General features: G+C 42.6%; 50 protein-coding genes and 4 pseudogenes (1 of these 54 only partly in view). 23 read left to right on the top strand and 31 right to left on the bottom strand.

Features of this window, described 5'->3' with window-relative positions; translation table 11 throughout:
* Positions 1-123: 123 nt before the first annotated feature.
* Entirely contained in the window at positions 124-261 is a 138-nt protein-coding gene (locus MAE_RS33690) for a hypothetical protein (protein WP_158303571.1), read from the bottom strand.
* A gap of 59 nt (positions 262-320) precedes the next feature.
* Between MAE_RS33690 and MAE_RS27575 the strand changes: the two genes are divergently transcribed.
* Positions 321-1016, top strand: a complete 696-nt coding sequence (locus tag MAE_RS27575; RefSeq protein ID WP_002801790.1) for an HAD family hydrolase — start codon at positions 321-323, stop codon at positions 1014-1016.
* On the opposite strand, the gene MAE_RS27570 is transcribed toward MAE_RS27575, so the two are convergent.
* From MAE_RS27570 to MAE_RS27560, 3 genes are all read right to left on the bottom strand, one after another.
* On the bottom strand, positions 1013-1633 hold the full coding sequence (locus MAE_RS27570) for a CPP1-like family protein (RefSeq protein ID WP_012268398.1): 621 nt from the start codon (positions 1631-1633) through the stop codon (positions 1013-1015). The genes MAE_RS27575 and MAE_RS27570 overlap by 4 nt on opposite strands.
* 86 nt (positions 1634-1719) lie before the next feature.
* Complete coding sequence (locus MAE_RS27565) at positions 1720-2781, bottom strand: CIA30 family protein (RefSeq protein WP_041804475.1); 1062 nt, start codon at positions 2779-2781, stop codon at positions 1720-1722.
* A gap of 35 nt (positions 2782-2816) precedes the next feature.
* The gene (locus tag MAE_RS27560; RefSeq protein WP_012268396.1) at positions 2817-4061 is read right to left on the bottom strand and encodes an RNA-guided endonuclease InsQ/TnpB family protein; all 1245 of its coding nucleotides are present in this window, start codon (positions 4059-4061) and stop codon (positions 2817-2819) included.
* A 50-nt stretch (positions 4062-4111) separates the two neighbouring features.
* Here MAE_RS27560 and tnpA point away from each other — a divergent pair, with 50 nt between their 5' ends.
* A complete protein-coding gene (tnpA, locus tag MAE_RS27555; RefSeq protein ID WP_012268395.1) occupies positions 4112-4513 on the top strand; it encodes an IS200/IS605 family transposase in 402 nt (133 codons plus the stop codon).
* Between the two features lie 525 nt (positions 4514-5038).
* Here tnpA and MAE_RS27550 read toward each other — a convergent pair.
* Both MAE_RS27550 and MAE_RS33685 read right to left on the bottom strand, forming a co-directional pair.
* On the bottom strand, positions 5039-8629 hold the full coding sequence (locus MAE_RS27550) for a DUF7149 domain-containing protein (RefSeq protein ID WP_012268393.1): 3591 nt from the start codon (positions 8627-8629) through the stop codon (positions 5039-5041).
* Positions 8630-8741: 112 nt separating this feature from the next.
* Entirely contained in the window at positions 8742-8924 is a 183-nt protein-coding gene (locus MAE_RS33685) for a hypothetical protein (RefSeq protein ID WP_041804472.1), read from the bottom strand.
* Positions 8925-9687: 763 nt separating this feature from the next.
* Here MAE_RS33685 and MAE_RS27540 point away from each other — a divergent pair.
* Entirely contained in the window at positions 9688-10266 is a 579-nt protein-coding gene (locus tag MAE_RS27540) for a transposase (RefSeq protein WP_002761735.1), read from the top strand.
* 257 nt (positions 10267-10523) lie between these two features.
* Here MAE_RS27540 and MAE_RS33680 read toward each other — a convergent pair whose 3' ends face one another.
* Positions 10524-10664, bottom strand: a complete 141-nt coding sequence (locus MAE_RS33680) for a hypothetical protein (RefSeq protein WP_158303570.1) — start codon at positions 10662-10664, stop codon at positions 10524-10526.
* 209 nt (positions 10665-10873) lie between these two features.
* A complete protein-coding gene (locus tag MAE_RS35960; RefSeq protein ID WP_269453954.1) occupies positions 10874-10996 on the bottom strand; it encodes a hypothetical protein in 123 nt (40 codons plus the stop codon).
* A gap of 219 nt (positions 10997-11215) precedes the next feature.
* Between MAE_RS35960 and MAE_RS27535 the strand changes: the two are divergent.
* Positions 11216-11566, top strand: a pseudogene (locus MAE_RS27535) (tetratricopeptide repeat protein); the annotation flags it as partial.
* A gap of 164 nt (positions 11567-11730) precedes the next feature.
* On the opposite strand, the gene MAE_RS27530 reads toward MAE_RS27535, so the two are convergent.
* Positions 11731-12498 (bottom strand): ABC transporter ATP-binding protein, encoded by a 768-nt coding sequence (locus MAE_RS27530; RefSeq protein ID WP_012268387.1) that lies wholly within the window; start codon positions 12496-12498, stop codon positions 11731-11733.
* 274 nt (positions 12499-12772) lie between these two features.
* Here MAE_RS27530 and MAE_RS27525 point away from each other — a divergent pair, with 274 nt between their 5' ends.
* Positions 12773-13849, top strand: coding sequence for an AI-2E family transporter (locus tag MAE_RS27525; RefSeq protein ID WP_012268385.1), 1077 nt, complete (start codon positions 12773-12775; stop codon positions 13847-13849).
* Between the two features lie 25 nt (positions 13850-13874).
* A pseudogene (locus MAE_RS27520) lies at positions 13875-14084 on the top strand (RNA-guided endonuclease TnpB family protein); the annotation flags it as partial.
* A gap of 88 nt (positions 14085-14172) precedes the next feature.
* Here MAE_RS27520 and MAE_RS27515 read toward each other — a convergent pair.
* From MAE_RS27515 to MAE_RS27505, 3 genes and pseudogenes are all read right to left on the bottom strand, one after another.
* A pseudogene (locus tag MAE_RS27515) lies at positions 14173-15396 on the bottom strand (RNA-guided endonuclease InsQ/TnpB family protein).
* A 2-nt stretch (positions 15397-15398) separates the two neighbouring features.
* Positions 15399-15974 (bottom strand): IS607 family transposase, encoded by a 576-nt coding sequence (locus tag MAE_RS27510; protein WP_419866701.1) that lies wholly within the window; start codon positions 15972-15974, stop codon positions 15399-15401.
* A gap of 84 nt (positions 15975-16058) precedes the next feature.
* A complete protein-coding gene (locus MAE_RS27505; protein WP_002797403.1) occupies positions 16059-16751 on the bottom strand; it encodes a Crp/Fnr family transcriptional regulator in 693 nt (230 codons plus the stop codon).
* 473 nt (positions 16752-17224) lie between these two features.
* Between MAE_RS27505 and MAE_RS27500 the strand changes: the two genes are divergently transcribed.
* Together MAE_RS27500 and MAE_RS27495 are read left to right on the top strand one after the other, a co-directional pair.
* On the top strand, positions 17225-17413 hold the full coding sequence (locus MAE_RS27500; protein WP_002737442.1) for a hypothetical protein: 189 nt from the start codon (positions 17225-17227) through the stop codon (positions 17411-17413).
* Positions 17398-17694: a type II toxin-antitoxin system RelE/ParE family toxin gene (locus MAE_RS27495; RefSeq protein ID WP_002737690.1), complete on the top strand. Its 297-nt coding sequence runs from the start codon at positions 17398-17400 to the stop codon at positions 17692-17694. The genes MAE_RS27500 and MAE_RS27495 overlap by 16 nt, the downstream gene beginning before the upstream one ends.
* A 145-nt stretch (positions 17695-17839) precedes the next feature.
* On the opposite strand, the gene MAE_RS27490 is transcribed toward MAE_RS27495, so the two are convergent.
* Positions 17840-19276: a GTP-binding protein gene (locus MAE_RS27490; RefSeq protein WP_002797402.1), complete on the bottom strand. Its 1437-nt coding sequence runs from the start codon at positions 19274-19276 to the stop codon at positions 17840-17842.
* Positions 19277-19430: 154 nt separating this feature from the next.
* Here MAE_RS27490 and MAE_RS27485 point away from each other — a divergent pair, with 154 nt between their 5' ends.
* The gene (locus tag MAE_RS27485) at positions 19431-20339 is read left to right on the top strand and encodes a transglutaminase family protein (RefSeq protein ID WP_012268381.1); all 909 of its coding nucleotides are present in this window, start codon (positions 19431-19433) and stop codon (positions 20337-20339) included.
* A 779-nt stretch (positions 20340-21118) separates the two neighbouring features.
* Here the strand turns inward: MAE_RS27485 and MAE_RS27480 are convergent.
* Complete coding sequence (locus tag MAE_RS27480; RefSeq protein ID WP_012268380.1) at positions 21119-21976, bottom strand: IS5-like element ISMae4 family transposase; 858 nt, start codon at positions 21974-21976, stop codon at positions 21119-21121.
* Positions 21977-22237: 261 nt separating this feature from the next.
* On the opposite strand from MAE_RS27480, the gene MAE_RS27475 reads away from it, so the two are divergent.
* The gene (locus MAE_RS27475; protein WP_012268379.1) at positions 22238-23521 is read left to right on the top strand and encodes a protein kinase domain-containing protein; all 1284 of its coding nucleotides are present in this window, start codon (positions 22238-22240) and stop codon (positions 23519-23521) included.
* 32 nt (positions 23522-23553) lie between these two features.
* Here the strand turns inward: MAE_RS27475 and dps are convergent, their stop codons facing one another.
* From dps to MAE_RS27445, 6 genes are all read right to left on the bottom strand, one after another.
* On the bottom strand, positions 23554-24087 hold the full coding sequence (gene dps, locus MAE_RS27470) for a DNA starvation/stationary phase protection protein Dps (protein ID WP_012268378.1): 534 nt from the start codon (positions 24085-24087) through the stop codon (positions 23554-23556).
* A gap of 258 nt (positions 24088-24345) precedes the next feature.
* Positions 24346-24573 carry a type II toxin-antitoxin system HicA family toxin gene (locus MAE_RS27465; protein WP_012268376.1) on the bottom strand — a complete coding sequence of 76 codons (228 nt, stop codon included), beginning with the start codon at positions 24571-24573 and terminating at the stop codon, positions 24346-24348.
* 2 nt (positions 24574-24575) lie between these two features.
* Entirely contained in the window at positions 24576-24782 is a 207-nt protein-coding gene (locus MAE_RS27460; protein WP_002739432.1) for a type II toxin-antitoxin system HicB family antitoxin, read from the bottom strand.
* A gap of 198 nt (positions 24783-24980) precedes the next feature.
* Complete coding sequence (locus tag MAE_RS27455; protein ID WP_012268375.1) at positions 24981-26267, bottom strand: RNA-guided endonuclease InsQ/TnpB family protein; 1287 nt, start codon at positions 26265-26267, stop codon at positions 24981-24983.
* A gap of 178 nt (positions 26268-26445) precedes the next feature.
* Positions 26446-26796, bottom strand: a complete 351-nt coding sequence (locus MAE_RS27450) for a hypothetical protein (protein ID WP_002739434.1) — start codon at positions 26794-26796, stop codon at positions 26446-26448.
* Between the two features lie 208 nt (positions 26797-27004).
* On the bottom strand, positions 27005-27736 hold the full coding sequence (locus tag MAE_RS27445; RefSeq protein ID WP_002797394.1) for a glutathione peroxidase: 732 nt from the start codon (positions 27734-27736) through the stop codon (positions 27005-27007).
* Positions 27737-27946: 210 nt separating this feature from the next.
* On the opposite strand from MAE_RS27445, the gene MAE_RS27440 reads away from it, so the two are divergent.
* Positions 27947-28897: an undecaprenyl-diphosphate phosphatase gene (locus MAE_RS27440; RefSeq protein WP_041804469.1), complete on the top strand. Its 951-nt coding sequence runs from the start codon at positions 27947-27949 to the stop codon at positions 28895-28897.
* Between the two features lie 261 nt (positions 28898-29158).
* Here MAE_RS27440 and MAE_RS27435 read toward each other — a convergent pair whose 3' ends face one another.
* The 6 genes from MAE_RS27435 to tig form a co-directional block, all read right to left on the bottom strand.
* Complete coding sequence (locus MAE_RS27435) at positions 29159-30016, bottom strand: alpha/beta fold hydrolase (RefSeq protein ID WP_041804468.1); 858 nt, start codon at positions 30014-30016, stop codon at positions 29159-29161.
* Between the two features lie 5 nt (positions 30017-30021).
* Positions 30022-30351, bottom strand: coding sequence for a type II toxin-antitoxin system PemK/MazF family toxin (locus MAE_RS27430; RefSeq protein ID WP_002797391.1), 330 nt, complete (start codon positions 30349-30351; stop codon positions 30022-30024).
* Entirely contained in the window at positions 30329-30535 is a 207-nt protein-coding gene (locus MAE_RS27425) for a hypothetical protein (protein WP_002797389.1), read from the bottom strand. The genes MAE_RS27430 and MAE_RS27425 overlap by 23 nt, the downstream gene beginning before the upstream one ends.
* Positions 30536-30556: 21 nt before the next feature.
* On the bottom strand, positions 30557-31891 hold the full coding sequence (clpX, locus tag MAE_RS27420; RefSeq protein WP_012268371.1) for an ATP-dependent protease ATP-binding subunit ClpX: 1335 nt from the start codon (positions 31889-31891) through the stop codon (positions 30557-30559).
* 7 nt (positions 31892-31898) lie between these two features.
* Entirely contained in the window at positions 31899-32600 is a 702-nt protein-coding gene (gene clpP, locus MAE_RS27415; RefSeq protein WP_002736918.1) for an ATP-dependent Clp endopeptidase proteolytic subunit ClpP, read from the bottom strand.
* 231 nt (positions 32601-32831) lie between these two features.
* A complete protein-coding gene (gene tig / locus MAE_RS27410; protein ID WP_012268369.1) occupies positions 32832-34226 on the bottom strand; it encodes a trigger factor in 1395 nt (464 codons plus the stop codon).
* Between the two features lie 324 nt (positions 34227-34550).
* Between tig and MAE_RS27405 the strand changes: the two genes are divergently transcribed.
* The 5 genes from MAE_RS27405 to dxs all read left to right on the top strand — a co-directional run bounded on the left by MAE_RS27405 (position 34551) and on the right by dxs (position 41751).
* Entirely contained in the window at positions 34551-35588 is a 1038-nt protein-coding gene (locus MAE_RS27405; RefSeq protein ID WP_012268368.1) for an aspartate-semialdehyde dehydrogenase, read from the top strand.
* Positions 35589-35855: 267 nt separating this feature from the next.
* Positions 35856-36749, top strand: a complete 894-nt coding sequence (dapA, locus tag MAE_RS27400) for a 4-hydroxy-tetrahydrodipicolinate synthase (protein ID WP_012268367.1) — start codon at positions 35856-35858, stop codon at positions 36747-36749.
* A gap of 242 nt (positions 36750-36991) precedes the next feature.
* Positions 36992-38740: a ribonuclease J gene (locus MAE_RS27395; RefSeq protein WP_002797377.1), complete on the top strand. Its 1749-nt coding sequence runs from the start codon at positions 36992-36994 to the stop codon at positions 38738-38740.
* 256 nt (positions 38741-38996) lie between these two features.
* A complete protein-coding gene (larB, locus tag MAE_RS27390) occupies positions 38997-39767 on the top strand; it encodes a nickel pincer cofactor biosynthesis protein LarB (protein WP_012268366.1) in 771 nt (256 codons plus the stop codon).
* Positions 39768-39840: 73 nt separating this feature from the next.
* Positions 39841-41751 carry a 1-deoxy-D-xylulose-5-phosphate synthase gene (dxs, locus tag MAE_RS27385; protein WP_012268365.1) on the top strand — a complete coding sequence of 637 codons (1911 nt, stop codon included), beginning with the start codon at positions 39841-39843 and terminating at the stop codon, positions 41749-41751.
* Positions 41752-41819: 68 nt separating this feature from the next.
* Here dxs and MAE_RS35525 read toward each other — a convergent pair whose 3' ends face one another.
* The gene (locus MAE_RS35525; RefSeq protein ID WP_071821127.1) at positions 41820-41960 is read right to left on the bottom strand and encodes a DUF2191 domain-containing protein; all 141 of its coding nucleotides are present in this window, start codon (positions 41958-41960) and stop codon (positions 41820-41822) included.
* Positions 41961-42061: 101 nt separating this feature from the next.
* Here MAE_RS35525 and MAE_RS27380 point away from each other — a divergent pair, with 101 nt between their 5' ends.
* The 5 genes from MAE_RS27380 (at position 42062) to MAE_RS27360 (ending at position 44766) form a co-directional block, all read left to right on the top strand.
* Positions 42062-43249 carry an RNA-guided endonuclease InsQ/TnpB family protein gene (locus MAE_RS27380; protein ID WP_012268363.1) on the top strand — a complete coding sequence of 396 codons (1188 nt, stop codon included), beginning with the start codon at positions 42062-42064 and terminating at the stop codon, positions 43247-43249.
* Positions 43250-43371: 122 nt separating this feature from the next.
* On the top strand, positions 43372-43584 hold the full coding sequence (locus MAE_RS27375; RefSeq protein WP_012268362.1) for a hypothetical protein: 213 nt from the start codon (positions 43372-43374) through the stop codon (positions 43582-43584).
* Position 43585: 1 nt separating this feature from the next.
* Positions 43586-44017 (top strand): type II toxin-antitoxin system VapC family toxin, encoded by a 432-nt coding sequence (locus tag MAE_RS27370; RefSeq protein WP_012268361.1) that lies wholly within the window; start codon positions 43586-43588, stop codon positions 44015-44017.
* 67 nt (positions 44018-44084) lie between these two features.
* The gene (locus MAE_RS27365) at positions 44085-44384 is read left to right on the top strand and encodes a type II toxin-antitoxin system HigB family toxin (RefSeq protein WP_002797368.1); all 300 of its coding nucleotides are present in this window, start codon (positions 44085-44087) and stop codon (positions 44382-44384) included.
* Entirely contained in the window at positions 44368-44766 is a 399-nt protein-coding gene (locus MAE_RS27360) for a helix-turn-helix domain-containing protein (RefSeq protein ID WP_012268360.1), read from the top strand. The genes MAE_RS27365 and MAE_RS27360 overlap by 17 nt, the downstream gene beginning before the upstream one ends.
* 366 nt (positions 44767-45132) lie before the next feature.
* Here the strand turns inward: MAE_RS27360 and MAE_RS27355 are convergent, their stop codons facing one another.
* Positions 45133-47262 carry a protein kinase domain-containing protein gene (locus tag MAE_RS27355; protein ID WP_012268359.1) on the bottom strand — a complete coding sequence of 710 codons (2130 nt, stop codon included), beginning with the start codon at positions 47260-47262 and terminating at the stop codon, positions 45133-45135.
* Positions 47263-47566: 304 nt separating this feature from the next.
* Positions 47567-48193, bottom strand: coding sequence for a TetR/AcrR family transcriptional regulator (locus MAE_RS27350; RefSeq protein ID WP_002797360.1), 627 nt, complete (start codon positions 48191-48193; stop codon positions 47567-47569).
* A gap of 534 nt (positions 48194-48727) precedes the next feature.
* On the opposite strand from MAE_RS27350, the gene MAE_RS27345 reads away from it, so the two are divergent.
* Positions 48728-50236, top strand: coding sequence for a hypothetical protein (locus MAE_RS27345; protein WP_002797358.1), 1509 nt, complete (start codon positions 48728-48730; stop codon positions 50234-50236).
* A 19-nt stretch (positions 50237-50255) separates the two neighbouring features.
* Here the strand turns inward: MAE_RS27345 and MAE_RS36265 are convergent.
* A pseudogene (locus MAE_RS36265) lies at positions 50256-50457 on the bottom strand (hypothetical protein).
* A 241-nt stretch (positions 50458-50698) separates the two neighbouring features.
* Between MAE_RS36265 and MAE_RS27340 the strand changes: the two are divergent.
* On the top strand, positions 50699-52135 hold the full coding sequence (locus MAE_RS27340) for an NADP-dependent isocitrate dehydrogenase (RefSeq protein WP_012268356.1): 1437 nt from the start codon (positions 50699-50701) through the stop codon (positions 52133-52135).
* A 69-nt stretch (positions 52136-52204) separates the two neighbouring features.
* Here MAE_RS27340 and MAE_RS27335 read toward each other — a convergent pair whose 3' ends face one another.
* Positions 52205-54884 carry the 3' portion of a valine--tRNA ligase gene (locus MAE_RS27335; RefSeq protein ID WP_012268355.1) on the bottom strand. Its footprint extends 41 nt past the window's final position, so 2680 of the gene's 2721 nt are visible here — the last part of the coding sequence; its start codon lies beyond the right edge, outside the window; the stop codon is at positions 52205-52207.

The raw sequence follows: 54884 nt of genomic DNA, 5'->3' as shown, positions 1-54884 counted from the left end.
TGGTTAGCCAATTGGCGAGATAGTTACGAAAGTTTACATATCCTTACATTTATTTTAAGCTAACCGTCCAGACTAGGGAAGGGGAAGCATCAGTAATCAGTGAGGGGTTGGGGTTTTAGGGTTTTAGGGTTTTAGTTGAAATTCCCCCACTTCCCCACCTCCCCACTTCCCCACTTCCCCACCTCCCCACTTCCCCACACCCCACTTCCCACACCCCACTTCCCTGGTCCCTAATCTTTTTCCCGACAAAACTCTTGTCATTGTCAAGACTCTAGGGTAACTTGTATATAAAAATTAATAAAGCGAGAAGTATTAGAACGATGTTGAGACTAATTAGCGACTTTGACGGCCCGATAATGGACGTATCGGAGCGATATTACCAAGTTTATCAAGACTGTTTACAGAAAACCGCCTATAAAGGTCAAATTATCGGGGAATTATCGAAAGCGGAATTCTGGCAGTTAAAACGGGATCAGGTTTCTGAGAAGCGTATCGGGGAAATGTCAGGATTAGATGAAGATCAAGCGCGTAAATTTGCCCATCTTCGTCGTCAAACTGTCCATACTTTACCCTATCTTGTCCACGATCGCCCGGTGGTTGGTTCTTTGGAAACTCTCCAGAAAATCCAAGAGTTAAAGATCGATTTAGTCGTGATGACGATGCGGCGGGTATCCGAGCTAGATCATGCCTTTAATCGCCACGATATCGGTCGTTTTTTCGCCGCTAATCGTCGTTATTGTCTAAATAACAATTACACCAAAACCAACGACGTGCGCGACAAAACCCTGCTTATGGCTAAGGCCGCTAAAGAACTGCCGGCGGCTGCCGATACTTGGATGGTGGGGGATACGGAAGCGGATATTGCCGCCGCTAAAAGCCAAAATATTAAGGTTATTGGCGTATTATCGGGGATTCGCAGCCGTTCCCGTTTAGAGAGCTACGAGCCTGATTATATCGTCAATAACCTTGGGGAAGCAGTGGACGTGATCTTAGGCTCCCTACGAGCGATTGGTTAACGGAAAAAACTACTAATCACCCAAAAGATCAGAAAAGTGACGAGCGCATAAATTTGGCGATCGCCGAAGATATGCAAATCAGCCTTGGCCGCTAAACTGGCTAATCCCGCTCCCAGAGCGACTCCTAGCACTAAACCAGCGAGAGTGAATAGTAAGGCGCGGCCAAAACGTTTTTCCTTGCGGTTGAAAAAATAGATATTAACGAAAACGCCAAAAGCTAAGAGCAGCGGTAAGAGGGAGCCACTGGGATCGGGAACTAACAGCGTTATTGCTCCTAAACAAGCGTAAATCACTGCTGGTACACCGATATCCCGTGCAGAAGGTGTATCGATTAAGCTTTGCCACCAGTGAGGAGATTTGCTGCTAGTAACTGGTTTACTTTCCACCGGAATCGTCAGACGTTCAGGAAAACGAATGCGATCGGGAACTTTAATTCTACCCTCCTGTCGCATCCGCAGTCGATCCATGAGGACGGAATCGTAGGCCGACTCGATCAATTCGACAATTTTGCTATCATTTTGATACTGTTGCACCAGTCTTTGTTTGGCCTCTTGAATTTCTTCAAAAGAGGATTCTTCAGTAACCCCAAGTTGTTCGTAGGGATTCTGTTCACTCATGAACATACCTCCTTAATTATGCTCCCGATAGTCATGATCTTAACCCGATGTTCTGTAGTTTAACTTGAGATCCAAGCTTATTTAAATTAATTAAGTTTAGCGAAAATCTGGGCAGAATCGATCGCTTCGTAGGGATAACCACTGGCATCTAAAAGGCTTTTTTCGGCGATTTCTCCTTCTTTAACGATAATTAAGCGGTTTTTGCCCCCGTAGGCTTTAATTGTGACAATTTCTAAAGCAAATAACCCCGGGGAGAAACGGGGATTTATCGCCCCATCGTACTCGAATTTACTCTGCATTAACTGCAAAGCATAGACGCTACTGCTATCAAAGGGTGCTGCCTCTCTCATCGTTTTGGCCCGCACCACCGGGATTAAATCGCCAAAAGGAATAGAAATCGTTTGCCAGGTGCGATCAAATGTATCAAAAGAATAACAGTAACCGATGCCATCCCAACGTCCTTCACAGCGCAGAATTAATTTATAGCGTTTTCCGTCCCCTTGTACCTGTAATTCTATTCCCTCGTAGTTAGATAAATTTAGGGGAGGATTCAGGTTTCTGGTACGAACTGAGGCAAAACCGCCGTTATTTTCAGTTCTAACGATACCGGAAAAGAGCGCTCGTCCTCCGGTTAGGGTTATCTGACTCTCACTCACTCCTCCCATTACCACATCATCCACCGCACCCCAGATTTCTTTGATATCACTGCTGGGATTGCTAAAGTCAAAGAGGGTTTTTTCGGCGGTTATCCCAGCATTTTTCAATAAATCGAGTAAATTAGCTAAACTATGGCGGTTATTCTCCCCTTGACAGTAGATAATTCTCTCAATCCCTGTGAATAATTGCGGGGTTTGCAGAGCAAATAAATCGACATTTTCAGCCAATAATTGACGTGCAGACTCGATATTATCGACTAAAGCGCGGATTTGATAGTTTTGCTGCTGTAGTTGGGTGATTACTTTTCTACCGATCGCATTTTCCCCACCAATGACTAAAATGGTCTTCATCCCTTGCTCATTTGTTAGCTGATTTTTTTTATCTTCCCCGAAACCGAGCAGCTTTTGCAGACAACTCCACAGGGGAATACTATCAAAATAGTCTAGAGTTTGCCAAAATCTCTGAAAATCCCAGCTTTTTGACTCAGCCATAACTTTTCTCTCCTCAAAAGGTACTGTTGACATCCTCACCGCCGGGGCCGGACGGTGATTCCCGGCAGATCAAACAAACTTAATTGAACGACCGACCGCTGGGTTGACGCTTCACAGGATGCTGCTACCTTATCGGTAGTCTTACACTTTCCTCCACGTCCGTTTTTTGAGGTCTCCGATTGCCCACCGGCGACCTTGATATTAATTGCAGCGTTTACATCCCTATCATGAAAAGTCCCACAGAAAAGACATTCCCACTCACGGATATTTAACGCTTTTTTCCCGCCGATATTCCCACAACAGGAACACCTTTGAGACGTTGGCTCCCATCGGGAAATTATCCGAAAATCACGCCCATATTTATCAGATTTTGCCGATAGCATATCTCGGAAAGAACGCCATCCTAAGTCTGATATGGCACGGGATAACTTACGATTTTTAACCATTCCCGATGTGTTTAAATCCTCTAAAATTATCGTTTGATTTTCACGAACAACTCTAGTGGATAGTTTATGCAAGAAATCAGTGCGAGTGTCTTTAATCTTTGCATGGATTTTAGCTACTCGTTTCCTAGCTTTTTCCCGTCGGTTACTTCCTTTCTGTTTTCTAGAAAGGTTTTTCTGTGCTTTTCTTAGTCGTTTTAATCGTTTCTTTAACGGTTTCGGTGCGTCTATCTTTTCCCCTGTTGAGAGGGTAGCAAAGGTAGCAATCCCTAGATCGATTCCCACGGACTCCCCGTTATTAGGAAGTATTTCGGGCTGAACCTCGACGACAAAACTAAGAAAATAGCGATCTGCTGCATCTTTAATCACGGTGACACTAGAAGGTTTAGAAGGTAATGGACGACTCCAAACGATTCTTAAATCACCGATTTTTGCTAAAGTAACGCAGTGTTGGTTAACGGTAAAACCATTGTCGGTAAATCTTGCTGATTGTTTAGATTTACGTTTTTTAAACTTGGGAGGTTTGACTTTCTTTCCTTTTCTCTCGCCCTTACAAGATGTAAAGAAGTTAGAGTAAGCAGTCTCTAAGTCTCTCAAAGACTGTTGTAAAGGAATAGAAGAGACCTCGGTTAACCACCGTCTTTCTTCTGTTTTTTTGACTTGAGTTAGTCTTTTAGATAACTCTGTATATTTTGGCTTTTTCTCCCCTTGTCGATAAAGTTCTTGACAGTAAGCTAAGGTATCGTTCCAGACAACACGCACACACCCGAACAACTGAGACAAAAGCCTCTTTTGTTGGTCTGTTGGGTAAATACGGTATTGATACCTCGCTTTCATTGGGTTAAGATGTGTGTGTCTGTAGTCTATTCTAACTAGGTCTGTTGATAATGTCAAGTCAGTTGCGAAAAGAAAGAAACTCTGTTTCCGATCTAAAGATACACTTGGTCTGTGTGACAAAATACAGAAGTAAGGTTTTTACTGGTAAAAGTCTGACTTTGATTGAAAAGTCTTTTAGGGAAGTTGCGGAAAAGATGAATTTTCAGATATTGGAATTTAACGGGGAGTCCGATCATGTACACGCATTGATTGAATACCCGCCGAAACTATCTATTTCTGTAATGGTCAATTCTTTAAAAGGAGTCTCTAGTCGTAGGTATGGACAAGCTGGATATCCTAAGCCATACGGGAAAGACGCTCTTTGGTCGCCCAGTTATTTTGTATCTTCTGTAGGAGGTGCGCCACTGGAAGTTCTTAAGTGCTACATCAAAAATCAGGAAAAGCCGTCGTAAAACGACGGGGTTTTAACCCAAATTTTCGATAAAGTTAGTCTAACCAAACCAGCTTTAATCCTTGCCGCAAAGCTTTCCTTTTCGTCCCTATTTCTTTCGCTCGTTAATTTCTCTGAAAACACCTATATATATTTAGGCACGGATTCCCATTATATAAAAAGTATAAGTCAAGTCTTGGCTTTTGTCAAGCATTTTGGTTGACACCATTTTTCTTTATTCGCGTCACAACGAACACCGGCTTGGCAAGCATTCGAGCGTGGATGTCTGTCATGGATTTAGAAATTTGGTATGAGATTCTTTTGGGTGTAAGCTGTACTGAATTTAAATTACTTGTTGAGATAAGGCACTCTTGCAATAGGTAAGAGGAAGGTATAGGGGAAGCGCGGAGATGGGTTTTAAAGTTCGATTGGGAGTTCATTAGAACAAATGTATTAAATTTAAATCCCCCTTAAAAAGGGGGATTTAGGGGGATCAAATTTTTGTCAGTCCTTTGGGATGCTTTTGGGTGCGTTACTACATTTATATTTATTTTATTTCCCCCTCTATTATCCTGATTTCCTCCTCGCTTAATCCATACAATTCATACACTATTTTGTCAATCTCTTTTTCTAACTCGCTGGTGTCAGCTTTGGGATTAGATTTTTTAGCCGTGAGAATTTGATCTACAAGTACAATTATAGGTTGCTGTTGTTCTTGACTAATTTTGGGTATTGGAAGCTGTGAAATAGAACGAGTTTGAATTTCAGAGAAAACTGTTTTAGTTGATTTAAATTTGTTGTTATAAATATAATTCATTAATGAAGAATTCATTATTCCAAGAAGAAACTTTATATCAAAGTTAATCCCTTTTTTTAGATTTACAACTACCAATGTATTAAGAGCATAATATTGAGAATTGTCGTAGGTAAAAATTAACGTTCTCGAAACTCTTCTAAATAAAAGTTTTTCTTTTGTTTCAAAAATGTCTCTGCGTTTACAACTATGAATCTTGGTAATATCATAATCTAAATAAAAACCATCCCAGCTAATTGAGTATTTATTTATATTTCTTCCATCAAGAAGTTTTTTATATTTCCCTTCAGGGTTTTGTGTTTTTAAAGATAGTGATTTATCTCCCTTCAAGGCTATTGCTTGATTAATATTACAAATTTCGTCAAGCGGACAATTTTTAGATTCAAAAACTTTAAGCAAAATAGAATTACGCTGAACTAAAAATGAATAGCCGATATTGCTTCTTATTTCGGATGAACTTATATTAAATTTGAAATTAAATCCACTTTCAGCAAGCTCACCATAATTCACAGCATAATCTAAATTTTGTGATTTCAAATATTGAATAATCACTGTTTCTACTACTGCGTCTTCAAACGGTAAATTCAGAAAATTGATAACCTCTGATAGCGTTACTTTATTGAGTAAGAATTGACGTGTAAATACATAATATTCTTGAGTTAATATAGTGTTTGGAATGATATAACTTAAAATTCCGTTTTGTTTTAGTATTTGAAATGATAAATGAGTGAAAAAAATAAATGTATTTAATCTGCCGCCAGATGTTTCATAACGCATTAGTAAATAATTCTTGTATTTAACTGTTGTTGAGTCTATTTTAGATAATTGAATATAAGGAGGATTGCCAATTACCACATCAAAACCGATAAAATTCCCCTTATCGTCTAGAACTTCGGGGAACTCGAAGCGCCATTCAAAAGCATTATGATAAATCTTACCGCTTTCAATCTCCTCTAGTTGCGGACGTAACTTATCAATCTCATTCCTTAACTGACTAATCTTCCTTTCCCGCGCTTTCTTTTCCTTGGGTGACTCCTCAAATAACAAAATTTGATTCTCTAGACTATATAAATCCGTTTCCAAACCCCGCAAGCGCTTTTTCAGAGGATTATCTCCCTGTAAAGTCTGACGAAAACTACTCTTAATCTCACTTATCAATCTCTCCATCTCGCGCTTTTGCGATTTATCCTCCGCGTTGCGATAGACTCTCACCGCATCCTTATAACTCTCGATACTTAAACGATTTTTGCGGGAAAAGACTTGTAAATCATTGGATAACCCAAAGCGACTAATCAGAGAATTGCCAACCTTGATATTAATATCGATATTCGGTAGCGTCTCTAACTCGTTATCTGCTTTGTAGTAAGCATTCTTGAGTAACTCAATCCATAAACGCAACCGACAGATTTTCACCGAGTTGGGATTGATATCGACTCCAAAGAGACACCCCTCAATCAGACGCTGTTTTTCCTGAAATAAAGTCTCCTGTACTCGCTGACTTTCTCGGTTGCGGGGATTATACTCAAACAGATTACCGTCATCATCGGTGACGATTAACTCATCGTTCACCACCTCAACCCGATAATCCCTGAGAGTTTTCCCCTCTTTATCCACTAAAATCTGTAACTCACTCTTAATTGCGATTATCTCGTTCAAAGCAGAAACAAGAAAATGTCCCGAACCCACCGCAGGATCACAAATTTTGAGACTATTGATAATAGCATTGGCTGCCGTTTTATCTTTGATGCGGTTATATACATCCTCGATTGTCTGACAATCCCATCCCTGACTCTGGTTAAATTTCTCTATCACTGCGCGTCGAATCGTTTCCCGACACATATACATAGTGATGAAACCGGGGGTGAAAAAGGAACCATCCTTATATCCGTTGATTTTCTCGAAGATTAATCCCAACACCGACGCATTGATAAGAGTCTTGTTATCCTCCTGTATCGCTTCCCCACCTTCGCTGCTAAAATCGTAGGCATTGAGAAACTCGAATAGGTATGCTAGAGCGTTGATTTCTCCTGTTCGCTTTTTCCCCTGACTATCCTTTAAGACTGTTCCTGCAAAAATCTCTATATTCTCCGAACACAGGTTACTGATAACTATGGTTGATTGTTCTAATTCCGTCGGTTCAAATAGGGAACTGTTGAGATAGGGAACCTGAGTATGGGTATTCTGGATGTCTTTGCTTCTTTCTGACTGTTTTTTTGCTAAGACGCTGAAAAATAAGCGATTTAAGTCGTCATAGTTGGCAATTTTGCCTAAATTGAGAAACCCTAGGGATTTATCCCCCCGATGATACCTAATTATCTGCGCTTCTAATAGTTTGAGGAAGAGGATTCTATTTATCCAGGTTATCCCTAACTCTAAACCGATATTCAATAGTCTCTCCTCCTCCGTCTCCCCAAATTCCTCGGGATTGGGTAAACGAGAGATTTTATCTAAACTCTCTACTTGACTGATAGCGTTCTCTAGCAGCGAACCGGGTTGTCGCGCTGCCGGTTGCAGACGTTGGATGAGTTTTTTTCCTCCCTCTTTTATCTCTGTCAATCCGATGATATGCAGCAGTTCACTATAAAAGTTTTTGTCGAGACTGTTGCTATCGTTCGCAAAGGGGAGTTTTAACAGGTGTTCGGGAGAAAAGATTTTATAGAGACTGATGAGGTTATGTTCGTCCTCCCGGATGGTTTGGGTGTATTCCCGCAAGTCAAAATAGGTGTATGTCAGGGAATTGAGTATGGAGTTAAGGAAGGGTTCCCCTATCTGTTTGTAGAAGAAGTCGGTGGTTTTTCCCGTTAGTCTCCCCGTCTCAAAGTCATTAAACTGTCTGACAAGTTCCTGATTTTGTGCGAATAGTCTCTCGAAGATATTCCCATCGAAGATAAACCACTCATATATATTGGTAGCAATCAGGTGTTTTATCTCTAGGTTTTTCTCGGTTATTCTTTCCCGAAGGAAGTAGAGGAGTAATTCTTGTAATGCTTTACAGTTGAGTTTGTCTCTCCGCAGCATCTCGCTTTTATTGCTGGGTTTCTTGACTTCCAATATTACCCCCACGGAATCCCGCGACTCTTTCCCATTATGGATGACTAAATCATTCCTTCCCTTGGTGTTGATGAAATGTTGGGGACTATAGTAGCTGTGTTTGAGAAAGTCTGCAAGCAGGTTTTTGTGGAACTCCTCCGATTCTGTCTCGTTTATACTCCCCAAAAGTTGTTCTAGGTGGGTTTGAAACTTCTCCACCTGACTACGATTCGGTTTGACTCTCAGGAATGCTTTGTTTAATGCTTGTCGGGGAGAGAAATTTTCTGTCTTCATACCTTTATCCCTATTCCTACCCATCCCGATTTTGGAGTCTATTTTTTTCTCTCTTATCTTTGCTCAAAAACTATATATATATTTGCGCACGGATTCCCATTATATAAAAAGTCTAAAGCAAGTCTCGCCATTTGTCAAGGGTTTTGAGAAAAAAAATCGAGCCGATTTTATAATCACCGTAACAACAATTCAGATCGTAGGGATAATTCCGTAGGGATAATTCCGTAGGGATAATTCCGTAGGGATAATTCCGTAGGGATAATTCCGTAGGGATAATTCCGTAGGGATAATTCATGAATTATCCCTACTCAGGAATGCTTTGTTTAATGCTTGTCGGGGAGAGAAATTTTCTGTCTTCATACCTTTATCCCTATTCCTACCCATCCCGGTTTTGGAGTCTATTTTTTTCTCTCTTATCTTTGCTCAAAAACTATATATATATTTGCGCACGGATTCCCATTATATAAAAAGTCTAAAGCAAGTCTCGCCATTTGTCAAGGGTTTTTAGAAAAAAAATCGAGCCGATTTTATAATCACCGTAACAACAATTCAGATCGTAGGGATAATTCCGTAGGGATAATTCCGTAGGGATAATTCCGTAGGGATAATTCCGTAGGGATAATTCCGTAGGGATAATTCATGAATTATCCCTACTCAGGAATGCTTTGTTTAATGCTTGTCGGGGAGAGAAATTTTCCGTCTTCATCCCTTTATCCCTATTCCTACCCATCCCGGTTTTGGAGTCTATTTTTTTCTCTCTTATCTTTGCTCAAAAACTATATATATATTTGCGCACGGATTCCCATTATATAAAAAGTCTAAAGCAAGTCTCGCCATTTGTCAAGGGTTTTGAGAAAATCTCCCCACTTCCCAAGATGTGAGGGAAATTGCCAGTAAGTTTGCAGGGGTAGAAAGGTTAAAGGAAGCGGTCGCAACGCGCTCGCTACGCGAGACCGAGCAGTTACAATTATTGTTATATTCAGCTTAATCTTATTTTACTAAATAGCCAAAAACTAAAATGAGATTCCTATTTATTGTCCTGACAAGGAGATGAATAAATGAATAACTTTTCTGATAAACCCCATCGTCGTTCCTTAAGATTATCTCACTATGATTATTCTCAATCGGCTGCATATTTTGTGACAATCTGTATTAAAAATAGTGAAAATTTATTAGGGGACATACAAGATAACGTCATGAATCTTAATCAATTTGGTCAAGTTGTTAAGGATATTTGGCATAGTTTAGATACTCGTTATAAAGAAGTTATTTTAGATGAATTTGTGATTATGCCTAATCATATTCACGGAATAATATTTATTGATAACCCATTAGAGATAATTCATGAATTATCTCTACCAGAGGAAAGGCGAAAAATGTTGTTACCTAAAGTGGTTGGTTATTTTAAAATGAATAGTGCTAAACTGATTAATCAATTGCAGAGTACTCAAGGTCAATCGGTTTGGCAAAAGAATTATTATGAACATATTATCCGTGATGAGGTTTCCTTAACGAAAATTAGAGAATATATTGTTAATAATCCTTTAAAATGGCATCAAGATATCGAAAATCAGCAAGTCAAACCTAGTCAGGAGGAAGTTCAGTTTTGGCAAAGCTTCGGTAGAAAGGATTTATAATCACTGTAACAACAATTCCTATCGTAGGGATAATTCCGTAGGGATAATTCCGTAGGGATAATTCCGTAGGGATAATTCATGAATTATCCCTACTCAGGAATGCTTTGTTTAATGCTTGTCGGGGAGAGAAATTTTCTGTCTTCATACCTTTATCCCTATTCCTACCCATCCCGGTTTTGGAGTCTATTTTTTTCTCTCTTATCTTCCCTCAAAAACCCTATATATATTTGCGCACGGATTCCCATTATATAAAAAGTCTAAAGCAAGTCTCGCCATTTGTCAAGGGTTTTTAGAAAAAAAATCGAGCCGATTTTATAATCACTGTAACAACAATTCCTATCGTAGGGATAATTCCGTAGGGATAATTCCGTAGGGATAATTCCGTAGGGATAATTCATGAATTATCCCTACTCAGGAATGCTTTGTTTAATGCTTGTCGGGGAGAGAAATTTTCTGTCTTCATACCTTTATCCCTATTCCTACCCATCCCGGTTTTGGAGTCTATTTTTTTCTCTCTTATCTTCCCTCAAAAACCCTATATATATTTGCGCACGGATTCCCATTATATAAAAAGTCTAAAGCAAGTCTCGCCATTTGTCAAGGGTTTTTAGAAAAAAAATCGAGCCGATTTTATAATCACTGTAACAACAATTCCTATCGTAGGGATAATTCCGTAGGGATAATTCCGTAGGGATAATTCCGTAGGGATAATTCCGTAGGGATAATTCATGAATTATCCCTACTCAGGAATGCTTTGTTTAATGCTTGTCGGGGAGAGAAAATTTCAGTCTTCATACCTTATATCCCTATTCCTACCCATCCCGATTTTTGAGGCTATTTTTTTCTCTCTTATCTTTGCTCAAAAACTATATATATATTTGCGCACGGATTCCCATTATACATAAAGTCTAAAGCAAGTCTCGCCATTTGTCAAGGGTTTTGAGAAAAAAGAGGAGTTATTCGCTTTGATTTGGGAGATAATACTGGTGCTTTGGAGGATTTAAATATGGCTATTTCTCTCCAGTCTAACTATGCTGAAGCTTACTATAATCGAGGTTTAGTTAAGGAAAAAATGGGCGAGAAGAAAGAAGCGATTGCGGATTATCAATTAGCAATTAGTTATCAGCCTAATTATGGCGAAGCTTATTATAATTTGGCTCTTGCTACCTACGATGATAAAAATCCTAGTAGCCGAGTAGCGAGCCTTAACTCTTTGCAAAAAGCCGCTAATGCTTTGATAAAAACTGGTAATTTAGAACTGTATGAACGCACAGTAGAATGGATGCTAAAAATGCAGTAATTTGTCTAAAAAAATAAGCTCAGGTATGACATTCTCCGTCGCTTTAGTGCAGTAGGAGAGTGGGGAGAAGGGAGAAAAAGGCTGTTAACTGATAACTGACGACCGGCTCCCCAAAACGAAAACTTCGTACCTCACCATGAAGATAGCTGCTATATCTAAAATCCTTATTCATCCCCTAAATAAGCTTCAATCACCGCGGGATTCTCCCTGACTGTAGCTGGCTCTCCCAAAGCGATTAACTTACCGAAATCTAACACGGCAATGCGATCGCATAATCCCATCACTAAAGGCACATGATGTTCGATTAACAGGACAGTTAAAGCTAAATTATCACGAATTTGTCGAATTAGCTGACTTAATGACCCCTTTTCGCTGGGATTCATCCCGGCTGCCGGTTCATCGAGGAGTAATAACTGGGGTTGCAAAGCTAAAGCGCGGGCGATTTCCAAGCGTCTTTGATCACCATAGGCTAAATTAGAGGCTTTCCGATTGCTTTGGTCAGTTAATCCGACTAAATCTAATAATTCCGCTGCTCTTTTATAGGTTTTTTCCTCCTCCCTTCTCGAAACCGGTAAACCGAAAATTCCCGTCCAGAGATTGGAGCTATTGTGAATGTTACCAGCGATCGCCACATTTTCTAAAGCCGATAATTCACCAAATAAGCGCAAATTCTGGAAAGTCCGGGCAATTCCCGCCTGAGCGATCTGGTGAGGACGATAATTAGCCAAACTGTCGCCTTGATAAATTAAATCACCGCTGGATAGGGGAATTAAACCGGTGATCAGATTAAATAAAGTCGTTTTTCCCGCCCCATTGGGTCCAATTAAGCCAAAAATCTCGTTTTTTTGTACCTGAAAGGAAACCCCATCGACGGCGACTAATCCCCCAAATCGACGGGTGGCTCCCCGCACTTCTAATAAATTTGCTGGCATCCTTGTTAACAGATTAAATTAGTCGATTTTACTCGATCAAGACGATTGCAAGTAAGCATTGCACCGACCAAAAAAAAGATATTTGTCAGGAGATTTACCCTGAAAGAATCAGTTATCAAGATTTATCGGGCAATTATTTTGATTAGGAAATATTTTACACAATCCCGACCAGATAAGCAAAACGGCTCACCACTACTAGCGAATCACTACCGATAACGAAAAACTGCCATAATTGCAGAAATGTCCTCATCTAGCCAAAAGGCGATCGCTATTGATGAAAAATGACGCTAAAATTATCGATCTCGTCATCCGGCTGTTTTTTCTCGGCCTGTTGTTATTTGCTGGGTTCACCCTGCTGCGTCCCTTCCTAACCATGATCCTCTGGGGAGCAATTCTAGCGATCGCTTGGTATCCGCTCTTTCTCTGGTTAAAAAAGTTACTCGCTGGCCGGGCGAAACTGGCCACAGTTCTCCTCACCCTACTTTGTCTAGGGATTATTATCGGTCCGGTGAGTGGCATTGCAGCGGTTCTGGCGGGTAATCTGCGAACGATGGCCGAATATATCGATACTGGTGCGGTGCTGATTCCCCCTCCCCCCGCCGATGTGGCCACCTGGCCGCTGATCGGCGAAAGGATTGCCGGTCTCTGGCAGCAGGCATCAGATAACACGGGTCAATTTCTTCAACGCTTCGAGCCACAATTAAAAGAACTGGGGAAAATCTCCCTTTCTCTGGCCACCAGTACCGGTCTGACGGTGCTGAAATTTATCGCCTCGATTCTGATTGCGGCGGCCCTCACCCTCTCCGCTAAAAATCTGACTCGCCCGATGAACCGGTTAGCGGAAAAGATCGCCCCGGGTCGAGGAATCGCGCTGGCCGGTCTGACCGCCTCTACCGTCCGCAATGTTAGCCGCGGTATTATTGGCGTTGCTATTATCCAGAGTCTTTTGATCGGCATCGGTTTAGTAACGGTGGGAACGCCTGCGGCCGGTTTATTAACTCTCCTCACCCTAATTTTGGGCATTCTCCAAATTGGCCCCGGTTTGATTGTCTTGGGGGCGCTCATTCACGCTTGGGTAACACTACCCAATTCTATCGCCCTATTATTTACCCTCTGGATGATTCCCGCCACCTTGGTGGATAATTTCCTCAAACCGATCTTAATGGGGCGCGGTCTGCCCATTCCCATGGTGGTGATTCTGCTAGGGGTGTTCGGGGGAGTGATCGCCTACGGGATTATTGGTTTATTCGTCGGGCCAGTTCTGCTCGGTCTTTGCTACGAGTTAGTTAGGGCTTGGATTGGCGAGGATAGCCCCGAACCGGTGGCAAATAGCCATGATCGGCCAATCTAAGGGGCGATAGCTCTGATTTTTACCTAATGCAGCCATCAACATTCTTAAAAAAGGGTTGAAATATTTGGGAAATCATCTCAACGGTACTGTTGGGCAAACAGAAACCGACCCAAACGCCTTGGCAGAGTCCGGTCTCTGGGTTTTCAGTGGAGACATTGAGAATCTAAGCTGTCTCGTTGAACAAGGAATTTCCGATAGTGATCTGGAAAGAATCTCCCGTCACAGCGTAGCTTGACGGTGGGAGTATGTCAATTATTCATAGTTAGTAACAGTATAGTCAAATATAGACAGACTGAATTCCATTTCAGAAATTCCCTTCACTTTTACTTCGAGAGATTGATTCTCCTTGGGTGAACTACGCACCTCTCTATCCCATAGCAGTTAAACGCATTTGGGAATGCTTTTCGTAAAATATTGTAGGAACCCATGACATCAGATTGAACCAGAATCCCCTTATCTGTACGATATAACCCTCGTAAAATTCAGTTTCCTGAAAACACTGGCTTTTCAGTTATCTGTCCATAAACGGGGAGAGGATCGTCATTCAAAAAATTAGAAGCTGAGGTATAGGATTCTTCTTGAAGAATCACAGAGATTCCTTCTAATTGACATTTATAACTAATCATCTCAATTAATCGAGCATGAGGGATGGTCACAAATTTTTGATTGTTGACTTTTCCTAAGTTTACTTCTTGTTTCCAACCGTCATTTTTCCCAATTACTAAAGTTGTTATCTCTTGGTCAACTAAGAGATTGACTAAATAACGACTAGCCTGATGAAGATAATCATCTACTTTCTGATTACGACAGCGAGTCAAACGGCGCATCCTCTGGGAACTTTGACGATTGCCTTTTAACAGAGATTGTAACTTAGCCCGACGTTGGTTATAAAATTGATTCAGGCTTTTTAACGGTCTGCCATTAATCAACAAAGGGATAAAGTCCGGTTGATTTGAAGTTACAGCCATCAAATTATCTATGCCTAAATCTAGCGCAGCTATCTTTTCATTAGGAGCTAAGAACTGTTCAGTTTTCTCATAAATTACCTCGATTACATAACAATCACATTTAGGAACTATTCTGACTTCTGCTATGCGCTCGGCTACTCTCGTCGGCAAGGCAATTGAAGTACCTGATAATTTGACTATTCCTTGCCTAAGACCTACTTTGCTTAGGGATTGAATCGTGTAAACTAAGAGATTTCGTCCTTTTTTTGGCTCCTTATAGCTAGGGATTTTGGGTTTGACCAGAAATTTATCGGGGTGACTTTTAAACTCCGATGAAGCGGCAAAAAATGATGGCCAGTTTTTGTCTAATCCTCTCAAAACTTGTTGGGAAACTTTAGCGGGTAAAGCTTGATACTGTTCTGTCTTTGACCTCAGAGAGGCCATCTGATTATAGGTCAAATAGCCATGACCATAAATGAAGTTTTGTCGGATTAAATAATTGGCTGAGTTGTAGAGATTTTTAGACTGCCAAGATAAATTATCTATCTCAGCCCAAAATCTATGTCCTTTCTTGATAATGTGTCTTTCTGCTACTAACATTATTATCCGTTGTCTTTTAACTCAGCTATAATCTTTTCTGTCTTTCTTTTCGACCTTCTTAATCCGTAAATTCGAGAACAAAAAGAGGTTATAATGGCTATTAAATCTGACATCAACTCATCCTGATTATCCTCACTTTGATTGACAATCTCCACTTTTTTATCTAGTTCTTTTAACAAGATTTCTAGATAATTAGTCCCAAATCTGGCTAGACGGTCTTTGTGTTCAACAATTAAAACATTATAATTGGGGTCAACTAGAATTTTGGCTAATTGTTGGCGATTATCGTTTAATCCACTGCCTACTTCTTTGACAACTTTGTAGATTTTGTAGCCTCTGGCAACAGCATAATCTTTTAATCGGTCAGCTTGTCTATCTAGATTGTCTTTATTTTCGGCACTGGAAACTCTTGCATAAATGCAGGCTATCAAGTCGGGTTTTGAATGGTTGTCATCCGTTATGATAATTGTACCAGAAGGCAATTGATAACCTGTTAAATTCCCTTGTTTCCACCACCTCCAAGCCGTTCGATAACTTATTCCTGTTTTTTTTGCATAGTCTGATAGTTTCATATCTATATATTACCATGCTTGACTATATCTGACTATATTTGTATTGAAACTTTACAATACCTTGAGTCAGCAACACCAGCAGCAGAAAAATTAATTCTGACTCAAAAATAAACTGGGCAATCCGATAAGATTATCCTGCTTAAAAAAGATCGAATTTTGTTGTCGCAATTTACCGATTAATCTTGTTACTGTTACTCTGGTAGTGCCGATGGCGCTGGCAATTTGAGCGTGAGTTAGGGGATAGGGGAGATAATAGCCTTCCACACAGGGTTGACCGTATTCTTCCAATAATAGAACCAAGAACCCCATTAATCGATCGAGGGAGCGTTTTTGACCGAGAATACTCAACCAAAATAACTTACGCTGGTATTGATGGCGAAAAGTTTCCATAACAGCCGCTCGCAATTGCGGCCATTTTTCTATATCTTCCCAGTATAACCAGACTAACTCGGTTCCGTCTAGATGAGCTTGGGCTTGTAATTGAAAGGGAAATTGAGAAACAATCTCAAAAGGTTGACCTGCACCCACAAAACCGAGAAATACTTCCTCACTATCGGCCATAGGTAGTTGACGGGAGGATTTTTGGTCAATAACGTTAACTTGTGCCTTACCAACAATACGAATCGCCCCAGATTCCACAAAGTATAATAGCCCGGGGCGCGTGGCTACTTTTTCATCTTTGGCAAAGGTATGGTTACGATAATGGGATTTTGCCCAGTTAAAGATTTCTGTTTCTTGACCGATTAAGGGTATAAAATCCGACGAAGGAACCGAAGAAGACATTAAAATTAATAACCCACTGGGGCGTTGAGGGAACTGTAAACTAATGTAACAAAAAATTTCTGTGATTGGGGGGGTCTTGTGGCCGCTAGATGGTTATTGGTCAATAATCCCTAAAAGTTGCGGGGATTGAGCAGATAGGAGAATTATTAAGTATTCTTAACAGAATACCCGCCCCAATGTTACAAAAGCGAGATAATCACCTTATCTATTCTTAACTTTTTCTCGCTTTTCTGGGGACTATGGCATAAGATAGGATGCGTGACTATTAGTTTTCTATCTATGATATAGCGTTTCTCTTAAAGATGAAGTATAAAGAAATTTGGCATTATCTCTTGGCGACCGGCTACTGTTAACCGTTCCCTGTTCCCTAAAACCAGATACTTCGTACCTCACTATTAAGATAACTGCTATAGATTATAGTTGATAGATAATTTAAATTTATACTTTTCCTTAAAAACTTCGGTCAAACTTGTATGAATAGCATTAGACAAAAAGTGGAATCCCTCTTGAATCAATTACCAGATGATTGTTCAATTGAAGATATTCAGTATCATTTATACGTTCTGGAGAAGGTGCGTCAAAGTTTGAACGCTGCCTCTCTGGAGAATACAATCCCCCAAGAAGAAGTTGAGGGTCTTTTAAACAAATGGCTGATCGAGTGAATTATCGCCTTGTCTGGTCGCCCAAAGCAATTGAAGACGTGGATGCGATCGCATCTTATATTAGTCGAGATTCCCCGTCCTACGCGGCGGCCGTCGTGCGTCGAATTCTTGATATAAGCTATTCTTTAGAAAATTGTCCCCTAGAAGCGAAAAAATGCGCCGAATTTAGTGATGATACCATCCGAGAAAAGTCTGCCTATGCCTACCGTCTGATCTATCAAATTCAAGGAGCAGTAGTTATTATAGCGGCGATCGTCCATAGTAAGCATTTCTTGGATTGATCGAGTCAGTGATCAGTGATCAACCGTTAGGAGTTAGGAGTTAGGAGTCAGGAGATAGGAGACAGGTTTTAGGTGTTGGAGGTTGGGGTTTTGGGGTTTTGGGGTTTTAGTTCAATTTCCCCGCTTCCCCACTTCCCCACTTCCCCTAACCCCCAACCCCCAATTTTGAGCCTAATTCCCGCTTAATCCGGTTGAGAATCGAGGTTTCATCGAGGGAATCGAGAATGCTGGCCACCACTGCCTTCGGGCCATCGGGTCCCCAGGTGGCCCCATTAGCGAGATAGGTTTTCGTCACTTGGCCGATCGCGTAACAGGATACACCGGCAACCCCCGCTTGAGTCAGGGCGATCGAAGTATAGGGAAGGAGAGAAATGCCGCCAGTGGCAGGAATCGAGAGACCGAGTAATCCTTTTAGGGAACTTAAACCCAAAACCGCTAAAAATTCGCTGGCACTAATGCCACCCATATTGAGGGCAATTTTTTGTAAAAGAGCGATCGCCCCCTGACGAGTTAAATCGATGCCGTATAAGCGAGAAAGAGCGAGAATCATGGCTAGATCGATAACTGCCCCCGTAAACAGATCCAACACCGTCACCGGATTCAGAGCGATCGCCGATGCTTTGATCATCACTGCTTTTTGAATCAATTGATTAGCCCCGCGATCACGGATAGCCATTTTGCGGGCGACAATTTGCTCGTTTACCTCGTCCGCATACAGCATAGAATTGAGTGCTACCAGCGATTTACCCTCTCGCTCTAGAATTTCCAAAATTTTGAGTTTCAGGGCTTCTATCTGTGGTTTTCCGCAAAATCGTTGCATTTTTAGCCGACCATCCTGCCCTTTAACCGTCTCCGCCAGGAGGGGAGAGGCCGCCACCATAACAATCTCATCGGGGGAGAGTAATTCTTTCACCCGTTCTGAGGCGATTTTTTCATAGATAGCGAGGCGATCGACTTCCGGATACTGATCGATTTTATTAAAGACCAAAATCATCGGTTTTCCTGCTTCGCGTAACTTGGCCAAGGCGGAAAATTCCACTTTGGTCATATCACCAGAGATGATAAAAAGGATTAAATCCACCTGCTGCGCCACCTGACAGGCGAGAATTTCCCTCGTTTGCCCATCTACCTCATCAATACCGGGAGTATCAAGCAATTGCACCTGAGCATTACCCTGGCCGTTCAGGGTCAGACGCGCTAGATGAGGGAAAGTATCATCGCTGCTTAACTGCCAATTTACCCCTTTAATGGTGCGGGTAACTCCGTGTAGAGGACCGGTTGTAAAGATTTCTTGACCGACCAGAGCATTTAAAATCGAGGATTTTCCCCGGCCCACCAGGCCAAAAGCGGCAATTTGAATCAGGGATCGATCGAGTTTTTCTAGCAGGGCCACTAGGCGATCAATCTCCGCTTCTAGACCAATTTTCTCGATCGAGGTAAGATCCAGACGATCGACAAGTTTGCTCAGAGAATTGCGTGCCTGATTATAGTTGAGTTCTTCTTGAATAGTGCCGACACCTCGAAGCGCTTGTTCTAGGTCTTCGGTATTCCAAGCTCGATCGAGGAACGGGTCAGAGGTCATTTCAGTTATCAGTTATCGGTTATCAGTTGTCAGTGATTAAGTGGGTGGGTGTTAAAAATTGTCAGATACCCCCCTTATCAAGGGGGGATTAAGGGGGGATCAAGGGGGGATTTATCTTCAATTATAACCAGCTACTTTATTAAGGATAATCAGGATGAGTGTCATCTACGACTTGGAACACATCACCAGCTATCATTATCGTAAACTGGTAACTTTTGGGGAACATCGGGCGATTTTTTTGCCCAGCGCCGGTCACGGTGAAAGAATTATCAGTTATTCTGTAGAGGCGAATATTGCCGCCAAAACGCGCTGGACTATGGATACTCTATCTAACAACGTGGTAGGGATTGAATTCGCTCAAGCAGCGTCAGAATTAATCGTTACCTGTCGATTACGGGCGGAACATTTTGGCTTAAAAGCGATCGCTGATTTTCCCCTCGATCAACGGGCGATCGAAATTCCCATCCAGTACACCCCCGATGAATGGTTAGACCTGGTGGTGTTTATGCGTCCCCACGCTGAGGATGCCGACGGCAGCTTGGCAGCTTGGGCCAAAAGTTTTGTAGCGGGGGATCAAGATGATACCCTCGATGTCATGGCAAGAATGATGGCGGCTATCAAAGATAATTTTACCTACCAATCCCGGGAGAGTGAAGGAACTCAATCCCCCGGAGAAACCCTGCGGCTAAAGTCGGGAACTTGTCGCGATTATGCTTGGTTGATGATCGAAGCTTTGCGAAGATTGGGTTTAGCCTGTCGTTTTGTCAGTGGCTATCTCTACGATGCTGCCCTCGACGGTGGTGAAGTGGGGATGACTGGCTCTGGTGCTACCCATGCTTGGTTACAGGTTTATCTACCGGGGGCCGGTTGGCGTAATTATGATCCGACTAATCAAATTACCGCCGGCTTTGATTTAATTCGAGTGGCGATCGCTCGTCATCCCGGTCAAATCATACCTCTTTCTGGTTCTTGGTTTGGTGATGCCGATGACTATTTATCTATGGATGTTAAAGTGACCATTCGCAAGCTGGGGACGCTGCCAGATTTTGATCCGAGGGAATAGGTTGAATTTCGGGTTTTTCCTTGACCGGCGATCGGTTTCTGACTCCCCCAAAGGAAAACTTACTACTTCACTATTAGGATAACTGCTAAGGTGTTCGTAATTTAAAGCGAATATTCCCGTTAGGTTTTAGCATTTTTATCGATTTTTGTCAAGATATATTTGACACAATTTATTAGAAAAAGGGTTTCTAAAAGAAACCCTTTTTCTGCTTTCCAACTAATCCTATTTGACCTAATAGGTAAGGTCTCGGTGGACAAGCTTCGATTAAGAAGTATCAGTTAACTCAGTTTCCAACTAATCCTATTTGACCTAATAGGTAAGGGAATTTGACTGGTCTGAGCGCACCGCTCAAAACTTTATGTTTCCAACTAATCCTATTTGACCTAATAGGTAAGGAATAAGAGTAAGGCTAATTAATAAATTAGCCTTATTTTTTTAGTTTCCAACTAATCCTAATGTGTAATTAATTTTGCTTAGGTACTTAACTATAAACGGGATTATTTCGGCCAAAGTTTTTGAAATTTTCCCTCTTGACCATTATTAGAACTCTTGCAAATTAATTATATGTTATAATGATGGGTTAACTAATTTTCCCCAAAAAATTAGTTAACCAGTACATTCGTCCTGAATGAAAACTTGAAGTTTAACTTTTAACTCAAAACTCTTTAGATATGCTTTAATTTGGTTATCAAAACCTCTTTATTTAAGCGGCACAAACTATCTCAATTATAAAAATTGAGAATAAATTCTCCTTGACTTGATTAATCTTTAGGCAACTTTTAAGAAGCTGCTATACCTATCCCTAACTCACCGTTATAAATAGCCGCCAACAAGTTAACTCTTAAACTATATCTTCGACGACGATTCCGATATTTACAGGATAAGATTTTAAAGATTTTGAGTTTCCTATTTATATGTTCAATGATAATCCTTTCTTTGGCTAAAGCCTTGTTATACTCTTTTTCTAACTCTGTTAATTTTCTATTTTTCGATTTCTTTTTCGGTGTATAACTATTACTATGGTATGCAGCTATTCCCTGATAACCACTGTCTTCTATGCTGGTAGTTAAAGGATGAAAACGAACTCGACTTTTTTTAAATAAACTAAAATCATGACCTCTACCTTTCCCACAAAAGACACAGATAATTTCCTCGGTATTTTGATCAGCTACTAATTGGGATTTTAAAGTATGATAACCTCTTTTACCCCCCAAAAAATCTTTCTGTTTCTTTTGGGGGCGTTCAATGGGAGTTTCCGTTACATCCATTACCGTTATGACCGGTATCTCTGCTTGATTGAGTAAAGCTTTTTTTCCTTTTAAACGGAAGTTTCCCGATTGTAAAAGCATTTTTTCCGTCTTATTTACAATCCGACATATAGTTGATTCTGATAGTTCCCAGCTTGTACCAATGTGAAAATATGTTCTATATTCTCGCCAATATTCTAACGTTACTAAAACTTGTTCTTCTATAGATAGTTTAGGTTTCGGTCCCCTTTTAGATGGTGAATTAGAGTCGGCTTCAACACTTTTTACTGATTCTACCATCTTTCTATAGGTTTGTTTATACACACCGAAACGGCGTTTGAATTGTTCATCTGATAAGTTTTGATAATCCATAATTTTGCTAATAAACATAGCAAAATTATAGATGATTTCCTGACCTAAGATCACATTTTATTCTTTTTTCCACTTCAATCTAAGAATTGAGAAAAAAGCAAAACCTTATATTATACCATAAAAAAATTATGCAAGAGGTCTTTTGAAAAGACCTGTAGTTTTTTATGCTTCAAACTGAAGTGGGGAATATGGGTTAAAATATTAAAAGGATGCTAAAGATGGCGGCTAGAGTTTCCAGAGTGAGCTATCCTAGAAATACTCCTTACTCCATCCTCCCCCATGCTCGATCGAGTTCTCCATAGTCGTTATCAAGTCCAACAGGTGCTGGGAAAAAAAACTATCTTAGCGAGGGACAGACAGACCACCCAGTTAGTTATCATTAAACTTATTTCTGTTCCTAGTGGGCAAGGTAGTCAGTTTATCGGAGAAATAACCGGTAAAATTGCCCTATTGCGACAACTCTCCCACCCATCTCTCCCCAAATACCTCGATAGCTTTGAGATAGATTCATCCCAAGAACAAATCATCGCTATTGTCCGACCTTATTTATCAGCGCAGCCTTTAGAAAACTATCTTAACTCCAGTTATTTGTTAGCAGAACAAGATCTCAAACAAATTGCCAAATATCTTTTGGAGATTCTCTCCTATCTCCATCAGCAGGATGTCCCCATTAACCACGGCAATATTAAACTTAGTAATATCCTCTTTGATACCCAGTCCCATCGTTTTTATCTAGTTGATTTTGCCTTTGATTCCGATTCTCCCACCACCGACTTAGAGGATATAGGCAAAACTTTAATCAGTTTAGCCACGGGGATTAAGCATCGTTACATACCCGAAAACTTTGAGCAAAAAACTAATCTAAGTGCTTTTTTCATCTATTGGTTAAAAAGATTATCAAACTCCCCCCCAGACCCTCATTTTCGTTCGGTGACAGAAGCTTTAGCCAGCTTATATAGTTGTCAATTGATCTTAGTATCTATTGGCAATCTGACCAAACCCTACGGCAGCGAAGTTACTGTTTATAAAAAAGATAATCTCCTGCAAATAAAAATCGCTAGTAAAACCAAACAAAAGTTTTTCAACAATCTCAAAACCCAGTTAAGACAGTTTTTACCATCCCTATTTTTTACGATCATTCTCTTAACCATAGTCGGTATTTATGATCTCAAACTGGTCGCTTTTTTAATCCCGATTATCCTAATTTTTCTGCTCAATTTAATCTCCTCTAGTTTATCTTGGCAGTTATGGAAATCTTTTTGGCAGGGGGAACTAGAGTTAAAAATTACCCCCAAAAAAGTTTCTCTCTACCAAAAACTCTGGGGGCTGAAATTTAAACTAACTGCCCATGCTGCTAGTTGCGAAATTTATAGTCTCATTCGTCGCAATGTCACCGTCACTATGCAGGGAGAAAATGTTAATATTATTCCTCCTTCTCTGGTTCTCGTTGCCAACCATCGAGAATATGTTATCACTGCCAGTGAAGATGTTAGCGAAGCGGAATTAGATTGGTTGGCACAACAGTTAAGTGATTGGCTACGTTTACCGATTACGAGAATTTAAGGTGTATTAAGCTAAGTTAATACACCCCAAATTTATCTGATAACATCTTCCGATTTAATCAGATGCGCTTCTAGGAACCAGAGACGTTTATCGATGTCCCGGGAGATTTCCGTATAGAGATCTGCTGTGTCGGCATCCCCTTGATTGCCAGTAGTATCAATAGCAGAACGAAGATGGGCGGCGTATAAGGCATAACGTTCGGCTAAAGCAACGATATGTTCACTACCATCGACGATATCAGCCGGATATTCCGGCAGAATCGAGTTAGCGGCAGCGATGCGCGCTGTTCCTAAAGCGGTTCCACCTAAAGCGGTAATCCGTTCTGCTACCATGTCCCCATAGCCTTCTAATTCCGTGGCCATTTCGTCGAAGAGGCTGTGCAATTGGTAGAAATTTAAACCTTTTACATTCCAGTGGGCCTGTTTAACCTGAGTTTTTAGGTCTAAACTAGCGGCAAGGGTTTGGCTTAAGATTTCAACAATAGCTTTGCGGATATCTAATGCTAAATCGATGCGGGTGGCGTAGTATTGTCCCGTGGTTTTGGTTTTGACTGGAGTGGCTACCATAATCTTTCTCCTTGATCAGTTAACAGAATACTCGATAATTTTTGTGGGTGCATAAGGGACTGATTTTGATCCTATTGGACGTTGATAATAAACTGAAAAACGGCCAATTAATTCGGAAAACAAGTAGCTGATAACTGATACTTCCAATGCGCTCAGTACAAGTAACGGCTCGAATCAGCGGCATCAGACAACCTTGAACTGAGCATCAGCAGCCTTCGTCCGTCCGCTGCACTCGAATTGTTAGACCTCTCTTATCGCTCATCTCATGCCAGAAACAAATTCTTGTACCGTAATTCCAGCAGTACGAATAAGACTACGAAGCGTACCCTTTGCCACTTCACGATGATCAGGAACAGAGAGTGTTACCTGTTCGCCCTCCTTAACCATGATAATATGGCTTACACTTTGACGCGCAACTTGCCAGCCGAAGGTTTCAAATACTCGGACTACCTCACGTCCGCTGAGAACAGGAAGAGCAGAGGACATGATTATGCCATTACCTCTACTTGGTGAGTTTCAATCGTTAGGGGTAGCCCACGTTCTGCACGAACTTGAAGGCAGGCGATAATTGCATCTCTGATATTTTCAAGAGCTTCTGCTCTCGTTTTACCTTGGCTGACACAACCCGGAATGCTGGGGCATTCTACAACCCAAACTCCATCTTCGTCACGGTCAAGTGTTACAGTCAACTTCATAAGTACCTAAGCAAAATTAATTACACATATCTAACCACCTCTTGCCTCTTGCCTCTTGCCTCTTGCCTATCTTCACTAGGAAATTAATTTTGCACGACTACTTAAGTTTTCACCACAATCTCCCAGCTTATAGTTTACCTCGTGTTCTCACCTACCTATTAGTGGATGACAAGAACCTTCATTGACATACTCCCACCGTCAAGCTACGCTGTGACGGGGGATTCTTGACCTATCACTATCGGAAATTCCTTGTTCAACGAGACAGCTTAGATTCTCAATGTCTCCATTAAAAACCCAGAGGTCGGACTCTCCCAAGGCGTTTGGGTCGGTTTCTGTTTGCCCAACAGTACCGTTGAGATAATTTCCCAAATATTTCAACCCTTTTTTAAGAATATTTATTGCTGCATTATGATCCCTATCTAAGATTGTTTTACAGTTAGGACATTGGTGAGTTCTAGTGCTTAATGTTTTTTGAACTCTCGTCCCACAAACTGAACAATCTTGGCTAGTAAAATGGGGAGGAACAGCAACACAGACAATCCGATAAATCTTAGCAAAATAATTCAACCATTCAGTGAATTGATACCAAGAAGCATCAGAAATCGACTTAGACAGCTTACGGTTTTTGACTAAGTTTCTTACCTTTAAAGCTTCATAGACTACCAGATCATTAGACTGGACTAACGCCAAAGCGTCTTTAATTGCTTTGTCTTTACGTTGTCTTGATACTTTAAGATGAAGCCTAGCTACTTTTATCCGTTGCTTGTGATAGTTTTTAGACTGTTTCTTTCCTTGACGAAATCGTTTTGATAATCTCCTTTGTGCTTTTTTAAGTCGTTTTTCTGACTTGCTTAAATAACGTGGATTCTCTACAGTATTACCTTGAGCGTCGGTATAAAACTCTTTTAACCCTAAGTCAATTCCTGTTATTTGTCCCGTTGGTTTATGGTATTCTTGCCGTTCTACGTCAATCAAAAACTGACAATAATAACCGTCAGCACGTCTAACAACTCTTACCCGTTTAATCTGTTGCTCTGAATAATAAACTAAGGTTTTTTGACTACACCATAAATCAAATTCTCCTGCTTTAAAACCGTCAGTAAACTTAATTTGACGTCGCTCATCAGATAGTTTGTAGCCTGTTAGTTTGTATTCAACCGAACGACTATGCTTTTTGAACCGAGGAAACCCCTTTTTTCCCGGTATCTTAGCATGACAATTCTGGTAAAACTTACTAATTGATTGCCAGGCTCTATCAGCAGCCGATTGACGTGCTTGTGAGTTTAATTTATTAACCCAAGGGGTCTCTTTATTGTTAGCTAGTACCGCACAAAGTTTTTGGAGATCATTGCGGTTTGTCCCTTGATTGTCCATCCAATAACGAACACAAGAGTTACGCACAAACTGAGAAGTTCTAATAGCTTCATCAAGTTTTTGGTATTGTTCTGGTGTCCCGTTTTTTAACTTGGCTTCTACGACTAGCATTGATTAATCTTCGACCCTGGATAAATTAAGTATAACACAGTTTACCTACAAATGGTAGAATTAAAATCGTGCTTCGCGGTTGATATTCTGGTCGGATTTCATCCCCCGCAAAGGTGAGTATCTTGTCGAAAAATCTAGCGGGGGCATTCATCCGACATTTTAGGTAATCAAAGCTACATCAAGGAAGATACCGAATTGGGTTTTGCCCACCTTCAGCAAACTCAACCCAATTTACGGATGTTGCCCCTATGTACTGAACATGAGTTAATCGAATGTCGTATCGACCTTCCCTGTCTGCTGGCTCTGCACCAGCATGGTTCGCTATGTACAAATTATTCGCATTATTCTCATCATCACGATGATAAAGAATAATACGGTCAACTTCACGATTGGGATCGATCTTCCACTGACCCGTTGAACCAGTGTTGTCATCGTGGAGAACAAAGTGTTTTCCCTCTGTAAAGATAACGACTACCTTTTCATTTGGCTTTATGAAGTCACGGGCTTTCACAAAATCAGCAATTCTCATACTTGTGAGGCACAAAGTTTCTGGTTTTAGTTAGGGAACAGGCAACAGATGGTGTACTTTATAAGACTGAGAAACGCTATAAATGATTAACGAAATACATCAGACTACAATCACACCCAACAAAAAAGCTCTAACTTGCCCGGGCAAAACCTCTCACAGATATCTCTCCAGTTGCAATGGAAAGATAACTTGAGGTCTAACTGATTGATTATGCTCCCAAATAAGCCGCTAATTCTTCCGAACCGCCAATTAATTGCCCGTTAATGAAGACTTGCGGGGTGGTGGTATTGCCACTCATGGCCCGCAGAGAACGACTGGTGGCATCGCGTCCGAGGATAATTTCTTCGTATTGTAGCCCTTTTTCTTCTAACATTTTCTTAGCCCGGAGGCAGTAGGGACAGCCGACTTTCGAGAAAAGAGAGACTAAAGGCGGTTTTTTGGCTTCTGGGTTGATGTAGTTTAACATCGTTTCCGCATCGGAGACTTTGAAAGGATCTCCCGGTTCTTCTGGTTCGATGAACATTTTCTCGATAACACCATCTTTGACTAGCATCGAATAGCGCCAAGAACGTTGACCGAAACCTAAGTCAGCTTTATCGACTAACATCCCCATCCCTGCGCTAAATTCGCCGTTGCCGTCGGGAATCAAGACGACATTATCACATTCTTGATCTTTTGCCCACTCGTTCATGACAAAGGTATCATTCACCGACAAGCAAACAATACTATCTACGCCATTTTCCCGAAAAACTGGGGCTAATTCGTTATATCCGGGTAAATGGGAGGTGGAACAGGTGGGAGTGAATGCCCCGGGTAAGGCAAAAAGAACAACGGTTTTTCCTTTGAATAATTCCTCGCTGGTGATGTTCACCCATTGATTATTTTGACGTACAGGAAAGGTGACATCGGGAACTCTCTGCCCTTCTCGGTTTGGTAGCATAATCGTCAACTCCTAATTGCTAAGTCGTACTCATTTTGAGTTTGTCTAAATTAAGTGTACTCATAACGACTATGAGTTGTCAACAAGTATTTATACTTAAATCAGGAGATAGGAGACAGGAGACAGGAGAATGGGAAATAGACAAAAGGCAGTAATATTGATTAGTTAATTTCCCCACACCCCACACCCAACCCCTTTTTTTACTGAAAAATGATGTTTTCCTTACTGAAAAAAAGCTATAAATGGCTAGGACTAGCGATAATAACGGTAATTTTGGCGATTACACCCGCCGTCATTGCCCAATCAACCACTAGCGCCATACCTCTGGCAAAAATTAACTGGTTACAGGCAATTTTTTTGGGATTTGTGCAGGGAGTGACGGAATTTTTGCCGATTAGCAGTACCGCTCATCTAAAAGCGATTCCCGTCTTTTTGGGTTGGGGAGATCCCGGTGTCACCTATACAGCAGTGATTCAATTGGGCAGTATTGCGGCGGTATTGTCCTATTTTTGGCAGGATTTAAGGCAAATATCCACGGGAATGGTGAAAGCGGTGGCTAGTTCCGATTATCGTTCCCAGGATTTTCGTTTAGCCGTGGGGATTATCCTAGGCACAATTCCGATCGTTTTCTTCGGTTTGTTAATGAAACTTTTCATTCCCGATTTAGATAATTCCCCCCTGAGAAGCATGACAGCGATCGCCTGTGCCTCCATAGTCATGGCTTTACTCTTAGGTACGGCCGAAAAAATCGGGAAACATAAACGCAGTTTCGAGACTTTGCGACAAAAAGACGGGGTTTTAATGGGATTAGCCCAAGCTTTAGCCCTCATACCGGGGGTATCTCGTTCTGGGTCCACCTTAACTGCCGGGTTATTCATGGGTTTAGAAAGGGCCGTAGCGGCGCGATTTTCCTTTCTGTTGGGGATTCCGGCGATAACTTTAGCCGGTTTAGTGGAATTTAAAGGCGTTCTCGACCAGATTAACACCAGTGAATTAATTCCCCTGGGTATTGGGGTAATTTCCTCGGGGATATTTTCCTATCTTTCGATCGCTTGGTTATTAGATTATCTCAAAAAACAGAGTACCTGGGTTTTTGTCTGGTATCGTCTCTTTTTCGGGGTTACTATCCTGATTGGTGTCGCCTTGGGGCGTTTTTCCTGACCTTTTGGCATTCTAATTAGGGTATGCTGAAAAAGTTTGTTGGTGGGGACAGGGTGTGGCCCCCCCAACCCCCCCGACATCGGGGGGGCAGGTGGGGTGTGGGGTGTAGGTTTTTACAGATTTTCATCTGGTCAATTACCTAATTTTTAGGGAAAAAGTCCCTGAATTTTCCCCCCGATCACTCCCAGATATGGTACTTTTTGATTGACAAAAAGTCTAAAAGTCTTACCCAACAAGGTTTTTAGATTTATTCAGCCAATTCTAATTAATTTCTAAAAAATCTTGCAATTTTCTTAGATAAGTAGGGGCATCTTCTAACATGGGAAAGTGAGCAGTATTAGCCATCTCCACATACTGGATATTATTATTCAAATCCGCCGCCATTTTGCCCATTTTGGCAGGAATAATAATGTCTTTTTCCCCTGATACTAAAAGAGTTGGTACCTTAATCTCAGCAAATTTACCAGGCATAATTTCCACTGCCTTTTTACTCACAGATGTATAAATTGTGCCTAGGGCGGCCTCGTAATCTGCCGCTAAAAAATCTTCTAAAAAAGCAATTCTTTCTGATTTTGGGATCGATCGATGCAAAAATCTCGCCATAAATAATTGATCGGCAAAAGGTACTTTTAAAAACCAATCATAACGAAACTGTACCACATACTTACCGAATTTATGGAAGGCAGCAAAAGCCGCTTTATTATACTCAAAAATGCCATTACAGGTTAAAACTGCTTTGACCACTCTTTCGGGGTACATAGTAATAAAAAAAGTCGCCACCGATGCCCCCATAGAGTGACTATTGAGATAGATTTTTTCAATTTCCAAACTATCTAAAAACAATGCTAGATCAAGGGCATATTCTTCTAAATCGTAGGAAAGATCGGGGGATTTTTCCGGCAATTTAGACCGACCAAAACCCCGCATATCGTACAATAAACAATCAAAGCGATCGCAAACTGCCGCAGCAGTCGATCGCCAATAGCGTCCCGATCCTCCCCAACCATGAATAAACACCATGACTGGCTTTTTCTGGGCAGATTCCGACTGTCGAATCCACTCGTAATAGTGGGGAACACCGCGAACAGTGATTGTTTTATCGATTATTTGAGTTTTCATGATAGTTAGATACCTAGCCATCCTCGTAAAGAGTTTTGCAAACGTCGCGCATCTGTCTCCGATAGTCGTCCGATTCTCTTAAGGAGTAAATCTTGTTGGATTGTGTATATCCCCCGCTTAACGGCCGTCGGTACATTCAATCCCTCGTTCTCCCAATCTTCCAGCAAAAACTCGCCCTCCAGTAAATTATTGATGCGACTGGTAAGGGGAACCAGAAAAACATCCCGTGAACGGTGAGGAGAACTAACAATGATAACCGGTCTGATTTTAGCGTCCGCTAAATCTGAAAAAGGATAACGAACGAGAACGATTTCAAGCTTCGAGTAATCGTTCATAGATGTCGTCTTCCAGATTATCCCAAATCTTAGCCAGTGCAGTTTCGCTGACTTTTTGCCAGAAATCCGAGTTTGTCTCCTCCGGGATGAGGGTGACTAAAACCCTAGTACCCTCTGGAATCGGCACGGATTCGAGGAGTTCGATCCGGCCTTCTTTGATGATCGCAGGAACGGTGTTCAGCATGGTTAACCTCGATTTTTCCCCTTAAGCGGATTCTTGACTAGGTAGAGAGGAAGGATGAACCAATAGCTCTGCCGTGGAACGTTTTTCCACCATTTCGCGGGTGATTAAACATCGTTTCACGTCTTTGCGCGAGGGCAATTCGTACATGACATCGAGCATTAATTCCTCGACAATACCCCGCAGGGCCCGGGCCCCAGTTTTGCGACGATAGGCCTCTTGGGCGATCGCTAGGACGGCATCAGATTTAAACTCTAACTGTACATTGTCCATCTTCAACAGTTTTTGATACTGTTTCACCAAAGCGTTGCGGGGTTGCGTCAGGATAGCGATTAAAGCTTCCTCATCCAGGGGTGACAGTGCCGCTAGGATGGGAATCCGACCGACAAACTCTGGAATCATGCCAAATTTGACTAAATCATCGGGAGTCATTTGTTTTAATAACCCTGCCGCTACCTTATCCTTACTAGCTTGGCCATCTCCCGGTTGAATAAAGCCCATGGATTTTTTACCGAGACGCTGATCGATCACCTTATCTAAACCGACAAACGCCCCACCGCAGATAAACAGGATATTGCTGGTGTCGATCTGAATACAATCCTGATAGGGGTGTTTGCGGCCGCCTTGGGGGGGAACATTGGCGATCGTTCCCTCTAACATTTTCAGTAAAGCTTGCTGTACCCCTTCTCCGGACACATCCCGGGTAATCGAGGTATTTTCGCTCTTGCGGGCAATTTTATCGATTTCATCGATGTAGATAATGCCCCGCTGCGCTTCTTCCACGTCTAAATCTGCCACTTGTAACAGACGCAAGAGAATATTTTCCACATCTTCCCCCACATAACCGGCCTCGGTTAAAGTGGTGGCATCGGCGACGGCAAAAGGTACATCGAGGATTTTGGCCAGAGTTTGAGCTAGAAGGGTTTTTCCCGATCCTGTGGGACCAATTAACAGAATATTAGATTTTTGCAGTTCGATGCTATCTTCTGGACTACCGCCACCGGCTTTTTGGGTTTGGATATCTTTGAGGCGTTTGTAATGGTTATAAACGGCCACCGAAAGCACTTTTTTCGCCTCATTTTGACCAATAACGTAGTCATCGAGGTGTTTTTTAATCTCTCTTGGTTTGGGAATTTGTTCCCAAGTGGTTTTGTTTTGGCCCGATCGCCGTTTGTTGGGACGTTCCTCCACTGGGGCGACCGGACTGGGCGGTTCCATCAATTCCTCATCGAGAATTTCGTTACACAGTTCCACACACTCGTCACAGATATAGACCCCCGGCCCGGCGATTAATTTTCGCACTTGTTCCTGGGATTTGCCGCAAAATGAACACTTGAGGTGGGAGTCGTACTTAGACATAGTTTATTTACAGGGAAGTAACGGGAACGGTAGGATCGGGCAGTTCGGGACGGGAAATCACCAGATCGATTAACCCATATTCTTTGGCTTCGACGGCCGACATGAAAAAGTCCCGTTCGGTGTCATTGGCGATGCGATCATAGGGTTGACCGGTGTGGTGAGCCAGCATGGTATTGAGTCTCTGTTTAATATAGAGGATCTCTTTGGCTTGGATGGCGATATCACTAGCTTGACCTTGGGCGCCGCCGAGGGGTTGGTGAATCATGATCCGGCTACTGGGTAGGGACATCCGTTTACCTGCCGCGCCACCACAAAGCAGGAATGCTCCCATACTAGCGGCTAAACCGAAACAAATTGTCGCCACGTCGGGGCGAATTTGTTGCATGGTGTCGTAGATAGCTAGTCCGGCATAAACGGAACCACCGGGGGAGTTGATATAGAGTTGGATATCTTTTTCGGGATCTTCTGCCTCCAAGTAGAGGAGTTGGGCAACGATCGAATCAGCGACCTGATCATCGACGGGGGTTCCCAAAAAGACAATTCTCTCGCGCAAGAGTCGAGAATAGATATCAAAAGCCCGTTCACCCATGCCAGACTGTTCGATTACCACGGGTAAAACGTTAGCTAGGGAGTTTCTCCCCGTGTTGGCGTAGATAGCAGGGCGACAATTACTGGTAATTGGGTAGTCAGGTGATCTCGATTCGAGCATAATTTTTTCGGTTCCGCTATCACAATCTTAGGGGTTTTGCTTGGCTGTGGAGCTTTTATTGGCAAATGTTAAGCATCTTTAGCACTTCTGTCCATCTATTATGCCCTAAGTTTCCCCCGGTTGGCAGGAATCGGTTATCAGTGATCAGTTATCAGGGAATGGGGGAATGGGGGAATGGGGGAATTCAACCAATACCCCAACACCCCAACACCCAACACGACTGCTAACTCCTTACGGTTCTTCCTCGGCTGCCAACACTTCCACTGCGGCGGCTGCCAAGGTTTCTTCCGTTTCCTCCTCCTCGCTTGTTTCTTCCTCTAGGGAACCTTTGGGGACGAGGGTGATAGTAGCTTTTTCTTTCAGCCATTCCAGGGTGTTTTCCGCCAGCATTTCTTCAGTGATCACCTGTTCCAGACGCTGCATATCTATGTCGCGATCGGACAATTGGGACATGATATTAGCGATTTTTTCCGCTACCGCTTCGGGACTGACTTCAATGCCCGCGACTTTAGCCAATTCCTGCACCACCAGAGTCTCTTTCAGACTTTCGATCGCATCGGGACGGGCGTTTTCCCGCATTTTGGGAATATTATCTTTTGTAAACAACTGGTTGACATCTAGACCCATTTGTTGGAACTGCATGAAGCTTTGGGTCAAAATATGCGTCACTTCCTTTTCGATCAGCGTCTCCGGTAAATCTAAAGTCGCACCCTTGACTAATTCCTTGGTTAAAGCGTCATCAATGCTTTCTTTGGTTTCCTTCTCCGCTTGTTCTTGGAAACGTTTCTCTAAACTTGCTCTTAATTCGGCGATTGTTTCCTGATCGCTGACTTCTTGGGCAAAATCGTCGTCAAGCTCCGGTAATTCCTTCGCTTTTAACTCTTTCATCGTAATTGTAAAGATTACCGCTTTTGCTGCCACATCTTCTTTGGGATAATCTTCCGGGAAAGTCAAAGTCATCTCTTTGACTTCTTCCGGTTTCATGCCGATAATTCCTTCCACCATACCCTCGATAAAGCGTCCTGCTTCCATATCCACCCGCAGATCTTCGCCGTCAATATCCGGGATATCCTCGCCAGTTTCGGCGGATTTGCCCCGATAATCAACGATCGCCACATCTCCCAGCTGCGCCCCGCGATCTTCCACGGGAACCAATGTTGCTAACTGTTCTTGACGCTCTTTAAACCAATTTTCCACGGATTCGGGATCATAAACGGTTTCTTCGGCAGTAACGCTCAGATTTTCGTAATCTCCGAGAATAATTGTCGGGGCCACATCCAGGGAAACTGAAAAAGTCAAAGCTTTACCCGGTTCATAGGCAGCGATCAAATCCTCAAACTTAGACAATAGCTGTGGATTGCCCAGGGACTCGATCCCCTCCTGTTTCAGGGCAGATTCGAGGCAATTTTCAATTAATTCCTCAATTACCGCCGCTTTTACCGCCTTAGTTCCCAATCTTTGCAGAAGGATCTGACGGGGAACCTTGCCGGGGCGAAAACCGGGTATATTAACCGACTTCGCTAAATTCTTGACCACTTGCTCGTGGGTGTTTTTCGTGGTTTCGGCGGGAATTTCAATTTCTAAACCTATCTGACTGGCAGGAAGCTTTTCCTGAATAACTTTCATTGATTTTTCTAGCTCTTACGACAAGGAACGTTTATAATAGGGTGAGCGGTGTTTACGCCTGCGGTGGATCCGTCCCGCTCGTGATATTCTAGGGGAATAGCTGCAGTTGCTCCCCAAGCTCTCACAATCTTTTTATTTTAGCGGTCAATGGGGTATATTTAATTTATTCCGTCCTTGGGGCAGTTAAGCCCAATCAGAAAATTTTGCTGATCAAAAGCCGATCAATCCAAGTTTTAGAATAACTCGGTGGACAAAAAAGATTTTTTACTGTAACGATTTCTTCGGATCATTATCATCACCCAACTCGTCAGGAGGTCACACAATTTGAGTCAAAAAGTACGGGTCGCTATTTTAGGAGCCACCGGGGCCGTGGGAACGGAATTACTAGAGTTATTAGCTAGTCGTCAATTTCCTCTCGCTAGTCTAAAATTACTGGCTTCCGAGCGTTCTGCTGGAAAAACCCTCGATTTTCGGGGCGAAAGTCTCCTCATCGAAGCGGTAAACGAGCGCTCTTTTCAGGACGTGGATATCGTTCTTGCTTCTGCGGGGGGGTCCACCTCGAAAGCTTGGGCGAAAACTATTGTCGAGTCGGGTGCGACGATGATCGATAACTCCAGTGCTTTTCGCATGAATCCCGAAGTGCCTTTAGTTGTCCCGGAAATCAATCCCGACAGTGTGGACAATCACCGGGGCATTATCGCTAATCCCAACTGTACGACAATTCTTTTAGGAGTGGCGATCTGGCCTCTCCACCAAGTACAGGCGATCGAGCGAGTAGTAGTTTCTACTTATCAGTCCGCTAGTGGTGCTGGAGCGCGAGCCATGGAGGAGGTAAAAGAGCAAGCGCAAGCAATTCTTGATAATCGGCAACCTCCCACTAATTCCTTTCCCTATCCCCTCGCTTTTAATCTTTTTCCCCACAATACACCGATTAATGGTCAAGGGTACTGCGAGGAAGAAATGAAAATGGTCAACGAAACCCGCAAGATTTTTGCTTGTCCGGAGCTGCGGGTTAGCGCCACCTGTGTAAGGGTTCCCGTCCTGCGGGCCCATTCGGAATCGGTTAACCTAGAATTTAGTCAGCCTTTTTCTGTGGTGAAGGCTAGAGAAATTCTTCAGTCCGCTCCGGGGGTAAAATTAGTGGAAGATTGGGACGCTAATTATTTTCCCATGCCAATTGATGCTACCGGTCGCGATGAAGTATTAGTGGGACGCATTCGTCAAGATATCTCCCATCCTAACGGTCTAGAATTGTGGCTATGCGGCGATCAAATTCGCAAGGGTGCGGCTTTAAATGCTGTACAAATTGCGGAACTTTTAGTCAAGAAAAATCTCGTCGGTTCAAGATTAGCAACAGTTTGATAATTAAGCTATCAGCCTTCAGCTAAATCAAGGCGATAATAATTAGAAAAATAGCTAATTAACCGGATAAGTAAAGTCTGAAAGCTGATTGCTGATCGCTCACAAACTGATGACAAAGGCCGAATCTAAAACCTAATTTGTTAAGCTAAAAGCTTCGATGTACTTAGTTTCTAACCTTCTTTTTAGGTAGGAGGATTGCTAGATTCTTTCTGTTGCCTCTTGCCTTGAGAAGCTGATAACTGATAACTGATAACTGATAACTGATAAATGAGTGAAACAACATATTTTGGACGAGTAATTACGGCGATGGTGACCCCCTTCACCGTCGAGGGTCAAGTTAATTATGCCCTGGTGGAAAAATTGGCCGATTATCTAGTTACTCACGGTAGCGATGGTATAGTGGTCTGTGGGACGACGGGAGAATCACCCACCCTAAGTTGGCAGGAAGAATACGAACTATTTAGTATTGTCAAAAAAGCGGTTAATGGTCGGGGAAAAGTGATCGCGGGGACGGGTTCTAATTCCACTTCCGAAGCGATCGAAGCTACCCAACAGGCTGCTAAACTGGGTTTAGATGGTTCTTTACAAGTGGTTCCCTACTACAATAAACCACCCCAAGAGGGTTTATACGAGCATTTTCTGACCATTGCCAAAGCTTGTCCCGATCTGCCAGTAATGCTTTATAATATCCCCGGTCGTACGGGTCAAAATATGACCCCGGAAACGATTATTAAACTGGCAGCAGTTGATAATATTGTGGCGGTAAAAGAAGCTAGTGGTAATTTAGAACAAACCTGCAAGATTTACTGTCATACCCCTGAAAATTTCGCTATTTATTCCGGCGATGATTTTCTCACCTTACCCCTGATGACCTGTGGTGCGGTGGGGGTGGTCAGTGTTGCTAGTCATCTGGTGGGAGAAGAAATCCAAGGGATGATTCAAGCTTTATTAACCGGAGATGCAGCCAAAGCGATCGAGATTAACTTGAAATTATTTCCCCTGTTTAAAGGTTTATTCTGTGCCACTAATCCAATTCCAATTAAAGCGGCCTTAAATCTAGTCGGTTGGGAAGTGGGGGGTCTAAGACTTCCTTTATGTTCCTTAAGTCCCGAACTAGAAGAAGGATTAGCAAAAATCATGCAAGAATTGGCTTTAATCTAGAAAAATACTAGAAATTCTTGCCCACTAAACTGGGATTTTTCGAGAAAGTAGGTTATAATATTAATAGCTTAACTAGAAGAAAAGAAATATAGTTTAGAACTGCTAGAAAGTATTGATACTAAGTGAGTTTAGCTAGGTGTTATTTACCTAGTTCGACTTATTCTAACTATTCATTTTTTGAGATTTCCCGTCCAAAAAAACCACCTGAAAAATCACCATAACTTACCATCAAAGGACACCTAATGAATCAAGATAAAACCCAAGCAAAACTAAAGATCATTCCCCTAGGAGGACTACACGAAATCGGCAAAAACACCTGTGTTTTTGAGTACGATGATGAGATTATTCTCTTGGATGCCGGTTTAGCTTTTCCTTCCGATGATATGCACGGGGTCAATGTAGTGCTTCCCGATATGACTTATCTAAGAGAAAATCGCCATAAAATTAAGGGTATGATCGTCACCCACGGTCACGAAGATCATATCGGTGGCATTCCCTACCATCTCAAACAATTTGATGTGCCAATTATCTACGGTCCGCGCCTAGCGATGGCTTTATTGCGGGATAAATTGGAAGAAGCAGGATTAGCAAATCGTACCAAATTAGAAACCGTTGCTCCTCGGCAAATGGTGCGTTTAGGTAAATCTTTCATGGTGGAATATATCCGCAATACCCACTCGATCGCCGATAGTTTTTGTGTAGCAATTCACACTCCTTTAGGGGTAGTTATTCACACGGGAGATTTTAAAATTGACCATACTCCCGTGGATGGCGAATTCTTTGATCTACAAAAAATTGCCGAACATGGCGAGAAAGGGGTGCTATGTTTATTGAGTGATTCCACTAACGCGGAAGTACCCGGTTATACTCCTTCGGAAGCTTCCGTTTATCCCGGTTTAGAGCGGGTTTTTAACCAAGCAACGGGACGGATTATGATCACTACCTTTGCCTCTTCGGTGCATCGGATTAATCTGGTGTTGAAATTGGCCCAGAAATTTAACCGGAAAGTGGTGGTAGTGGGTCGATCGATGTTAAATGTCATCGCTCATGCGCGTAATTTGGGGTATATAAAATGTCCCGATGATCTGTTTGAACCCTTGAAAGCGACCCGCAATTTAGCCGATGATAAAATCGTCATTTTAACCACAGGCTCCCAGGGGGAACCTTTAGCGGCCATGACGCGGATTTCTAAGGGTGAACATCCTCATATTCGCGTGCGTCAGGGGGATACGATTGTCTTTTCCGCTAATCCGATTCCGGGTAATACGATCGCTGTGGTCAATACAATTGATCGCCTGATGATGCAGGGTGCTAACGTAGTTTACGGACGCGATAAGGGAATTCACGTTTCCGGCCATGGTTCCCAAGAAGACCATAAATTGATGCTATCTTTGACCCGGCCGAAGTTTTTTGTGCCAGTGCATGGAGAACACCGAATGCTGGTCAAACACGCTCAGATGGCCCAAAGTATGGGTATTCCCGCCGAAAATATGGTAATTGTCAAAAATGGTGACACGATCGAGTTAACTGGTGATCGCATTGGACTTGGCACACCAGTGCCTTCGGGAATCGAGTTAGTCGATCAAGCGGGTGTGGTCCACGAACACATTATGCAGGAAAGACAACAGTTAGCCGAAGATGGTGTGATTACGATCGCAACCTTCGTTAACGGGGAGGGACAATTAAGCGCACCCCCAGAGATTAATTTGCGCGGTGTGGTGACAAAAGTGGAAATCTCGCTGCTGAATCAGCTAATTATTCGGGCGATCGAACGCTGTTTAAGCGATCGCATCGGTGAATTTAAAACCGCCACGGGGGCCACGGATTGGGCCGGTTTGCGGGCCGAAATCGAGACGACTTTGCAACGTTTAATCAAACGGGAGTTACAGAGTCAACCCCTAGTGATTTTCCTCCTGCAAGCGGCGGCAACGGAACCAGCGAACAATCGTACTTATCGCCGCCGTCGTCCCGCAGCTACCATGGCCTCCTAATAAGCTAAACGGCTTTTACTTCGGATCACCGATATAGACTCCAAAAGGGTTATAGCTGTTGGATCATGCAGGTTAAGCGCCGTTTAGCTTAGCAGTGAGCAGTGAGCAGTAATCAGTGATCAGTAAACAGTGAAAAGATGGCAAGAAACTGCTATTTAATACTGGTCACTTAACACATACTGCTCACTTAAAACTCAAATCTGATAACTGTTAACTTACCCACTGATAACTGATAACTGATAACTGATAACTGACCATGTTCCATGCTGCCGATTTGCGATCGCTGCTGACCGCCGTTGCCAGAGGAGAAATTAACCCGGAGACAGCCTTAGATAAACTTAAACATCTGGCCTTTGAACCGGTGGAAGACTTCGCTAAAATTGACCATCATCGTCAATTAAGAACGGGATTTCCAGAGGTTATCTGGGGGCCGGGTAAAACCACCGCTCAAATCGCCCAAATTATCAATGTTTTGCGTCAAAATAGTCCCGTGGTTATGGCCACCCGCATTGAAGCAGAGATAGCAGCTCAGCTACAGGAACAGGTGACAGACTTAGTTTATTATCCCTTAGCCCGCATCTGTGCCATTGCCGCATCCGCTCCAGAAAATCCCCCAAAAGGGATAATTTCCATCCTAACGGCGGGAACTGCCGATATTCCCGTAGCGGAGGAGGCGGCGGTTACTGCTCAATTATGCGGTTTTTCCGTGCAGCGTCTCTGGGATGTGGGAGTAGCGGGAATTCATCGCCTCTTGAATCATCGCCATCTACTGGATGCTGCCGATGTGTTAATTGTTGTTGCGGGAATGGAAGGAGCCTTACCAAGTGTGGTAGCGGGATTAGTCGATCGCCCGGTGATCGCCGTTCCCACCAGTATCGGTTACGGAACCAGTTTCGGTGGTATTGCTCCTTTGTTAACTATGCTCAATTCCTGCGCGGTCGGTATCGGTGTGGTTAATATCGATAATGGTTTTGGGGCTGCCATGTTAGCCGGCCAAATTTTACGCACGGCGGCCAGATTAGCCTAGATTTTCCCTCATCTCAGGCTGAAAATCCTATACAGTTGGTATAGGGATAAACTACTTTGAAAAAGAAGCCGATATGCACCTAAGTGAAATTACTCATCCCAACCAGTTACATGGTTTATCACTCCGTCAATTAGAAGATATTGCCCGTCAGATTCGCGAAAAACACCTCCAGACGATCGCCGCTACCGGTGGACATTTGGGACCGGGGTTAGGAGTCGTAGAACTAACGATCGCCCTTTACCAGACCCTCGATCTCGATCGAGATAAAGTCCTTTGGGACGTGGGACACCAAGCTTATCCGCACAAACTCCTTACCGGTCGCTATAACGATTTTCACACCCTGCGCCAAAAAGACGGCATTGCGGGCTATCTAAAACGTTGCGAGAGCAAATTTGACCATTTTGGGGCTGGACACGCCTCTACGAGCATTTCTGCGGGGTTAGGAATGGCTTTAGCCCGGGATGCCAAGGGGGAAGATTTCAAGGTGGTATCGATCATCGGGGATGGCGCTTTAACCGGGGGTATGGCCCTAGAGGCGATTAACCATGCTGGACATTTACCGAACACCAACATCATGGTTATCCTCAACGATAACGAGATGTCCATTTCCCCCAACGTCGGGGCAATTTCCCGCTATCTCAATAAAGTTCGTCTAAGCGAACCCGTCCAGTTTATCGCCGATAATCTCGAAGAACAATTTAAAAATCTACCCTTCTTCGGGGATTCCCTCACTCCCGAAATGGAACGAGTCAAAGAAGGGATGAAACGGTTAGCAGTTCCCAAGGTTGGCGCGGTCATCGAAGAATTGGGCTTTAAATATTTTGGCCCGATTGATGGTCATAATATTCCCGAATTAATCGCCACTTTTAAACAGGCCCATAAGGTCCACGGACCGGTTTTCGTCCACGTTGCCACCGTTAAAGGCAAAGGCTACGAATGGGCCGAAAAAGATCAAGTGGGTTATCATGCCCAAAATCCCTTTAATTTAGCCACGGGTAAACCGATTCCCTCCAGTAAACCGAAACCCCCCGCTTATTCTAAAGTTTTCGGGCATACTCTCACTAAATTAGCGGAAAATGACCCGCGCATTATCGGTATCACCGCCGCCATGGCTACTGGGACGGGATTAGACAAATTTCAAGCAAAACTGCCGAAACAGTACATCGATGTGGGAATTGCCGAACAACACGCCGTTACTCTCGCTGGTGGTCTTGCTTGCGAAGGAATGCGCCCGGTTGTCACTATTTACTCTACTTTCCTGCAGCGGGCTTTTGATCAGATTATTCACGATATCTGCATTCAAAATCTACCGGTTTTCTTCTGCATGGACCGGGCCGGTATTGTCGGGGCCGATGGACCGACCCACCAAGGGATGTACGATATCGCCTACCTGCGTTGTATCCCCAATATGACCATTATGGCCCCCAAAGATGAGGCGGAACTGCAAAGAATGGTGGTGACGGGGATTAATCATACCAGCGGCCCCATTGCCATGCGTTACCCCCGGGGCAACGGTTTGGGGGTTCCCCTGATGGAAGAAGGTTGGGAAGCTTTACCCATCGGTAAGGGCGAAATTCTCCGCAGTGGCGATGATATTCTCCTGTTGGGATACGGCACGATGGTCAACACTTCCCTACAGGTGGCCGAAATCCTCAGCGAACACGGCATCGAAGCCACAGTGGTTAATGCTCGTTTTGTCAAGCCCCTTGATACAGAACTTATCTTTCCCCTTGCCCAACGTCTTGGTAAGGTGGTGACTTTAGAAGAAGGTTGTTTGATGGGTGGTTTTGGTTCTGCGGTTTTGGAAGCTTTACAGGATGCTAATATTCTAGTTCCGGTCAAGCGTTTCGGGGTTCCCGATAAATTAGTGGACCACGCAACACCAGAGGAATCCTTCGCTGATTTGGGTTTAACCAGTCCCCAGATTGCCCAACAGGTTTTAGCGGCATTTTTTAGCCAAAAACAAACCGCTAACGTTGGTTAAAATCTCAAGATTAGCTTATCCAGTTTTCCCGAAAAATTAGGGAAGACTGGCTTTTTTGGTCTAGATAGTCAATGAAGACTGCCGGCAATAAATAGTGAGGGGAACGAACCACAGAGACACAAAGGACACAAAGATCGATCACTACTATATAAGTTAAATTTATCACACAAAGAATAAGAGAGTCCAGTAGCTTTAAGAGCATCAGCCATGAGTTGGTCATCGAAAATTTGGGTCTGAAACCCCGCCGTTTTACGGCGGCTTTACTGTTAAATATTAGCACATTTACGAAATATATGCTAAAATGTGAGACATGGAAAAAGCCTATTCGTTTCGATTTTACCCAACACCCGAACAAGAGTCGCTATTGCGGCGCACATTGGGCTGTGTAAGATTAGTTTACAACAAAGCTCTCCACGAACGAACACAAGCTTGGTACGAAAAGCAAGAAAGAGTAGGCTACGCTCAAACTTCTTCAATGCTAACTGATTGGAAAAAGCAAGAAGAATTAAACTTTCTCAATGAAGTAAGCTGTGTACCCTTACAACAAGGGTTAAGACATTTACAAACAGCTTTCACTAATTTCTTTGCTGGTCGTACTAAGTATCCTAGCTTTAAGAAAAAACATCAGGGAGGAAGTGCCGAATTTACCAAGTCTGCTTTTAAATTCAAAGACAAACAAATCTATTTAGCTAAATGCACAGAACCTTTACCTATTCGATGGTCAAGACACATCCCAGAAAGCTGTGAACCAAGTACAGTAACAGTCAGATTACATCCCTCAGGACGTTGGCATATTTCAATTAGATTTGATGACCCAACGATTAAGCCATTACCAGTAACAGATAAAGCCATTGGAATTGACTTAGGAATTAGTAGCCTTGTCATTACCAGCGATGGTGACAAAGTATCTAATCCTGAGCATTTTAAAAAGCATTATCGGAGACTGCGAAAGGCCCAAAAAAGCCTTTCTAGAAAACAGAAAGGGTCAAAAAATCGGGAAAAAGCAAGAATCAAAGTAGCAAGGATTCACGCTCAAATCACCGATAGCAGGAAAGACCATTTACACAAGCTAACCACTCAATTAGTTCGTGAAAACCAAACGATTGTGGTTGAGAATTTAGCCGTCAAGAATATGGTCAAAAACCCGAAATTATCTCAGGCAATATCTGACGTTAGCTGGGGAGAAATCACTCGACAATTAGCCTATAAATGCCGTTGGTATGGGAGAAATTACATCGAAATAGATAGATGGTTTCCTAGCTCTAAAAGGTGTAGTAATTGCGGGCATATTGTCGAAAAGATGCCGTTAAATGTTCGAGAATGGGATTGTCCAGACTGTGGGACACACCATGACCGAGATGTTAACGCTAGTAAAAATATTTTGGCCGCAGGGCTTGCGGTGTCAGTCTGTAGAGCGACCATAAGACCAGAACAGAGTAAATCTGTTAAGGCAGGTGCGGAACCCCGCAAGGGAAAGAAGCAGAAACCTAAATCGTGAGGTTTGGGAATCACCGTCCGTTTACGGCGGCGAGGATGTCAACGTATGGCTTCTGGCGTTGAAACAAATTTTGTTTTAGAGCTAACCTTTGAGCAAGAGCAGAATAGGAGGATATGTCAACCATGTTAACCACTGATCTAGAGATAAGACTAGCAGCTTTAGAAGCTGAAGTAGCACTGCTTAAGCGTTTGCTACCTACTGTCAGCGAAACTCCCTGGTGGGAAAAAATTGTCGGCACTTTTGCTGACGATCCGGTTTACGAAGAGGCAATGCAGTTTGGTCAAGAGTACCGTCAGTCCCTAAAACCATTAGCCGAGGAAGCATCCGAATCCTGAAATGTATCTCCTTGATACCGATCATATTAGCATTCTCGATCGCGGGGGACAACAGGCACAACAACTGCTGAAAAAACTGGCTGCTATTACAAGCAGCGAAGTTGCCACCACAATTATCACCTACGAAGAACAAATGCGGGGATGGCTCAGTTACATAGCCAAGACCAGTTCGATTGAAACCCAAGTTGTTGCCTATCGAAGGCTAGAAAAGCACCTCGCTAATTATCGCACGATTCCCATTGTCGGCTTTGATGAAAAGGCAGGTCAAGTTTTTCAAGAACTTCGGGTAACTTACCCTCGTTTGGGTTCGATGGATTTGAAGATTGCTGCTATCTCAATGGTTAATCAGGCTATCCTGCTGACGAGAAATCTCTCAGATTTTGGGCAAATTGCCGGTTTAAGAGCAGAAGATTGGACGATTACAGGCAACTGAATTACCTATGGAAAACCAACTTTGGCAGCGAATCACCCCCAGAGATAATTTATGTTTGTTTTTATAAATGCACGTCATCAGCTATCGAAGACTACGAGAATTTACGAATAAACACGCTGATTCCCGAATAGCTTTAGAGAATTGGTATAAAATTGCCAGTCAAGCGATTTGGTATAATTTAGTTGAGGTTCAAACAGTATTTCCTAAAGCAGAAGCAGTTGGTAACTTTACTGTTTTTAACATTAAAGGGAATAGTTATCGTCTCATAACCAGTATCGATTATCAGAAGCGGCTAATTTATATCAAGTATGTTTTAACTCACGCTGAATACGATAAGGAGCAATGGAAAAATGACCCTTACTTTTAATCCAGAAAAATACAAAGAATTACTAGCTCGCCATTTACCTAAAGTTATTAAAACAGAGGCAGAAAATGAAAAAGCTTTGGCTATTGTGGAAGAATTAATGCACCGTCAGCAGCGAACTCCCGAAGAAGATCAACTTTATGAGCTTCTAATTTTTTTAATTGAGAATTTTGAAAAAAGCTTTTATCTACAGGAATCAACCACACCTCATTCTATGTTATTGTTTTTGATGGAACAGCAAAGCGTTAATAAGAAAGACATAGCCATAATCCTTGGATCTGACAAAATTGCCTCTAGTTTAATTAAAGGAAAAGGGTCAATTACCCAAGAACAGGCGAAATTATTAGGACATTTCTTTAATGTAGATTATAGTTTGTTGATGTAGATACGATCCCCTCTAGCTTGGGGAGCATCTCACCTTTGCAATGAGCATAAATACTTAGTGGAAAAATAGGCTTTTCGAGGGTAATTCTTGTTTTAATTCTCCATGTACGCAGTCTTTAAAAGCCTCTATTTCGTTCCAAGACACGATTAAGAGTGGCTTTTAGGCTAAGTATAATTACTTATCGCGTAAGTGAGATGCTCCCTCTAGCTTGTAGGTTGAGTTGAGCGATTTAATACTTAGGAGAAAACTGCTCGATTCAATAATTTGAGCCAAAACCCAATATTTTTAAAGACATCGGTGCAGTTTCCCGCAAGTGTCGCTCATTTTTGATAGACAAAAGTTATTGCTGTCACCCCAAACACAAGTTTACTGTCCCACCCGCCAAATTTTGATAGTTTCGTCACCACTACCACTAGCTAAATAGCGGCCATCGGGACTATATACCACTGAGTAAACCGGACTAGAATGACCAGTAAGGGTACGCAATTGTTTTCCCGTTGCTACCTCCCAAATTTTGATAGTTTTGTCCCAACTCCCACTGGCTAAATAGCGGCCATCGGGACTATATACTACTGACCAAACCACCTTAGAATGACCAGTAAGGGTACGCAATTGTTTTCCCGTTGCTACCTCCCAAATTTTGGTAGTTTTGTCACCATTCCCACTAGCTAAATAGCTGCCATCGGGACTATATACCACTGACCAAACACTACCAGAATGACCAGTAAGAGTACGCAATTGTTTTCCCGTTGCTACCTCCCAAATTTTGATAGTTTTGTCACCATTCCCACTAGCTAAATAGCGGCCATCGGGACTATATACCACTGATAAAACTGGGCTAGAATGACCAGTAAGGGTACGCAATTGTTTTCCCGTTGCTACCTCCCAAATTTTGATAGTTTTGTCCCAACTCCCACTGGCTAAATAGCGGCCATCGGGACTATATACCACTGAGTAAACCTCCCCATAATGACCAGTAAGAGTACGCAATTGTTTTCCCGTTGCTACCTCCCAAATTTTGATAGTTTTGTCATTACTCCCACTAGCTAAATAGCGGCCATCGGGACTATATACCAGTGACGAAACCGTATCAGAATGACCGGTAAGAGTACGCAATTGTTTTCCCGTTGCTACCCCCGAAATTTTGATAGTTTTGTCACCACTCCCACTAGCTAAATAGCGGCCATCGGGACTATATACTACTGATTGAACTGAGTCAGAATGACCAGTTAGGGTTTTATCGAGAAAACTATGTTCTGAAATTTTTTTTCTTGTGGTGAGTTTATTGGTGGGTGAGTTTATTGGTGCAATTTGAGGATTTACTTCTTGACTTTTAAAATAACCGTAACCTTGAGTTATTCCTATCCCTAATAACAAAACTCCACCAAGAGCTATCATTCTATTTCTCAGATTATTATTTTTAACCGGTTGTGCTGGTGTTTTTTTGGGTACAGCTACGGGTGAAACCGGCGGAGAAGAATTAATCTTAGGAATAACTGGCGATTGTTTTTGAGTTACAACAGGCTGCGGATTTCGTTGTGCTGGTGGAGATGGTCTATTAGGAGTTATAGGAGGTAACTTTAATTGCCGTTCAATCTCATCCAAACGTTGTAAAATCACCCTAGTATTAGCCGGTCTATTCCTTGGTAATCTCCCCATCAACTCATCAATAAAATCCAACAATAACGGGTGAATATTTTCCGTTTCTTCTCGCCAAGGTAAAACATCATTAATCGGATCATACATTTCTAAGGGATGTTTTCCGGTTAATAAATGTACAAAAGTTCGTCCTAAAGCATGAAAATCTGATTGAATCACCGCTTGGCCATGTTGTTGTTCATTGGGTGTATATCCGCGTGAGATAATACCTGTCACCTGTTGACCTTTTACCTTTTGATGATAGGTTTGGGTTTCTTCCCTTGCTGTCCCAAAATCAATTAACACCAACTCGCCACTATTCCGCAACATGATATTAGGAGGTTTAATATCTCGATGCAGCCAATTCTGTTGATGAATTTTATCGAGAATTAAAGTAATTTCTCTCAGCCATTTTAAGGCTCGTTTTTGACTTAAATTATCATACTGGTTGAGCCACTGTTCTAAATTAATCCCCTCCACTTTTTCCATAACTAAACAGTGTAATATTTTCCCCTCCCTCGTGGAATATTGAAAATAGGCATCTGCTCGAGGAACACCGGTGACATTTTGACGACTCAACTCTAATAAAACGTCATATTCCCGTTTAAATAATTCCACTGCCTTCGGGTCATTATTACATTTTTCTTGTAATACCTTGAGGATTTTGGCTGTAAAACCTTCAAAAGCTTCATAAACAACCCCAAAACCAGTCGTATCACTCAATAACCGACTTACCCTATATTTACCATTTAACAACAACTCAGAGCCGCAACTTTGACAGTAACGAGTATTCGAGTTATTATTGCTCGGATGCTCCGGTTGAGAACAATCGGGATTAATGCAGTAACAGGGTTTCATCTCGGCTATCAGTTATTTTATTGAGTGAATAATTGAAAGTTTTCCCTTACCTGTCTTTGAAGGCATTTTATCATAAGTAGCTGGTTATAATTAAATTAAAAATGGATTTTAGATTCGATCCCCCCTGCCCCCTTGATAAGGGGGGTGCCGATCCCCCCTTAGTCCCCCCTTAATCCCCCCTTAATAAGGGGGGCATCTGATAATTTTTAACGCCTACCTACTTAAGTAAGCTAAAACGGATTTTAACCGCCTATCTTTAGATTAGCTGTCTCGGAGTCTCGACTAGGAAATTAATTTTGCACGACTACTTAACTAACACTCCATTCAGAAAAATTTCGGCAATACCTTCGGCCATTTCTTGTAAAGCTAAGGGGGAAGCATTACTATCTAAAATAGTTTCACTGGAAAAACCGGCAATTGCGAACATTCCTAGAAAAACCTGGGCGACAATTTTCGGATTCATGGGACGATAGACACCACGATCGATCGCTGTTTGAAAAAAAGCCTCGGCCACATCGGTCATTTTAGCAATTACCTCCGATTGAATTCGCTCTTTTAATTCGGGGTGAAATTGCGCCTCTATAAAACAAACTCGCAATAAATCGCTATTTTCTCGCATTCTCAACACCCTACGTCGCATCACCTGCGCTACCGCTTTATAACTGCCCATTTCGCTCAATTCCGTCAGCAAGTCGGTGAGAATATCCACCCATCCCCTAGTGGCCACTTCGATTAAAATCGCCTTTTTGTTGGGAAAATAACGAAATAAAGTTCCTTCTGCCACATTTGCGCTTCCTGCTAGGTCTTTGGTCGTGGTTCCTTCATAACCCTTAGCGGCAAATAAACGTAAAGCGGCCTGTAGAATACGACTACGGGTATCTTCTTCCCCAGAATTGGTCTCAGCTAGGGAACGTCGAAAAAGACTTTGCATAATTATTGACAGCTAGAACGGGATAGAGCCATTGTCATCGATCAAGTCAGGTGTTTACTCAAATGCTTCATAAAATTTTGAGTAATTGGGGTAACTTGGCCTTTAACAACGAGCGCACGAGCTTGACAATGGGCTAAGTTCTCGGCCAAGATAACCGAAAGATTTTCATTCTCCCAGATAAAGCCTAGTTCTAGCTCCAAATGCTAGGGCAAAACGTTGACACTTGCTCCCCTATCAATCAAACCTTACTCCAGACTGCCGAAAAACATCGTCAGTGCCAGGCTGTAACCAGTATTTTCCACCATTTTTTACTGTCTCTAAACTATTATGGAAAACTACAGGCCGCATCCCCCTTAGGCATGAGTATAATTATTCATTGATGAAGTTGTGAGAAAATAGAGAGAAATACAAGGAAAAAAGCCATGCTAGGGATACCCCTGCAAGAAAAAGCCCAACTAGAGAAATATCTCCTGGAAACCGCCAAAATTCTCTGAAAATATACCGAACCAGAAAAGCTCAACGACTTCGAGAATAATGAAAAACTTTCTAGACTCAACCAACCGAGGGGAAAAAAATAATTTCCTCATCCCCCTTGCCTATATCCTAGGAATAGCCCTCCCCTTTGTTTTAGTCTATTTTCTCCCCATTTACCACGTTACCGATACTTTTCTCTTTAGTAGATGGGGGGATTGTCTCGCAGCAGGTACAGTATATATGGATTGTCCTCCCAAAGTCCCCAACTATCCTAGTATAGGCATACTGGCAAGTGGCGGAGTAATTGCGGCGATAAAATCCCTATTGGGAATTAGCGAAAAAACCGAAGCTATCTACTACTTCCGTTTTTACCTAGCGTTTGTTGACGCTCTCAATTTTCTCCTTCTTACCTACCTAGCAAGAATCTTAAAATTCAAACGCCCCGTAATCATCGGTTTCAGTATTACCCTAGTGCTATTTCTGTGGGCGGCAGGTTCTCTCTGGGGACAGATTGACAACGTAGGCTTATTATTTTGCCTCCTGGCTACCATTGCTTTCTTCCAATCTTGGAGTGAGAAAAACACCCTCCTCAAAAATATCCTCTGGTTTCTCCTCGGGATGTTTAGTTTAGTCCTATTCATTCTCACTAAACAACTCTTTATTTTTTCCCTACCCTTTTTTGCCCTAGTTATCCTGACCACAGGTTACAAATTCCAGCAAAGATACCAGACTAAAGGCTTAATCTGGCTGGGAGCAACTCTACTTTTAAGCCTCGGATTTTTCCTCTACCTAGATAGCTTATTTGCAGTTCCCCTCAGACTGATTCAGTCTAGTTTCCTCTTTGTCTTAAAATCTGGTAGTGGTCACGGTGATAAAATCTCAGGAAATGGCTTTAATATCTGGATATTTCTCGGTTTAGAACCCCGCGCTTCCTCCCGAGTACCTTTTATGGATTTGCAACTAGGTAGCTGGAAAAAAGGTATCAGTCCTTACCAAGCAGGGCTTTTACTCTATGCTGGTTTCATGGGTTTTCTTCTCTGTACGGGTTTAATCAAGATTTGGCAAATTCTCAGAACCAAAACCGAGGCGATTAGCCCTAAACATAATCCTACCTATTTAATGGTACTTCTCTGCCTTTTCCATGGACTAAGTTACCTAGGTTTTAATATTCTTCTCAGTGGCACTCATCAGCGCTATCTCTATATAGGTTATCCTTTTATCCTGATCAGTATTATCTGGCTCTACTATCAGGATTTCCTAATATCCAGACGCGCCCTACTCGCCTCTTTATTTGCTGCTTTTGCCTACGCTTGTTTTCTTTATTCCCAAGTCTCTAATGCTTATGTGGTACAAGCACAACAGTATTTAGGTTTTCAACAACCGCCGAATGTTCCCTTATTACCCAAGTTCTTCTTTATCTTTGAAAGACATCAGTTTCTAGGTGCTGTTCATCTGTTCTTGCTAGTCTTCCTAGTAGATATTTGGCAACAGCTAAGTAAAAGACAGATTATGCTTCCTAGTTCAGATAATATAGTCATTTCAAATAAGTATGATGCAAGGGAAAAATAGGATAACTAAAGCCGCCGCTCTATTTAAGATAGTTGCAGCAACAATATATAGGGCTGGCTGAATAATGGTAAAACCCTTGTTGGTTAAGACTTTTAGAGTTTTTGTCAATCAAAAAGTACCAGATATGGGAGTGATCGGGGGGAAAATTCAGGGACTTTTTCCCTGAAAATTAGGTAATTGACCCCTTCAAAATCGGTAAAACCCTACACCCCACACCCCACACCCCACACCCTGCCCCCAAGAAAAACTTTTTGCCGCAAACCCTATCTACACATTTGACCGTCGGGCGGGCGGCTCTAGGCTTAACCCTAGTGGTCTGTCTCGGTTTCAGGCTTTTCCTCTAGGTTGTTTTGACGGAGATACCAGCAAGGGAATCTTTAAGAAATTACCCAAAATCCCTGAGTATAGATATTGACGGCGCTAGACTCCCAACGTATAGATAAATACTGTTTCTGGAAGCCCATGACTGTGAGCTACGAAAAAATCACCCCACCGACAACAGGCTCGACAATTACTTTTTCTGACGGAAAACCTCTAGTTCCCGACGATCCCATCATTCCCTTCATTCGTGGTGACGGTACGGGAGTCGATATCTGGCCCGCAACCGCAAAAGTTATCGATGCAGCGATCGCCACAGCCTACGCTGGTCAAAGGAAAATCCATTGGTTTAAAGTCTATGCTGGCGATGAAGCTTGCGAAATCTACGGGACTTATCAATATCTACCCCAAGATACCTTGACAGCGATTAAAGAATATGGTATTGCCATCAAAGGTCCCTTGACCACTCCCATCGGTGGCGGCATTCGTTCCCTGAATGTGGCTCTGCGGCAGATTTTTGACCTTTATGCCTGTGTTCGTCCCTGTCGTTACTATGCGGGAACCCCTTCCCCCCATAAAACCCCGGAAAAACTCGATGTCATCGTCTATCGGGAAAATACCGAGGATATTTATCTGGGCATCGAATGGAAACAAGGCACGGAAATCGCCGATAAACTGATTAATTATCTCAACAGCGAACTAATTCCCGCCACTCCCGAACACGGTAAAAAACAAATTCCCCTCGATGCGGGTATCGGGATCAAACCGATTAGTAAGACGGGTTCCCAAAGATTAGTCCGCCGGGCGATCGAACGAGCGCTGACTTTACCGAAACCGAAAAATCAGGTTACTCTCGTCCATAAGGGTAACATTATGAAATATACCGAAGGGGCGTTTCGGGATTGGGGTTACGAATTAGCTAAAAGTGAATTCCGGGATGTGTGCGTTACCGAGATGGAATCATGGATCCTGAGCAATAAGGAGAAAAACCCTGATCTGAGCATCGAAGATAACGCCCGCATGGTGGAACCGGGTTATGATGCCCTCACGGACGAGAAAAAAGCCAAAATCTGCCAAGAAGTGACCAGTGTTCTCGATGCTATCTGGGAAACCCACGGCCATGGCCAGTGGAAAGATAAAATTATGGTTAACGATCGCATTGCCGATAGTATCTTCCAACAGATCCAAACCCGTCCCGATGAATACTCGATCCTCGCTACCATGAACCTGAATGGTGATTATCTCTCCGATGCGGCAGCGGCGATCGTGGGTGGTTTAGGGATGGGACCCGGGGCGAATATTGGCGATACTTGCGCTATTTTTGAGGCAACCCACGGCACAGCCCCTAAACACGCCGGTTTAGACCGAATTAACCCCGGTTCGGTGATTCTTTCTGGGGTGATGATGTTGGAATACATGGGATGGCAAGAAGCGGCCGATTTGATTAAAAAAGGCATCGCAGCGGCGATCGCTAATCGACAAGTTACCTACGATTTAGCGCGTCTGATGGAACCTCCCGTTAATCCTCCTCTGAAATGTTCCGAATTTGCCGATGCAATCATCTCCCATTTTGGGGATTAATTTTCCGGTTAGGGTAGCCTGAAAACTGCCCTATTTTTCCGAAAATCCCCAAAATAACCACTGCCTCCGTTAATGCAGGCGTTTTAGGCGTTCTTGGAGAATTTGGGCTTGTTTTTCGGCCTCTGCTAAAGCTTGCTTCGTTTTTTGGATTAAAGCTTCTGGAGCTTTTTCGACAAAGCTAGGTTTATTCAGGCGATCGCTCAAACTCTTGATTTCCCCTTCTACCTTAGCTAAATTTTTCGCTAATTTCCCGGCCAATACCGATATATCAACCAATCCGGACAGGGGAATGAGGATTTCTACCGTAGCGACAACACCGGCGATCGCTTGATTGACTTCCTCGGTTAATTTTGCCGTCAAAATGAAGTTTTCGATCTTGGCCAAGTCTTTTAAGTACACTTGTCCGCGTTGCAAAATAGCTAATTCTTGGCTGTTTTCTGTCTGTAAAATTGCCGTGATCGTTGCCCCCGGTTTAATCCCTGCTTCGGCCCGCAAATTACGCAACACCCGAATACTTTCAATTAATAACTCAAAAGTATTTTCTAAGTCTAGATCGATCAGAGAACTATCAGCTATTGGATAGGTTTCTAAAGCTAAAACCTGCTGATTTTCTTGGGTTAAATGATGCCAAATTTCTTCGGTAATATGGGGCATAAAAGGATGTAATAGTTTTAATGTCCCTGCCAAGATAAAAGCCAAAGTTTGCCTAGCTGTAGCACAGGAAACCGATTCTTTATCCTTCCATAAACGAGTTTTTACTAACTCGATATACCAATCACAGAAATCGCGCCAGATAAATTCGTATAGACCTTTTGCCGCTTCCCCCATGCCATAATTTTCTAGATAATCTCTAGTTTTTTGTACTGTTTGATGATAACGAGATAAAATCCAGCGATCAGCTAATTCTAAATTTTCTAAAACTGGTTCTCCCAATTCTTCTGGGGTTTTTCCCTCCAGATTCATCATGACAAAACGGGAAGCATTCCAAATTTTATTGGCAAAATTTCGGGCCGCTTCTACGGATTCCGATTCATCGGTTTTACGGTTATATTGCAGACTGATATCCTGTCCTGCTCCTGCCACTTCTCGAATTAAGGTATATCGTAAAGCATCGGTTCCATATTTATCAATTAAAATTAGGGGATCGATGCCGTTATTGGCAGATTTAGACATCTTTTTGCCGTTTTCATCCCTAACTAAACCGTGAATATAGACATCTTTAAAAGGCATTTGTCCCGTAAAATAGCCCGCCATCATCGTCATTCTTGCCACCCAGAAAAAGATAATATCAAAACCGGTGACGAGGGTTGTGGTGGGATAATAGGTATCTAGATCAAGGGTTTTTTCTGGCCATCCCATAGTCGAAAATGGCCACAATCCCGAGGAAAACCAAGTATCTAAAACATCGGGGTCTTGTTGAATAATTATATCCTCTCCATACTCTTGTTTGGCCTTGGCTAAAGCGGAGGTTTCATCCTGAGCAACGACGAAGGGAGTATGATTAGTAATTTCGTTATTAGTTTCACTGATAATATACCAAGCGGGAATTTGATGACCCCACCACAGTTGTCGAGAAATACACCAATCTTTTAGTTTAACTAACCAATCGCGATAAACTTTTGTCCATCTTTCTGGCACAAAACGGGGCGAGTTTTCCTGATCTAAACAGGTTAAAGCTTTTGTGGCCAAAGGTTCGATTTTAACGAACCATTGGGTAGATAAAAGGGGTTCCACGGGAACTTTACCTCGATCGCTATAGGGGACGCTATGGCGATAGGCTTCAATTTTAACTAAAAAGCCGTCTTCATCGAGTTTTTTAACGACATTTTTGCGGGCAACAAAACGATCTTGACCTACGAATATTCCGGCATTTTCGTTTAAACTGCCGTCTAAATTCATGATATTAATAAAGGCTAAATTATGGCGTTTACCCATCTCAAAATCCTTGGGATCGTGGGCCGGCGTAACTTTGACGCAACCGGTACCGAATTCGGGATCCACCAATTCATCGGCAATAATGGGGATTTCTCGCCCCATTATCGGTAAAGTGACGGTTTTGCCGATTAAATGGCGATAACGAGGGTCTTGCGGGTTGACAGCTACACCAGTATCACCGAGCATGGTTTCGGGCCTTGTGGTGGCTACTTGAAGATAACCGCTACCATCGCTAAGAGGATAGCGAAAATACCAGAGATTTCCCTCAATGTCCTTGTTTTCTACCTCTAAATCGGAAACCGCCGACCGGGATTCGGGACACCAGTTGACTAAGTATTGACCGCGATAGATTAATCCGTCCTCATAGAGTTTGATAAAAGCAGTACGGACAGCATGGGAAAGTCCCTCATCCATAGTGAAACGTTCCCGCGTCCAATCCACGGATACCCCCAAGCGTCGCAGTTGATTAACAATGGTACTACCGGACTCCTCTTTCCATTGCCAAGCGCGTTCGAGGAATTTTTCCCTTCCTAGTTGGTAACGGTCGGTTTTTTCGGCTTTTAATTGGCGATCGAGTATAGCTTGTACTGCAATACTAGCGTGATCCGTACCTGGCAGCCAGAGGGTATTTTTGCCGGTCATGCGCTTGTAGCGAACAAGTGTATCAATTAGGGAACTCTCGAAAGCGTGACCCATGTGGAGACTACCGGTAACATTGGGAGGGGGGATGACTATACAGTAGGTTTCGCCGCCTTTTTCGGGGTTTGCTGTAAATATTTCTTGATTTTCCCAATATTGCTGCCATTTCGTTTCT

The organism is Microcystis aeruginosa NIES-843 (assembly GCF_000010625.1).
Classification (GTDB): Bacteria; Cyanobacteriota; Cyanobacteriia; order Cyanobacteriales; family Microcystaceae; genus Microcystis; species Microcystis aeruginosa.
This window is presented reverse-complemented; position numbering and strand designations above follow the sequence as displayed.

Coding starts and splice junctions, on each gene's coding strand:
- MAE_RS33690 (WP_158303571.1), bottom strand. CDS start 261: ATGACAAGAGTTTTGTCGGGAAAAAGATTAGGGACCAGGGAAGTGGGG.
- MAE_RS27575 (WP_002801790.1), top strand. CDS start 321: ATGTTGAGACTAATTAGCGACTTTGACGGCCCGATAATGGACGTATCG.
- MAE_RS27570 (WP_012268398.1), bottom strand. CDS start 1,633: ATGAGTGAACAGAATCCCTACGAACAACTTGGGGTTACTGAAGAATCC.
- MAE_RS27565 (WP_041804475.1), bottom strand. CDS start 2,781: ATGGCTGAGTCAAAAAGCTGGGATTTTCAGAGATTTTGGCAAACTCTA.
- MAE_RS27560 (WP_012268396.1), bottom strand. CDS start 4,061: ATGAAAGCGAGGTATCAATACCGTATTTACCCAACAGACCAACAAAAG.
- tnpA (WP_012268395.1), top strand. CDS start 4,112: ATGTCAAGTCAGTTGCGAAAAGAAAGAAACTCTGTTTCCGATCTAAAG.
- MAE_RS27550 (WP_012268393.1), bottom strand. CDS start 8,629: ATGAAGACAGAAAATTTCTCTCCCCGACAAGCATTAAACAAAGCATTC.
- MAE_RS33685 (WP_041804472.1), bottom strand. CDS start 8,924: ATGAATTATCCCTACGGAATTATCCCTACGGAATTATCCCTACGGAAT.
- MAE_RS27540 (WP_002761735.1), top strand. CDS start 9,688: ATGAATAACTTTTCTGATAAACCCCATCGTCGTTCCTTAAGATTATCT.
- MAE_RS33680 (WP_158303570.1), bottom strand. CDS start 10,664: ATGAATTATCCCTACGGAATTATCCCTACGGAATTATCCCTACGGAAT.
- MAE_RS35960 (WP_269453954.1), bottom strand. CDS start 10,996: ATGAATTATCCCTACGGAATTATCCCTACGGAATTATCCCTACGGAAT.
- MAE_RS27530 (WP_012268387.1), bottom strand. CDS start 12,498: ATGCCAGCAAATTTATTAGAAGTGCGGGGAGCCACCCGTCGATTTGGG.
- MAE_RS27525 (WP_012268385.1), top strand. CDS start 12,773: ATGAAAAATGACGCTAAAATTATCGATCTCGTCATCCGGCTGTTTTTT.
- MAE_RS27505 (WP_002797403.1), bottom strand. CDS start 16,751: ATGTCTTCTTCGGTTCCTTCGTCGGATTTTATACCCTTAATCGGTCAA.
- MAE_RS27500 (WP_002737442.1), top strand. CDS start 17,225: ATGAATAGCATTAGACAAAAAGTGGAATCCCTCTTGAATCAATTACCA.
- MAE_RS27495 (WP_002737690.1), top strand. CDS start 17,398: ATGGCTGATCGAGTGAATTATCGCCTTGTCTGGTCGCCCAAAGCAATT.
- MAE_RS27490 (WP_002797402.1), bottom strand. CDS start 19,276: ATGACCTCTGACCCGTTCCTCGATCGAGCTTGGAATACCGAAGACCTA.
- MAE_RS27485 (WP_012268381.1), top strand. CDS start 19,431: ATGAGTGTCATCTACGACTTGGAACACATCACCAGCTATCATTATCGT.
- MAE_RS27480 (WP_012268380.1), bottom strand. CDS start 21,976: ATGTTTATTAGCAAAATTATGGATTATCAAAACTTATCAGATGAACAA.
- MAE_RS27475 (WP_012268379.1), top strand. CDS start 22,238: ATGCTCGATCGAGTTCTCCATAGTCGTTATCAAGTCCAACAGGTGCTG.
- dps (WP_012268378.1), bottom strand. CDS start 24,087: ATGGTAGCCACTCCAGTCAAAACCAAAACCACGGGACAATACTACGCC.
- MAE_RS27465 (WP_012268376.1), bottom strand. CDS start 24,573: ATGTCCTCTGCTCTTCCTGTTCTCAGCGGACGTGAGGTAGTCCGAGTA.
- MAE_RS27460 (WP_002739432.1), bottom strand. CDS start 24,782: ATGAAGTTGACTGTAACACTTGACCGTGACGAAGATGGAGTTTGGGTT.
- MAE_RS27455 (WP_012268375.1), bottom strand. CDS start 26,267: ATGCTAGTCGTAGAAGCCAAGTTAAAAAACGGGACACCAGAACAATAC.
- MAE_RS27450 (WP_002739434.1), bottom strand. CDS start 26,796: ATGAGAATTGCTGATTTTGTGAAAGCCCGTGACTTCATAAAGCCAAAT.
- MAE_RS27445 (WP_002797394.1), bottom strand. CDS start 27,736: ATGCTACCAAACCGAGAAGGGCAGAGAGTTCCCGATGTCACCTTTCCT.
- MAE_RS27440 (WP_041804469.1), top strand. CDS start 27,947: ATGATGTTTTCCTTACTGAAAAAAAGCTATAAATGGCTAGGACTAGCG.
- MAE_RS27435 (WP_041804468.1), bottom strand. CDS start 30,016: ATGAAAACTCAAATAATCGATAAAACAATCACTGTTCGCGGTGTTCCC.
- MAE_RS27430 (WP_002797391.1), bottom strand. CDS start 30,351: ATGAACGATTACTCGAAGCTTGAAATCGTTCTCGTTCGTTATCCTTTT.
- MAE_RS27425 (WP_002797389.1), bottom strand. CDS start 30,535: ATGCTGAACACCGTTCCTGCGATCATCAAAGAAGGCCGGATCGAACTC.
- clpX (WP_012268371.1), bottom strand. CDS start 31,891: ATGTCTAAGTACGACTCCCACCTCAAGTGTTCATTTTGCGGCAAATCC.
- clpP (WP_002736918.1), bottom strand. CDS start 32,600: ATGCTCGAATCGAGATCACCTGACTACCCAATTACCAGTAATTGTCGC.
- tig (WP_012268369.1), bottom strand. CDS start 34,226: ATGAAAGTTATTCAGGAAAAGCTTCCTGCCAGTCAGATAGGTTTAGAA.
- dapA (WP_012268367.1), top strand. CDS start 35,856: ATGAGTGAAACAACATATTTTGGACGAGTAATTACGGCGATGGTGACC.
- MAE_RS27395 (WP_002797377.1), top strand. CDS start 36,992: ATGAATCAAGATAAAACCCAAGCAAAACTAAAGATCATTCCCCTAGGA.
- larB (WP_012268366.1), top strand. CDS start 38,997: ATGTTCCATGCTGCCGATTTGCGATCGCTGCTGACCGCCGTTGCCAGA.
- dxs (WP_012268365.1), top strand. CDS start 39,841: ATGCACCTAAGTGAAATTACTCATCCCAACCAGTTACATGGTTTATCA.
- MAE_RS35525 (WP_071821127.1), bottom strand. CDS start 41,960: ATGGCTGATGCTCTTAAAGCTACTGGACTCTCTTATTCTTTGTGTGAT.
- MAE_RS27380 (WP_012268363.1), top strand. CDS start 42,062: ATGGAAAAAGCCTATTCGTTTCGATTTTACCCAACACCCGAACAAGAG.
- MAE_RS27375 (WP_012268362.1), top strand. CDS start 43,372: ATGTTAACCACTGATCTAGAGATAAGACTAGCAGCTTTAGAAGCTGAA.
- MAE_RS27370 (WP_012268361.1), top strand. CDS start 43,586: ATGTATCTCCTTGATACCGATCATATTAGCATTCTCGATCGCGGGGGA.
- MAE_RS27365 (WP_002797368.1), top strand. CDS start 44,085: ATGCACGTCATCAGCTATCGAAGACTACGAGAATTTACGAATAAACAC.
- MAE_RS27360 (WP_012268360.1), top strand. CDS start 44,368: ATGACCCTTACTTTTAATCCAGAAAAATACAAAGAATTACTAGCTCGC.
- MAE_RS27355 (WP_012268359.1), bottom strand. CDS start 47,262: ATGAAACCCTGTTACTGCATTAATCCCGATTGTTCTCAACCGGAGCAT.
- MAE_RS27350 (WP_002797360.1), bottom strand. CDS start 48,193: ATGCAAAGTCTTTTTCGACGTTCCCTAGCTGAGACCAATTCTGGGGAA.
- MAE_RS27345 (WP_002797358.1), top strand. CDS start 48,728: ATGAAAAACTTTCTAGACTCAACCAACCGAGGGGAAAAAAATAATTTC.
- MAE_RS27340 (WP_012268356.1), top strand. CDS start 50,699: ATGACTGTGAGCTACGAAAAAATCACCCCACCGACAACAGGCTCGACA.